Origin of the sequence: Pseudomonas sp. JR33AA, assembly GCF_021378985.1 — a bacterium.
GTDB lineage: Bacteria > Pseudomonadota > Gammaproteobacteria > Pseudomonadales > Pseudomonadaceae > Aquipseudomonas > Aquipseudomonas alloputida.
Window position 1 is genome coordinate 1 of record NZ_JAJSAW010000010.1, and the last position, 57,671, is coordinate 57,671.

Annotated in this window: 48 protein-coding genes and 1 pseudogene (1 of these 49 running past the window's edge); 33 read left to right on the forward strand and 16 right to left on the reverse strand. The window is 63.5% G+C overall.

The features are described from left to right. Positions 1-469 precede the first annotated feature (469 nt). Together LVS58_RS16865 and LVS58_RS16870 are read right to left on the reverse strand one after the other, a co-directional pair. Complete coding sequence (locus tag LVS58_RS16865) at positions 470-1,963, reverse strand: CoA-acylating methylmalonate-semialdehyde dehydrogenase (protein ID WP_003255276.1); 1,494 nt, start codon at positions 1,961-1,963, stop codon at positions 470-472. Positions 1,964-2,036: 73 nt separating this feature from the next. Then, complete coding sequence (locus LVS58_RS16870; RefSeq protein ID WP_233692026.1) at positions 2,037-3,383, reverse strand: aspartate aminotransferase family protein; 1,347 nt, start codon at positions 3,381-3,383, stop codon at positions 2,037-2,039. 115 nt (positions 3,384-3,498) lie between these two features. On the opposite strand from LVS58_RS16870, the gene LVS58_RS16875 reads away from it, so the two are divergent. The 5 genes from LVS58_RS16875 to LVS58_RS16895 all read left to right on the forward strand — a co-directional run bounded on the left by LVS58_RS16875 (position 3,499) and on the right by LVS58_RS16895 (position 7,852). Then, complete coding sequence (locus tag LVS58_RS16875) at positions 3,499-4,419, forward strand: LysR family transcriptional regulator (RefSeq protein WP_029611808.1); 921 nt, start codon at positions 3,499-3,501, stop codon at positions 4,417-4,419. Positions 4,420-4,509: 90 nt separating this feature from the next. Next, entirely contained in the window at positions 4,510-5,172 is a 663-nt protein-coding gene (locus LVS58_RS16880) for a TetR/AcrR family transcriptional regulator (protein WP_003255279.1), read from the forward strand. A 9-nt stretch (positions 5,173-5,181) separates the two neighbouring features. Further along, the gene (locus LVS58_RS16885; protein WP_233692027.1) at positions 5,182-5,766 is read left to right on the forward strand and encodes an IMPACT family protein; all 585 of its coding nucleotides are present in this window, start codon (positions 5,182-5,184) and stop codon (positions 5,764-5,766) included. A gap of 365 nt (positions 5,767-6,131) precedes the next feature. Continuing rightward, entirely contained in the window at positions 6,132-6,818 is a 687-nt protein-coding gene (locus LVS58_RS16890; RefSeq protein ID WP_233692028.1) for an SDR family oxidoreductase, read from the forward strand. Positions 6,819-6,904: 86 nt separating this feature from the next. Next, positions 6,905-7,852: an adenosine deaminase gene (locus LVS58_RS16895; RefSeq protein ID WP_233692029.1), complete on the forward strand. Its 948-nt coding sequence runs from the start codon at positions 6,905-6,907 to the stop codon at positions 7,850-7,852. A 20-nt stretch (positions 7,853-7,872) separates the two neighbouring features. Here the strand turns inward: LVS58_RS16895 and LVS58_RS16900 are convergent, their stop codons facing one another. Continuing rightward, the gene (locus LVS58_RS16900; protein ID WP_233692030.1) at positions 7,873-8,586 is read right to left on the reverse strand and encodes an ArsR/SmtB family transcription factor; all 714 of its coding nucleotides are present in this window, start codon (positions 8,584-8,586) and stop codon (positions 7,873-7,875) included. A 488-nt stretch (positions 8,587-9,074) separates the two neighbouring features. Between LVS58_RS16900 and LVS58_RS16905 the strand changes: the two genes are divergently transcribed. Next, positions 9,075-9,272, forward strand: a complete 198-nt coding sequence (locus tag LVS58_RS16905; protein ID WP_233692031.1) for a hypothetical protein — start codon at positions 9,075-9,077, stop codon at positions 9,270-9,272. Here LVS58_RS16905 and LVS58_RS16910 read toward each other — a convergent pair. Next, positions 9,223-10,404, reverse strand: coding sequence for a multidrug effflux MFS transporter (locus tag LVS58_RS16910; RefSeq protein WP_233692032.1), 1,182 nt, complete (start codon positions 10,402-10,404; stop codon positions 9,223-9,225). The genes LVS58_RS16905 and LVS58_RS16910 overlap by 50 nt on opposite strands. Before the next feature lie 107 nt (positions 10,405-10,511). Next, positions 10,512-10,709, reverse strand: a complete 198-nt coding sequence (locus LVS58_RS16915) for a heavy-metal-associated domain-containing protein (protein ID WP_233692033.1) — start codon at positions 10,707-10,709, stop codon at positions 10,512-10,514. 144 nt (positions 10,710-10,853) lie between these two features. On the opposite strand from LVS58_RS16915, the gene LVS58_RS16920 reads away from it, so the two are divergent. The 5 genes and pseudogenes from LVS58_RS16920 to LVS58_RS25350 all read left to right on the forward strand — a co-directional run bounded on the left by LVS58_RS16920 (position 10,854) and on the right by LVS58_RS25350 (position 16,210). Next, the gene (locus tag LVS58_RS16920; protein WP_003255287.1) at positions 10,854-11,240 is read left to right on the forward strand and encodes a hypothetical protein; all 387 of its coding nucleotides are present in this window, start codon (positions 10,854-10,856) and stop codon (positions 11,238-11,240) included. A gap of 52 nt (positions 11,241-11,292) precedes the next feature. After that, the gene (locus LVS58_RS16925; protein WP_233692034.1) at positions 11,293-13,692 is read left to right on the forward strand and encodes a heavy metal translocating P-type ATPase; all 2,400 of its coding nucleotides are present in this window, start codon (positions 11,293-11,295) and stop codon (positions 13,690-13,692) included. Further along, positions 13,689-14,099, forward strand: coding sequence for a Cu(I)-responsive transcriptional regulator (gene cueR / locus LVS58_RS16930; protein ID WP_233692035.1), 411 nt, complete (start codon positions 13,689-13,691; stop codon positions 14,097-14,099). Before LVS58_RS16925 ends, cueR begins: the two co-directional genes overlap by 4 nt. 365 nt (positions 14,100-14,464) lie before the next feature. Further along, a pseudogene (locus LVS58_RS25345) lies at positions 14,465-15,352 on the forward strand (cache domain-containing protein); the annotation flags it as partial. Between the two features lie 129 nt (positions 15,353-15,481). Further along, on the forward strand, positions 15,482-16,210 hold the full coding sequence (locus tag LVS58_RS25350; protein WP_442796472.1) for a methyl-accepting chemotaxis protein: 729 nt from the start codon (positions 15,482-15,484) through the stop codon (positions 16,208-16,210). 91 nt (positions 16,211-16,301) lie between these two features. Here LVS58_RS25350 and LVS58_RS16940 read toward each other — a convergent pair whose 3' ends face one another. Both LVS58_RS16940 and LVS58_RS16945 read right to left on the reverse strand, forming a co-directional pair. Then, positions 16,302-17,081, reverse strand: coding sequence for an AraC family transcriptional regulator (locus tag LVS58_RS16940; protein ID WP_233692037.1), 780 nt, complete (start codon positions 17,079-17,081; stop codon positions 16,302-16,304). 85 nt (positions 17,082-17,166) lie between these two features. Further along, positions 17,167-18,444 carry an acetyl-CoA C-acetyltransferase gene (locus LVS58_RS16945; protein ID WP_233692038.1) on the reverse strand — a complete coding sequence of 426 codons (1,278 nt, stop codon included), beginning with the start codon at positions 18,442-18,444 and terminating at the stop codon, positions 17,167-17,169. Between the two features lie 117 nt (positions 18,445-18,561). Here LVS58_RS16945 and LVS58_RS16950 point away from each other — a divergent pair, with 117 nt between their 5' ends. The 8 genes from LVS58_RS16950 (at position 18,562) to LVS58_RS16985 (ending at position 24,636) form a co-directional block, all read left to right on the forward strand. After that, positions 18,562-19,914, forward strand: coding sequence for a 3-oxoacyl-ACP reductase (locus LVS58_RS16950; protein ID WP_233692039.1), 1,353 nt, complete (start codon positions 18,562-18,564; stop codon positions 19,912-19,914). Positions 19,915-19,916: 2 nt separating this feature from the next. After that, positions 19,917-20,768, forward strand: coding sequence for a MaoC family dehydratase (locus tag LVS58_RS16955; protein ID WP_233692040.1), 852 nt, complete (start codon positions 19,917-19,919; stop codon positions 20,766-20,768). A 78-nt stretch (positions 20,769-20,846) separates the two neighbouring features. Further along, positions 20,847-21,152: a MazG-like family protein gene (locus LVS58_RS16960; RefSeq protein ID WP_003255298.1), complete on the forward strand. Its 306-nt coding sequence runs from the start codon at positions 20,847-20,849 to the stop codon at positions 21,150-21,152. Continuing rightward, positions 21,149-21,898, forward strand: coding sequence for a methyltransferase (locus tag LVS58_RS16965; RefSeq protein WP_233692041.1), 750 nt, complete (start codon positions 21,149-21,151; stop codon positions 21,896-21,898). Before LVS58_RS16960 ends, LVS58_RS16965 begins: the two co-directional genes overlap by 4 nt. 22 nt (positions 21,899-21,920) lie before the next feature. Continuing rightward, on the forward strand, positions 21,921-22,556 hold the full coding sequence (locus LVS58_RS16970; RefSeq protein ID WP_233692042.1) for a DUF4136 domain-containing protein: 636 nt from the start codon (positions 21,921-21,923) through the stop codon (positions 22,554-22,556). A gap of 19 nt (positions 22,557-22,575) precedes the next feature. Beyond that, on the forward strand, positions 22,576-23,145 hold the full coding sequence (locus LVS58_RS16975; RefSeq protein ID WP_233692043.1) for a DUF4136 domain-containing protein: 570 nt from the start codon (positions 22,576-22,578) through the stop codon (positions 23,143-23,145). A 124-nt stretch (positions 23,146-23,269) separates the two neighbouring features. Continuing rightward, positions 23,270-23,740 carry an A24 family peptidase gene (locus LVS58_RS16980; protein WP_233692044.1) on the forward strand — a complete coding sequence of 157 codons (471 nt, stop codon included), beginning with the start codon at positions 23,270-23,272 and terminating at the stop codon, positions 23,738-23,740. A gap of 119 nt (positions 23,741-23,859) precedes the next feature. After that, the gene (locus LVS58_RS16985) at positions 23,860-24,636 is read left to right on the forward strand and encodes a response regulator transcription factor (protein WP_233692045.1); all 777 of its coding nucleotides are present in this window, start codon (positions 23,860-23,862) and stop codon (positions 24,634-24,636) included. Positions 24,637-24,698: 62 nt separating this feature from the next. Here LVS58_RS16985 and LVS58_RS16990 read toward each other — a convergent pair whose 3' ends face one another. Together LVS58_RS16990 and pbpC are read right to left on the reverse strand one after the other, a co-directional pair. Continuing rightward, complete coding sequence (locus LVS58_RS16990; protein WP_233692046.1) at positions 24,699-26,363, reverse strand: ShlB/FhaC/HecB family hemolysin secretion/activation protein; 1,665 nt, start codon at positions 26,361-26,363, stop codon at positions 24,699-24,701. Positions 26,364-26,455: 92 nt separating this feature from the next. Further along, positions 26,456-28,810 (reverse strand): peptidoglycan glycosyltransferase PbpC, encoded by a 2,355-nt coding sequence (pbpC, locus tag LVS58_RS16995; RefSeq protein WP_233692047.1) that lies wholly within the window; start codon positions 28,808-28,810, stop codon positions 26,456-26,458. 77 nt (positions 28,811-28,887) lie between these two features. Between pbpC and LVS58_RS17000 the strand changes: the two genes are divergently transcribed. Next, the gene (locus tag LVS58_RS17000; protein WP_233692048.1) at positions 28,888-29,181 is read left to right on the forward strand and encodes a hypothetical protein; all 294 of its coding nucleotides are present in this window, start codon (positions 28,888-28,890) and stop codon (positions 29,179-29,181) included. Between the two features lie 129 nt (positions 29,182-29,310). On the opposite strand, the gene LVS58_RS17005 is transcribed toward LVS58_RS17000, so the two are convergent. Continuing rightward, positions 29,311-34,212 (reverse strand): alpha-2-macroglobulin family protein, encoded by a 4,902-nt coding sequence (locus LVS58_RS17005; RefSeq protein ID WP_233692049.1) that lies wholly within the window; start codon positions 34,210-34,212, stop codon positions 29,311-29,313. A gap of 180 nt (positions 34,213-34,392) precedes the next feature. Here LVS58_RS17005 and LVS58_RS17010 point away from each other — a divergent pair, with 180 nt between their 5' ends. Beyond that, entirely contained in the window at positions 34,393-35,730 is a 1,338-nt protein-coding gene (locus LVS58_RS17010; RefSeq protein WP_233692050.1) for an MATE family efflux transporter, read from the forward strand. Positions 35,731-35,803: 73 nt separating this feature from the next. Here the strand turns inward: LVS58_RS17010 and LVS58_RS17015 are convergent, their stop codons facing one another. The 5 genes from LVS58_RS17015 to LVS58_RS17035 all read right to left on the reverse strand — a co-directional run bounded on the left by LVS58_RS17015 (position 35,804) and on the right by LVS58_RS17035 (position 40,745). Further along, complete coding sequence (locus LVS58_RS17015) at positions 35,804-36,259, reverse strand: REP-associated tyrosine transposase (protein ID WP_233692051.1); 456 nt, start codon at positions 36,257-36,259, stop codon at positions 35,804-35,806. Between the two features lie 207 nt (positions 36,260-36,466). Beyond that, positions 36,467-38,380 (reverse strand): arginine decarboxylase, encoded by a 1,914-nt coding sequence (gene speA, locus LVS58_RS17020; protein ID WP_233692052.1) that lies wholly within the window; start codon positions 38,378-38,380, stop codon positions 36,467-36,469. 150 nt (positions 38,381-38,530) lie between these two features. Beyond that, positions 38,531-38,902, reverse strand: a complete 372-nt coding sequence (locus LVS58_RS17025; RefSeq protein ID WP_003255318.1) for a translation initiation factor Sui1 — start codon at positions 38,900-38,902, stop codon at positions 38,531-38,533. A 239-nt stretch (positions 38,903-39,141) separates the two neighbouring features. After that, on the reverse strand, positions 39,142-39,675 hold the full coding sequence (locus LVS58_RS17030; protein ID WP_233692053.1) for an NUDIX hydrolase: 534 nt from the start codon (positions 39,673-39,675) through the stop codon (positions 39,142-39,144). Between the two features lie 2 nt (positions 39,676-39,677). Further along, a complete protein-coding gene (locus tag LVS58_RS17035) occupies positions 39,678-40,745 on the reverse strand; it encodes a DUF2333 family protein (protein ID WP_233692054.1) in 1,068 nt (355 codons plus the stop codon). Positions 40,746-40,993: 248 nt separating this feature from the next. Between LVS58_RS17035 and LVS58_RS17040 the strand changes: the two genes are divergently transcribed. From LVS58_RS17040 to accC, 6 genes are all read left to right on the forward strand, one after another. Next, positions 40,994-42,349: a diguanylate cyclase gene (locus LVS58_RS17040; RefSeq protein ID WP_233692055.1), complete on the forward strand. Its 1,356-nt coding sequence runs from the start codon at positions 40,994-40,996 to the stop codon at positions 42,347-42,349. A 552-nt stretch (positions 42,350-42,901) separates the two neighbouring features. Beyond that, positions 42,902-44,455: a methyl-accepting chemotaxis protein gene (locus LVS58_RS17045; protein ID WP_442796473.1), complete on the forward strand. Its 1,554-nt coding sequence runs from the start codon at positions 42,902-42,904 to the stop codon at positions 44,453-44,455. A 196-nt stretch (positions 44,456-44,651) separates the two neighbouring features. Next, positions 44,652-46,424 (forward strand): protein-disulfide reductase DsbD, encoded by a 1,773-nt coding sequence (locus LVS58_RS17050; RefSeq protein ID WP_233692057.1) that lies wholly within the window; start codon positions 44,652-44,654, stop codon positions 46,422-46,424. Between the two features lie 179 nt (positions 46,425-46,603). Beyond that, positions 46,604-47,059 (forward strand): type II 3-dehydroquinate dehydratase, encoded by a 456-nt coding sequence (gene aroQ / locus LVS58_RS17055; RefSeq protein ID WP_003255330.1) that lies wholly within the window; start codon positions 46,604-46,606, stop codon positions 47,057-47,059. A 99-nt stretch (positions 47,060-47,158) separates the two neighbouring features. Continuing rightward, positions 47,159-47,620 (forward strand): acetyl-CoA carboxylase biotin carboxyl carrier protein, encoded by a 462-nt coding sequence (gene accB / locus LVS58_RS17060; RefSeq protein WP_110745197.1) that lies wholly within the window; start codon positions 47,159-47,161, stop codon positions 47,618-47,620. Between the two features lie 17 nt (positions 47,621-47,637). After that, positions 47,638-48,993, forward strand: coding sequence for an acetyl-CoA carboxylase biotin carboxylase subunit (gene accC, locus LVS58_RS17065; RefSeq protein ID WP_003255333.1), 1,356 nt, complete (start codon positions 47,638-47,640; stop codon positions 48,991-48,993). Positions 48,994-49,186: 193 nt separating this feature from the next. Here the strand turns inward: accC and LVS58_RS17070 are convergent, their stop codons facing one another. Further along, the gene (locus tag LVS58_RS17070; RefSeq protein WP_233692058.1) at positions 49,187-51,040 is read right to left on the reverse strand and encodes a sigma-54-dependent Fis family transcriptional regulator; all 1,854 of its coding nucleotides are present in this window, start codon (positions 51,038-51,040) and stop codon (positions 49,187-49,189) included. A gap of 283 nt (positions 51,041-51,323) precedes the next feature. Between LVS58_RS17070 and LVS58_RS17075 the strand changes: the two genes are divergently transcribed. The 6 genes from LVS58_RS17075 to LVS58_RS17100 all read left to right on the forward strand — a co-directional run. Then, positions 51,324-52,379 (forward strand): ATP-NAD kinase family protein, encoded by a 1,056-nt coding sequence (locus tag LVS58_RS17075; protein ID WP_233692059.1) that lies wholly within the window; start codon positions 51,324-51,326, stop codon positions 52,377-52,379. Positions 52,380-52,401: 22 nt separating this feature from the next. Continuing rightward, a complete protein-coding gene (locus tag LVS58_RS17080) occupies positions 52,402-53,379 on the forward strand; it encodes a thiamine pyrophosphate-dependent dehydrogenase E1 component subunit alpha (protein WP_233692060.1) in 978 nt (325 codons plus the stop codon). 33 nt (positions 53,380-53,412) lie between these two features. After that, entirely contained in the window at positions 53,413-54,435 is a 1,023-nt protein-coding gene (locus LVS58_RS17085) for an alpha-ketoacid dehydrogenase subunit beta (RefSeq protein ID WP_013970705.1), read from the forward strand. Further along, positions 54,432-55,538: an acetoin dehydrogenase dihydrolipoyllysine-residue acetyltransferase subunit gene (locus LVS58_RS17090; protein ID WP_233692061.1), complete on the forward strand. Its 1,107-nt coding sequence runs from the start codon at positions 54,432-54,434 to the stop codon at positions 55,536-55,538. The genes LVS58_RS17085 and LVS58_RS17090 overlap by 4 nt, the downstream gene beginning before the upstream one ends. Before the next feature lie 52 nt (positions 55,539-55,590). After that, positions 55,591-56,655, forward strand: a complete 1,065-nt coding sequence (locus tag LVS58_RS17095; protein ID WP_223279163.1) for a 2,3-butanediol dehydrogenase — start codon at positions 55,591-55,593, stop codon at positions 56,653-56,655. Positions 56,656-56,867: 212 nt separating this feature from the next. Beyond that, positions 56,868-57,671: the 5' portion of a C13 family peptidase gene (locus LVS58_RS17100; protein WP_233692062.1), read on the forward strand. The gene runs 930 nt beyond the window's last position; 804 of the gene's 1,734 nt are visible here — the first part of the coding sequence; it begins with the start codon at positions 56,868-56,870; its stop codon lies beyond the right edge, outside the window.

A 57,671-nucleotide genomic window follows, 5' to 3' on the forward strand; every position in this document is an offset into this window, starting at 1 on the left:
AGGCGTCAACCTTTAATTTCAATGAAGTGGAATATAGGGGGAAAAAGACCGTATCAAGGCTACCAGGTGTTCGCCACAACGCATTTAGCGCCTGTGAGACCGAGCGCCGCCCGCGCGGCGCTTCGCGGGTAAACCCGCTCCTACGTTTGTTTCGGGCCAGTCCCTCCTGTGCCGGGCGCGCGCGACCGCCTTGTTGGTACGACGCGATATCGAGCCATGCGCCAGGGCGTTCGCGCGCAAATCCCACAGGCATAATTGGCCCGAAACAAGCGTAGGAGCGGGTTTACCCGCGAAGCGCCGCGCGGGCGGCGCTCGATCTCACAGGCGCTGCAGGGGTTATGGCAGACACATCTCACCGACAACACCATCTCAAGACATACCCACCACGCCTCCCCCTACAACAGCCACAACCAAACCCCAAAAACAAAGCGGGGAGACCTACCGGCCTCCCCGCTTTGTCTACCCACCCTTAAAGGCTAGGGAACGCAAACTGCGAAGCTTCATGGCTGGCCCGCTGCGGCCAACGCTGGGTAATGGCCTTGCGACGGGTATAGAAACGCACACCATCCGGGCCATAGGCATGCAGGTCACCAAACAGCGAACGCTTCCAGCCACCAAAGCTGTGGTAGGCCACCGGCACCGGCAGCGGTACGTTCACACCCACCATACCCACTTCGATCTCGTCGCAGAACAGACGAGCCGCTTCACCGTCACGCGTAAAGATGCAGGTGCCGTTGCCATACTCGTGATCGTTGATCAGCTGCATGGCCTGCTCCAGGCTATTCACACGGACCACGCACAGCACCGGGCCAAAGATCTCCTCTTTATAGATGCGCATCTCCGGGGTCACCTTGTCGAACAGGGTGCCACCCACAAAGTAGCCATCTTCATTACCCGCCACACGGAAACCACGGCCATCCACCACCAGCTTGGCGCCAGCAGCTACACCGTCATCAATGTAACCCACGACCTTGTCACGCGCGGCCGCAGTCACCAGCGGGCCCATGTCCAGGCCGCACGAGGTGCCGGCACCAATCTTCAGCGCCTTGATCTGTGGCTCCAGCTTGGCAATCAGGGCATCGGCCACTTGATCGCCCACGCACACGGCTACCGAAATGGCCATGCAGCGCTCGCCACACGAACCGTAAGCCGCGCCCATCAGTGCACTGACTGCGTTGTCCAGGTCGGCATCCGGCATCAACACCGCGTGGTTCTTCGCGCCCCCCAGGGCTTGTACACGCTTGCCACGCTTGGTGCCTTCGGCATAGATGTACTCGGCGATCGGGGTCGAGCCCACGAAGCTCAGTGCTTTGACTTCCGGCGCTTCGATCAGCGCATCCACCGCTTCCTTGTCACCGTGCACCACGTTGAGGATGCCCTTTGGCAGGCCGGCTTCCAGCAGCAACTGGGCAATGTACAGGGTCGAGCTCGGGTCACGCTCGGAAGGCTTGAGAATGAATGCGTTGCCGCAGGCGATGGCCAGTGGGTACATCCACAGCGGCACCATGGCCGGGAAGTTGAACGGGGTGATACCGGCAACCACGCCCAGCGGCTGGAAGTCGGACCAGGCGTCGATGTTCGGACCGACGTTGCGGCTGTACTCACCCTTCAGCACTTCTGGGGCTGCACACGCGAACTCGACGTTCTCGATACCACGCTTCAGTTCACCGGCGGCGTCTTCCAGGGTCTTGCCGTGCTCTTCGCTGATCATCTGCGAGATCTTGGCTTCGTTCTGCTCCAGCAGTTGCTTGAAGCGGAACATTACCTGGGCGCGCTTGGCCGGAGGGGTATTGCGCCAGGCCGGGAAGGCTGCCTTGGCCGAGTCGATCGCTTCCTGCACGGTTGCGCGGCTGGCCAGTTCGACCTTGCGCACGGCCTGGCCAGTGGACGGGTTGAAGACATCGGCGGTGCGCTCACCCTTGGTAACCAGTTCGCCGTGAATCAGGTGCTGAACAATGCTCATGCAAAACTCCAGATAAACAAAGGAGAGCCAGGCGCGCGCTGAGGGCATGCGCCTGGCATCAAAATCGGAAAGATCAGTCGATCAGGTTCAGGGTTTCGCCTACAGCATCGAACAGGCGGTCCAGTTCCTGCGGCTTGGTATTGAAGGTTGGGCCGAACTGCAGGGTGTCGCCACCAAAGCGTACATAGAAGCCGGCTTTCCACAGCTTCATGGCCGCTTCGTAGGGGCGAACGATGGCATCACCGTCACGGGCGGCGATCTGGATGGCGCCGGCCAGGCCGTAGTTACGGATATCGACGATATTCTTGGTGCCCTTCACACCGTGCAGCAGCTTCTCGAAATGCGGCGCCAGCTCGGCAGCGGACTGCACCAGGTTTTCCTTCTGCAGCAGGTCCAGCGCAGCGAGACCGGCGGCACAGGCTACCGGGTGCGCCGAGTAGGTATAGCCGTGTGGGAATTCCACGGCGTATTCCGGGGTCGGCTGGTTCATGAAGGTCTGGTAGATCTCGCTGCTGGCAATCACTGCGCCCATCGGGATGGCGCCGTTGGTCACCTGCTTGGCGATGCACATCAGGTCCGGGGTAACGCCGAAGGCCTCCGAGCCGGTCATTGCGCCCATGCGGCCGAAGCCTGTGATCACTTCGTCGAAGATCAGCAGAATGTTGTGCTGGGTGCAGATTTCACGCAGACGCTTCAGGTAACCCTTCGGCGGCGGCAGCACACCGGCCGAACCGGCCAGCGGCTCGACGATGACTGCTGCGATGTTGGAGGCATCGTGCAGCTCGATCAGCTTGAGCATTTCGTCAGCCAGCGCGATACCACCCTCTTCCGGCATGCCTTTGGAGAAGGCGTTCACCGGCAACACGGTGTGAGGCAGGTGGTCGACGTCCAGCAGCTGACCAAACATCTTGCGGTTACCGTTGACGCCACCCAGGCTGGTACCCGCGATGTTCACGCCATGGTAACCACGGGCACGGCCGATGATCTTGGTCTTGGTTGCCTGGCCTTTCAGGCGCCAGTAGGCACGCACCATCTTCAGTGCGGTATCGGCGCACTCGGAACCGGAGTTGGTATAGAAGACGTGATTCAGATTGCCCGGCACCAGCTCGGCGATCTTTTCCGCCAGCTGGAACGACAGCGGGTGGCCGAACTGGAACGCCGGGGAGTAGTCCAGCGTACTCAGTTGGCGGGTTACCGCGTCAGCGATTTCCTTGCGGGTGTGCCCTGCGCCGCAGGTCCACAGGCCAGACAGGGCGTCGAAGATCTTGCGCCCGTGGTCATCGACCAGGTAGTTGCCTTCGGCCGCCACAATCAGGCGTGGGTCGCGCTGGAAGTTGCGGTTGGCGGTGTAGGGCATCCAGTGGGCGTCCAGCTTGAGCTGGCTAGCGATACCGGCGGGTGCGGTTTCGGGCAGGTTCATCGGCGGTTCCTCGGAAGACGATTAGGCAACGATGTATGTTGTTGCAGCTAAGTTGGCACGGCGATAGAGTCTGAAAAAGCCTACATTTCTAACCTTCAGGCAGGCCGAGACTAAACTGATGAGCCGAAGACCCGATCCACTCGCCCAAGTCAGCGATTTCGACATCCGCCTGCTGAAGATCTATCGCAGCGTCGTCGAGTGCGGTGGCTTCTCGGCTGCCGAAAACGTGCTGGGCATTGGCCGCTCGGCCATCAGCCAGCAGATGAACGACCTTGAACAACGCCTCGGCCTGCGCCTGTGTCAGCGCGGCCGCGCCGGTTTTTCGCTGACCGAGGAAGGCCGCGAGGTCTACCATTCAGCCCTGCAACTGCTCAGCGCGCTGGAAAGCTTCCGCACCGAGGTCAACGGCCTGCACCAGCATTTGCGCGGCGAGCTGAACATTGGCCTGACCGACAACCTGGTGACCCTGCCGCACATGCGTATCACCCATGCCCTGGCCGAACTCAAGGACCGCGGCCCTGATGTGCGCATCCAGATCCGTATGATCGCCCCCAGCCAGGTCGAGCACGGCGTGCTCGACGGCAGCCTGCACGTTGGCGTCGTACCACAGACCAGCCCGCTATCGGGGCTTGAGTACCAACCGTTGTACAGCGAACGCTCGCTGCTGTACTGCGCGGTCGGCCACCCGCTGTTCTACGCCGACGACCAGCAGATAGACGACGAACGCCTCAACAGCCAGGAAGCCATCACCCCCACCTTCCGCCTGCCGGCCGACATCCAGGCGCACTACCAGGCGCTGAATTGCACTGCCAGTGCTTCTGACCGCGAGGGCATGGCGTTTCTCATCCTCACCGGGCGTTACATCGGCTATCTGCCCGACCACTACGCCATGTTCTGGGTACAGCAAGGCCGTTTGCGTGCGCTCAAGCCCAAGGAGCGTTTTTATGACCTGAGCCTGAGCTGGGTTACCCGCAAAGGCCGGCGCCCCAACCTGGTACTGGAAAGCTTCCTCGAAAGCCTGGCTGCGACACGTTGATGCCAGTCTGTGCCGCAAACGCTTGTCACTTCGGCACAGGCAGGTAATCTTGTCCGACAGCCGCAGCCACTGCCCCGTACGGAATCGTCCATGACCCTAGAAGTCCCTGCGCATCGCCTCTCCGCCTCGGGCAAGCCCGCGGGCCGTATCCGCCAGAAGAACGAACAGGCCATTATCCAGGCCGCCGAAGATGAGTTCGCCCGCCATGGTTTCAAGGGCACCAGCATGAACACCATCGCCCTCAAGGCGGGGTTGCCCAAGGCTAACCTGCATTACTACTTCACCAACAAGCTGGGCCTGTACATCGCCGTGCTCAGCAACATCATCGAGTTGTGGGACAGCACCTTCAACGCCTTGAGCGTCGATGACGACCCTGGCGAGGCCCTGAGCCAGTACATCCGCACCAAGATGGAGTTCTCCCGACGCAACCCGCAAGCTTCGCGCATTTTCGCCATGGAAGTGATCAGCGGTGGCACCTGCCTGACCGAATACTTCAGTGCCGATTACCGCGAATGGTTCCGCGGCCGTGCTGCGGTATTCCAGGCCTGGATCGAAGCAGGCAAAATGGACCCGGTCGACCCGGTGCACCTGATCTTCCTGCTCTGGGGCAGCACCCAGCACTATGCCGACTTTGCCACCCAGATTTGCCAGGTGACTGGCCGCAGCCGCCTGACCAAGCAGGACATGGAAGACGCGAGCAACAACCTTATCCACATCATTCTGAAGGGCTGCGGCATCAAGCCGGCGGCCTGACGGTACTTTATGCCTTCTACCCTGCTCGACCTCTGCGAATACCGCGAGGAAATCCGCAAAAGCCGCTTCATCACCCTCGCCGGGCCAATCAACAGTGCCGCCGAAGCGATGAGTTTCATCGAACGTCACAGCGACCTGGCCGCAACCCACAACTGCTGGGCCTGGAAACTCGGTGCGCAGTACCGCAGCAGTGACGACGGCGAACCCGGCGGCACTGCCGGGCGGCCGATCCTGGCGGCCATCGAAGCGCAGGACTGCGACCAGGTGGTGGTGCTGGTGATCCGCTGGTACGGCGGTATCCAGCTGGGTACCGGTGGCCTGGCCAGGGCCTATGGAGGCGGCGCCAACAAGTGCCTGCAACAGGCGCCCAAGCGCCTGCTCGTGCAGCGCAGCACTTTCAGCTGCAGTTGCAGTTTCAGCGAGCTGGCGCTGGTGAAGCTGCGCCTGGCCGAGGTTGACGGCCTGGTCCTGGATGAACAGTTCACCGCCAATGGTGTGGACCTGCTGGTTGCCCTCGGTGACGCGCACCTGGCGCCATTGCAACAGCAACTGGCAGACCTGAGCCGCGGGCGTATTTTGCTCGAAGCACGCTGAACATTGCCCACAACAACTGTGGGCCTGCCTGTGGATAAGCTTGGGGCATCTCTTGCAGGCTAGTGATTTCGAGGCTCTCAGAGCTTTGATCATATTTTGATCACCATTTGATGACAGTCGCAAACTGCTGAATGTGCGCGACTTATCCCCAGCGAACCGCCCATCCAAGCCGCACCCCGCCTGCTCACCTTGCACACAATAACTGTGGACCAGCTTGTGGATAACCCGTGTGCCAACAGGCGAAACGCCCGGCCCCACAAGGCCCAGACAGAACTGACCATTTTTTAACCAGACGCAAACCAGGCACGCGTATCCCCCGTGACGTATGCTCAATTCCCTTCTCCTACACCGAAAGGAATGTCCCTATGGCTAATTCAAGAACCGCCCTCATCATCGGCGCCTCGCGCGGGCTTGGTCTGGGCCTGGTACAACGCCTGCACGAAGACGGCTGGCACATCACTGCCACCGTCCGTAACCCGCAGCAGCCCGGCGCCCTGGCGAACGTGCCCGGCGTGCACATCGAGCAGCTGGAGATGAACGACACCGTTCAGCTCGACGGCCTGAAGCAGCGCCTGCAAGGCCAGGTGTTCGACCTGATATTCGTCAACGCCGGGGTCATGGGGCCCCTCCCGCAAGACCTGGAGGCAGTTCGCAACAACGACCTTGGCGATCTGTTCATGACCAACGCTGTGGCGCCAATACGCGTGGCTCGCCGCCTGGTGGGTCAAATACGCGAAGGCAGTGGTGTGCTGGCTTTCATGAGCTCGATCCTGGGAAGCGTCACCATCCCCGACGGTGGCGAAATCTGCCTGTACAAGGCCAGCAAGGCGGCATTGAACTCAATGATCAACAGCTTCTTCGTTGAGCAGCAGCGCCCGGACCTGTGCGTACTGGCTATGCACCCGGGCTGGGTGAAAACTGACATGGGCGGCGAAAACGCCGAAATCGATGTGCTCACCAGCACCCGCGGCATGATCGAACAGATCGAGGCCCAAAGCGGCAAGGGCGGCCTGCGTTTCATCAACTACAAGGGCGAACCCTTGGTCTGGTGATTCACCAGGTCGCAGCCCGGCTGGGCGCATTGCCCAGCCAGCCCCTGTAGAATGGCCGCAACCGTACCTGATTGAGATGAACCACTATGTATGACTGGTTGAACGCCCTGCCCAAGGCCGAACTGCACCTGCACCTGGAAGGCTCCCTGGAGCCCGAGTTGCTGTTCGCCCTGGCCGAGCGCAACAAGATCGCCTTGCCCTGGTCCGATGTGGAGACCTTGCGCGGTGCCTATGCCTTCAACAACCTGCAGGAGTTCCTCGACCTGTATTACCAGGGCGCAGATGTGCTGCGCACCGAACAGGACTTCTACGACCTGACCTGGGCCTACCTGCAACGCTGCAAGGCGCAGAACGTGATCCACACCGAACCCTTCTTCGACCCGCAGACCCATACCGATCGCGGCATTGCTTTCGAAGTGGTGCTCAACGGCATCAGCCAGGCGCTCAAGGATGGCCGCGACCAACTGGGCATCAGCAGCGGCCTGATCCTCAGCTTCCTGCGCCACCTCAGCGAGGATGAAGCGCACAAGACCCTCGATCAGGCCTTGCCGTTCCGCGATGCGTTCATTGCCGTAGGCCTGGACAGCTCGGAGATGGGCCACCCGCCCAGCAAGTTCCAGCGTGTGTTCGACCGCGCCCGTAGCGAAGGCTTCGTCGCCGTTGCCCATGCTGGCGAAGAAGGCCCGCCCGAGTACATCTGGGAAGCCCTCGACCTGCTGAAGATAAAACGTATCGACCATGGCGTGCGCGCCATCGAGGACGAGCGCCTGATGCAGCGCATCATCGACGAGCAGATCCCGCTCACGGTGTGCCCGCTGTCCAACACCAAGCTCTGCGTGTTCGACCACATGAGCCAGCACAACATCCTCGACATGCTCGAGCGTGGCGTGAAAGTCACGGTCAACTCGGATGACCCGGCCTACTTCGGTGGCTACGTCACGGAGAACTTCCACGCCCTACATACCCACTTGGGCATGACCGAAGACCAGGCACGTCGCCTGGCGCAGAACAGCCTGGACGCACGGCTGGTTTGAGTAGCATGACGACGTTGTGCTCAACCGACCTGCAACGTCGCCACGCGGGCTATGCGATTGATCTGCTGGATACCCAGCGCCGAAATATGCAATGCCCGCGAGTCCTCCAACTCGCGCATCCAGCCAGATTGCAGGAACAACCTGAACAAGGCCTGACCCAGTACGCCACCCAGATGCGGGCCCTGGTCATTCCATTCGGTGCAGCGGCAGATCACGCAACCCCGTTGCTGGTGTGGCGCCAGGGCATCAATGTACACCCCGACCAAGGCCAACTGCGCCCGCCCCTCGTCACTGACCCTCAAATGCCGTCCGCTGCCTTCCAGCCAGCCAGCCACCACCATGCGATGGTACAGCTCACTGGCCAATTCCCCACCCAGGTGATCGCCACAACGGCGCGCCCGGCGCATCGACAGGGGCAGCGAGGATATCGGCGTTTCGGCACGCTCTCCCCTGGCGCTTTCCAGCTGTACGCTGGCCAAGGCTTCTACCGCTGCACCGACCTGCGGGGTGGCCAGACAGAAGTAACGTTTGCGGCCCCTGGCTTCATGCCTGAGCAAACCGGCCGACGACAGCAGCGAAAGGTGCGCGCAGGCTGACGATGAAGTCAGCCCTGTCATTATCGCGAGCTCATTGGCCAACCGGGGTGTGCCATCGATCAATGCCCACAACATGGCACTGCGCTTGGGGTCGGCCATCAGGCTGGCGATCTGGCTGATACTGCTGACTGCGTTCATGTCCTTGTAACTCCCTGCAAGTTCACTGTGGGGATGCGATGGCCAACCCTGCCAGGGAAGCGCCTCTCGCTGGCACTGGCCTGGTTCGCCAGTATAAGCCGCAGAAAATGCCGGCCAGACGACCAGGTGCCATCGTACTCATGACGAAAAACCACTGGGTATCCCTACCCATTGCAAGCAGCGAAGCGGCTTCGAAAGCTGGCCGGAACCAAGTCAACCAAGGCACCGGCACGCCCACACAAACGCGCTGAAACATATTGATGAAAACAGACTTGCAGCCATTTCAGATGTGGCCCACAGCAACCTTCCACAAATAGCGCGACACAAAGCGAAGGTTCTGCGGGTTTACGGGCATTGCGCCCAAAGTAGGAAACACCGCCAGGAAAATGCACACACTTACCGTCAGTCAGGACGCTGAAGCAGTGTCATGGCAGGCTGGCGGGCCAGCGCTACACTTGAGCGGCTCCCCTTCCTGGAGGTATGCCGCGATGAAAATTATCGTAAGTGCGTCGAGCCGAAACCCCGCCTGCCCTTGGCAAGTCCAGCTTGATCAGCATGTGGTCAGTTTCCGCAGCGAGGCTGAGGCGCGAGCCTTCGTCGCCACGCTGGAAACCCGGCTGCAGGCACCTCACCCGCTCATGCGGGAGCCTTGGCCTGCAAGCGCCGGGTCAACAGCGCAACACTGACCACCAGCGCCCCGCACAGGCTGATCACGATTGCCATCGGCACCGCACTGCCATCATGCAGCAGCCCGACCAGCGCCGCAGCACCCGCAGCCACGCTGAACTGCACACAGCCCATCAGTGCCGAGGCGCTGCCGGCACGCGCGCCCTGTCCGCTCATGGCGCAGGCCGAAGCATTGGGAATGATGCAACCAAGGCTGGCGATACAGATGAACAGCGGTACCAGTAGCGGCCACAATTGCGCAGGGCGCAACGCCGCCACGCCCAGCAGCACCAGGCCAGCAATCAGATACAGCCACACTGCACGGCCCAGCAGGAAGGCCGGCCCGCGTTTGGCCAGCAAGCGGGCGTTCACCTGCGCCACCAGAATAAAACCGGCAGCGTTGGTACCGAACAGCCAGCCGTAATGCTCAGCGGGCACGCCATACAGTTTGATGAACACGAAAGGTGAACCGGCGATGTAGGCAAACATGCCGGCAATGGCAATACCGCCGGTCAGGGCATGGCCGAGGAACACCCGGTCAGCCAGCAGCCGCAGGTACTGGCGCAAGGCGCCAGACAGCGGTTGGCGGGGTATATGCTCGGGCAGGCTTTCCGGTAGGCCCAGGCTTACCGCCAGCAGACAGCCGGCACTGAACAGGCTCAGAGCAAGGAAGATCGACTGCCAGCCGGCCAGGTTCACCAGCACCCCACCCAGCATCGGTGCCAGGATCGGCGCCAGGCCCATGACCAGCATCAGTTGCGAAAACACTTTGGCTGAAGCGACCGGGTCGCACTTGTCGCTGACGATGGCCCGCGAAAGCACCATGCCGGCACAACCACCCAGCGCCTGGATGAAACGCGCCACCACCAAGGTATCGAGGTTGGGGGCGTAGGCACAGGCCAGTGATGCCAGGGTGAACAGCGTAACGCCGAACATCAGTGGTATGCGTCGGCCAAAGCGGTCGGCAACCGGCCCATAGGCCAACTGCCCGATAGACAGGCCCAGGAAGTAGGCGGCCAACGTGGCCTGGACGTGTTTTTCATCGGTGGCGAACGCTTGCGCCATGGCCGGGAAGGCTGGCAGGTAGAAGTCGATCGCCAAGGGCCCGAACGCACTGAGTGCGCCCAGGATGAGCACCATTCGCAGGTTCATCAGGAATCCATAGCAGGCTAAGCAAGTAACTGATTCTACCTGCTGTGGCCCCTGTCAATGTGAAAACATTTGCAACACTGTTACCCCAGATGGGAGCAGTCAGGGCGTCAGGCGAGCTCGGCCTGATACCCCTCCTCCCGAATCGCGGTGAGAATCTGCTCCTGCGCCAACTCGCTATGCACACGCACCTGTTTGCCCGCCAGATCAACTTCCACCCTGGCTGCCGCATCCTGCTCCTGCACCGCGCGGGTCACGGCTTTCACACAATGGCCGCAGGTCATGCCTTGTACATTGAACACGTGCATGGGGTTACCTCCTTCAGGTTTTTCACGAGTTTCAAGCTTGCCATCAGGGCAAGGTCAAGCCCTGCCTGCAACACCCGGGGTGGAAATCCGCGTCCGCGTCGGCCAAGCTGCGCCTTTGACGATCAGGCATGCAGGAGATTTTTCATGTTCAGGGCAGCATTGGGCGTCGTCGGGCTATTGGGGGCGCTGGCTGTGGTACCACCGGCCTTCGCCGAGGGCAACTCGGCCTACAGCGTACTGATCATTTCCCGGGAGCGCCTGGAAGTGGCCACCAGTTGCGAAATCGGCGTGTACCTCAACGACCAGCTCTCCGGGCGCGTTTTCCAGGAGCAGTCAACCTCGTTCAACCTGCCGCCTGGCCCGGTGGATGTGCGCCTGCGCCTGCTGCCTGGGCAAATGCCGGGTTGCGCCGCAGGTATAGAGGACCAGCGCAGCACGCGTTTGAATCTGCAGGCGGGCCAGATCAACAAATACCGCATCGCCATGGGGCAATATGGGCTGGAGTTGAAACGAGCCGACCTGGGCTATTGACCTTGCCTGCGTGGCAAGGTTGATGCTGGAGGCCTGTCCAAGGAGGAGAGCCATGCCCGCATCCACCACATACGACCTGCCGATCTCCGGCATGACCTGCGCCAGCTGTGCTGGCCGGGTCGAGCGCGCCCTGCGCAAGGTCACCGGCGCTGAACAGGTCAGCGTAAACCTCACCACTGAAAAAGCCCGGGTCCTGGCCCCGCCTGCCAGCCTGCCGGCCTTGGTCGAAGCCGTGCGCGAGGCCGGCTACGGGGTACCAACCCGCACCCTCGAACTGCAGATAGGCAGCATGACCTGCGCAAGTTGTGTCGGCCGAGTAGAGCGCGCCCTGGGCAAATTGCCCGGGGTCGAGCGGGTCAGCGTCAACTTGGCCAGCGAACGTGCGCACCTCGAAGTGCTTGCGGCCCTTGACGACAACCTGCTCATCGACGCTGTGCAAAAGGCAGGCTACAGCGCCAGCCTGCCGCAATCGACCAGGGACGACCAAAACGCTATCCAGCGCCGCCTGCGCAACGAGCGCCTGGCAGTCGGAGCAGCCTTGCTGTTGGCCCTGCCGCTGGTGTTACCCATGCTGGTACAACCGTTCGGCTTGCACTGGATGCTACCGGCCTGGGTGCAGTTCCTGCTGGCCACACCCGTGCAGTTCATTCTCGGTGCGCGCTTCTACATTGCAGCCTGGAAGGCCGTGCGCGCCGGCGCTGGCAACATGGACCTGCTGGTGGCCCTGGGCACCAGCGCTGGCTATGGCCTGAGCCTGTACCAATGGGCACAGGCCCCCGCCGGTATGGCCCCGCACCTGTACTTCGAAGCCTCGGCCGTGGTGATTGCCCTGGTATTGCTGGGCAAGTACCTGGAAAGCCGCGCCAAACGCCAGACCGCCAGCGCCATCCGAGCCCTCGAAGCCTTGCGCCCGGAACGTGCCCTGCGCGTGGTCGACGACCTGGAAGAGGACGTGGCCATCGCCCACTTGCGCTTGGGCGACCTGGTACTGGTCAAGCCCGGCGAGCGCTTCCCGGTCGACGGCGTAGTCGAAGACGGCAGCAGCCATGCCGATGAGGCCCTGATCAGCGGCGAGAGCCTGCCAGTGCCCAAGCAACCCGGCGACAGCGTCACCGGTGGTGCCATCAATGGCGAAGGCCGGCTGCTGGTGCGTACCCAGGCGCTGGGCACCGAGACCGTGCTGGCGCGCATCATCCGCCTGGTGGAAGACGCCCAGGCTGCCAAAGCGCCGATCCAGAAGCTGGTCGACCGTGTCAGCCAGGTGTTCGTCCCGGCCGTGCTGGTACTGGCCCTGATCACCCTGATCGGCTGGTGGCTGGCTGGGGCACCGCTGGAAACCGCGCTGATCAACGCCGTCGCCGTGCTGGTCATCGCCTGCCCCTGCGCACTCGGCCTGGCCACGCCCGCCGCGATCATGGCCGGCACCGGAGTCGCCGCCCGCCACGGCATCCTGATCAAGGATGCCGAAGCCCTGGAGCGTGCCCATGCGGTCAACCGCGTAGTGTTCGACAAAACCGGCACCCTCACCTCCGGCAGCCCGCGGGTGGTTCACAGTCAGGCGTTGGACGGCAACCGTGCCGACCTTCACCGCCTGGCCGGCGCCCTGCAGCGGGGGAGTGAACACCCGCTGGCCAAGGCGGTACTGGTGGCCTGTGCAGAGCAAGGGCTGGAGGTGCCAACCGTTGCCGACAGCCAGTCGCTGACCGGGCGCGGCATTGCCGGGCGCGTTGAGGGCCGTGAACTGGCGCTTGGCAACCGCCGACTGCTTGACGAAAGCGGCCTACAGCCGGGCGAGTTGGCCGCCCAGGCCCAGGCCTGGGAGGCTGAAGGGCGCACACTGTCGTGGCTGATCGAGCGCGGCACGCAACCGAGCGTGGTGGGCCTGTTTGCCTTTGGCGACAGCCTCAAGCCTGGCGCCGCGCAGGCCATCGAAACCCTGCACGCCCAACACATCAGCAGCCACCTGCTGACCGGTGACAACCGTGGCAGCGCCAAGGTGGTTGCCGAGGCCCTGGGCATCGACGATGTGCACGCCGAAGTGCTTCCGGCCGACAAGGCCGCGACGGTGGCCGCGCTCAAGCAGGATGGGGTGGTCGCCATGGTGGGCGATGGTATCAACGATGCACCGGCGCTGGCCGCAGCCGACATCGGCATTGCCATGGGTGGCGGTACCGACGTGGCCATGCAGGCCGCCGGCATCACCCTGATGCGTGGCGACCCGCGCCTGGTGCCCGCCGCGCTGGAAATCAGCCGCAAGACCTACGCGAAGATCCGCCAGAACCTTTTCTGGGCCTTCATCTACAACCTGATCGGCATCCCGCTCGCCGCGCTGGGTTATCTCAACCCGGTACTGGCGGGAGCCGCCATGGCCCTGTCCAGCGTCAGCGTCGTCAGCAACGCACTGTGGCTTAAAACGTGGAAACCCACCAGCAGCACACAGGAGGCGCCATGAACATCGGCCAGGCCGCCCGCCGCAGCGGGCTCAGCACCAAGATGATCCGTTACTACGAATCCATCGGCCTGCTCAAACCGGCTACACGCAGCGACAGCGGCTACCGCCTGTACCAGGCGCAAGACCTGCACAACCTGGCCTTCATCAAACGCTCCCGAGACCTGGGCTTTTCCCTCGAGGAGGTCGGCAAGTTGCTGACCTTGTGGCAGGACCGCCAACGTGCCAGCGCCGATGTGAAGGCGCTGGCCATGCAGCACATCGATCAACTGAACCAGCGCATCGAGGAGCTGGTGAGCCTGCGCGACACCCTCGGTGAACTGGTTTCGCACTGTCAGGGTGACGACCGCCCGGACTGCCCGATCCTTAAAGACCTGGCCAATGGCGCTGCAGGCAGCTGCTGTCACTGAGCTGCCACGCGCGTTTGGCATGCCATAACTGTCCAAACACGACCGAATAGTCACCAACCACGACTTTATCCAATAAATACGGGCGTTTTGGCTTCATGAAACCCGGATGCTGCCGATGTAGTTACTACCTGCCTCGTGTGTCGAAAACAACAATTCCGGGAGCGTCGATGAGCATCAAACAGAAACTGACCTGGGCATTCGCGGTCATCGCCGGCTTGCCCATCGTTCTCGTGGCCACCCTGGTGGTCATCAACCTGCGCGGCGAAGCCCGCGACGGATTCCTCGACAGCAGCAGCCGGGAAATCCGCCAGGTCAGCAACGCGATGAACATCTTCTTCCAGGGGATCAATCAGAACGTCGAGTACATGGCTTCCCAGCCAATGGTTGCCGCCACGGGCAGCGAGCTGAACAAGTACATGAGTGCAACGCCGTCGTACGAATTGGGCGAGCAGGCCAGCAAAATACTCGATTTCATGACCCGCCTGGCCAACTCACATCCCGCCTACGCCTACCTGTCCTACGGGGTGAATGACGGCGGCTACACGGGCTGGCCGGCCGGCCAGAAGTTCGTCAACTATGACCCCCGCACGCGCCCCTGGTACCAACTAGCCATGGCCAACCCTGGCAAGACGTTGCGTACCGGCGCCTACTACTGGGCCGCTGACGATGCGGTGCTGATCAGCACCGTGCGCACCGTGGCCAACCAGCTGGGCAACCCCGGCGGCGTGGTCAACATCGACGTGTCGCTCAAGGGCCTGACCGAGATCGTCAAGCAGATCAAACTGGGCGAAAGCGGCTACCTGATGCTGGTGGAAAGCAACGGCAACGTGATGGTCGACCCGCGCGACGCCGCCCACAATTTCAAGCAGCTGGGAAGCTTTGGCGACGGTTATGCCAAGCTGGCCAAAGCCGGCAAAGGCCTGGTCGAGGTCGAACTCAATGGCGTGCACTACATGGCCAACGTCTACCCCGACCAGCAACTGGGCTGGACCTTCATCGGCCTGATCGAACAAAGCGAAGTGATGCAGACCACCACCCGGCTCACCTGGCTGATCGGTGTGATCGCTGTGGTGTTGGCCTCGCTGTTCGCGGTGGTCGGAGCGGCCTTCGCCAAACTGATCGTGCGCCCGATCAACAGTGTTACCAATGGCCTGGAAGACATTGCCCAAGGTGAAGGTGACCTCACCCGCAACCTGGAAATCCGCGGCCGCGACGAAACCGCGCAACTGGCCAGCTGGTTCAACCAGTTCCTCGGTGCCATTCGCAGCCTGATCCAGCACATCGGCACTGCTGCCAGCAAGATCCTCAGCACATCCAGCAGCTCGACCCGCGTCTCCAGCGACATGGCCGAGGCGGCCGGCCGCCAGCGCGAAGCCGTGGACATGGTTTCTACCGCATTCCACGAAATGGTCGCCACTGCCAATGAAGTGGCAAGGTCCTGCAGCCAGGCAGCGCAGTCGGCCGACAGCGGCCAGCAGCAGGCCCGCGAAGGGCAGCAGCAGATCGATGCAGCGGTACTCAGCGTTGATCGCCTGAGCCACGAAATCGAGCAATCGGCCCAGTCGATCCAGCAACTGGAGCGTGACAGCAACGCCATTCAGTCGATCCTCGGCACCATCCGTTCGATTGCCGAACAGACCAACCTGCTGGCCCTGAACGCCGCCATCGAAGCGGCCCGTGCCGGTGAGCAGGGTCGCGGCTTTGCCGTGGTGGCCGACGAAGTGCGTGCGCTGGCCAAGCGTACTGCCGACTCCACCGCCGAAATCGACGGTTTGCTGGGCAACCTGGCCAGCCGTACCGCCGAAGTGGCCGAGCAGATGCACGCCAGCCTGGAAGTGTCGCAGCAGTCGGTCAGCCGCATTGGCCTGGCCCGCGACAGCTTCGGGCAGATCCGTGAGTCGGTAGACGTGATTCGCGACATGAACACCCAGATCGCCACGGCGGCCGAAGAACAGCATCAGGTGGCCGAGGACATCAACCGGCACATCAGCCAGATTCACGGGGATGCGCAGCTGGTGGCCGAGCTGGCCCAGGCGGCGCGCCAGGACTCTGAGAGCCTGGCCGGGCTGTCCAATGAGCTGGATACGCTGGTGCGCAGGTTCCGCACCTGAAGTGTGGCCTGTGCCGGCCCTTTCGCGGGTGGTAACGCGCCCCTGTAGGAGCGGGTTCACCCGCGAAGAGGCCGGCACAAGTATCCCTAAACTAAAGCCTCAACTCCCCGGGCGTTGCCCCAAACAGCTGCTTGAACGCCGCAATGTAGGCCGAAGTGGAGTCATACCCACACCCCAGCGCCGCCTCGGTCACAGTCTCCCCCGCCTCCAGCAACGCCAGCGACGACAATAGCCGCATGCGCTGGCGCCAATTACGAAAGCTCAACCCCGTCTCCCGCTGAAACAGCCGCATCAAGGTCTTCTCCGAACACCCCAGCTCCCGCGCCCATTGCTGCAAGGTCTGCGGCTGGTCGGGTGCCGCAATCAAGCCATTGCACAGCGCCAGCAAACCAGGGTGGCGCGGCAACGGCAGCGAAAAACCGACTTCCGGCAAGGTGCGCAACTGATCGAGTAGCACCGCCACCAGACGCGCCTCGGCGCTGTCGTTCTCTGGGTAATCTGCCGGGAACAGGCAGAACTGCTTGATCAGCTCGCGCGCCAGCGGCGTGACTTCCAGCACTCGGCATTGTTCCGGCGCCCATGGGCAGGCATCGCGGCGCACATACAGGCTACGCATCTCGGCTTGCATCGAGGTGACCACTTCATGCTCGGCATCGGCAGGGATCCATACCCCCCACTGCGGTGGGGCAAAGTAACTGCCGTCGCGGGTATACACGCCAAGGACACCGCTGATGGCGTACGAGAACTGCACCCAGTCGTGCTGGTGACGAGTGGTCCACGAACCGGCGCCAAGGCTTTCGGCGCGGGCGTAGAGAGGTCTGGGCAGGTGTTCCAGCGCAGGGATAGCGCGGGGGTGTCCGATCATCGGCATGGTATTTTCTTTTTGTTCTGACCAGACAAGCCTAACAGCTGGACCATGATCGAGGCACACGCCGCGTCTGCAGTTACCCTTTTCATCAGCGCTCGACGATAACGGTCACCCCTTGCCCGCCTGCCGCACAGATCGAAATGAGCCCGCGCCCCTTACCCGCCGTCGCCAGCAGTTTGGCCAGGTTGGCCAATATTCGCCCACCGGTTGCCGCAAACGGGTGCCCGGCCGCCAGCGAACTGCCCTTGACGTTGAGTTTGCTGCGGTCGATGGCGCCAAGCGGCGCCTCCAGGCCCAACCGCTCACGGCAGTAATCGGCATCCTCCCAGGCCTTGAGCGTGCAAAGCACCTGGGCAGCAAAGGCTTCGTGGATTTCGTAGTAGTCAAAGTCCTGCAGCGTCAGGCCATTGCGCGCCAGCAAGCGTGGCACGGCATACACCGGCGCCATCAACAACCCTTCGCGCCCCGTGACAAAATCCACCGCAGCGGTTTCGCCATCGACCCAATAGGCAAGCACCTGCAACCCCTGCTGCTGCGCCCACGCCTCGCTGCCCAACAGCACCAGCGAAGCACCATCGGTCAACGGCGTAGAATTACCTGCCGTCAACGTGCCCTGCCCGCTGCGGTCAAAGGCTGGTTTGAGCCTGGCCAACTGCTCAAGGCTCAGGTCGGGGCGCAGGTTGTTGTCCCGTGTCAGCGAAAGAAACGGCGTCAACAGGTCGTCCTGCCAACCCTCGGCATAGGCTGCGGCCAGCTTCTGGTGGCTAAGCAGCGCCAATTCGTCCTGCTCGGCGCGGGCAACGCGCCAGGTGTGGGCCATGCGCTCGCAATGCTCGCCCATCGACAACCCCGTACGCGGCTCGCTATTGCGTGGTAGCTCGGGTTTCAGGTGGTGAGGCCGCAGCTTGAGGAAAGGCTTGAACCGCTCGCCAAGGCTTTTGCCACGGTTGGCCTGCAGCAATATATGGCGCAAGCCTTCGTTGACGGCGATCGGCGCATCGGAGGTGCTGTCGACACCGCCAGCAATACCGCAATCGATCTGCCCCAGGGCAATCTTGTTGGCCACCAGCAGCGCAGCCTCCAGCCCGGTACCGCAGGCCTGCTGGATGTCATAGGCCGGGGTCTGCGGTGACAGGCGCGAACCCAACACGCACTCGCGGGTCAGGTTCATGTCGCGCGAGTGCTTGAGCACGGCACCGGCCACCACCTCGCCCAACCGCAGCCCGTGCAGGTGATAGCGTTCGATCAAGCCTTCAAGCGCGGCCGTGAGCATCGCCTGGTTGCTGGCCGTGGCGTAGGCGCCATTGGCGCGGGCGAAAGGGATCCGGTTGCCGCCCAGGATCGCGACCCGGCGAGTTGAACGCATGCGCGTGTTCCTCCTGAAACAATTTGATCGGTACAGCCTAGGTGTTTTTACCGCATTCGAACGACCCTGCCGCAAAGTTGGTCCACACTTTCAGACTTGCCTTTCGGGAGACCCCTCATGAGCGATCGCTACCTCGGTTTTGCCAACTCCAATCTCGGCCGCCGCTTCGTGGATGCCCTTGGCCTGCCACGCCCGGCGCCACTGGAGCGCTGGCAGGCTGGCCGCCTGCGGCCGGTGGAAGGTGCCCTGGTACTGGGTGGCGGGCCACTGGCGAAGCAGGTCGAAGCCATCGCCCCGCGCCTGACTGACGAGGTATACAGCTTCAATGCCGATAACCTGCAGGCTGAAGCCTGGGTGGCCGGCCTGGGGCCGAAAATCAAGGCTGTGGTGTTCGATGCCAGTCACTTGTCCGACAGCGATGCACTGAAGCAGTTGCGTGAATTTTTCCAGCCGCTGTTACGCAGTCTGGCCCCATGCGCCCATGTCGTGGTGCTGGGCCATGCACCGGAAGGCCTCGACGACCCACTGGCCAGCGTTGCACAACGTGCCCTTGAGGGCTTCAGCCGCTCACTGGCCAAGGAACTGCGCAATGGCGCTACGGCCCAGCTGTTGTATGTCACCGCCGGTGCCGAAGATCAGCTGGAAGGCGCCCTGCGCTTCTTCCTGTCGCCAAAGAGTGCCTTCATCTCTGGCCAGGTACTGCGCCTGCAAGCCTGCACCAGCCAGGTGCAGGACTGGACACGCCCACTCGGCGGCCGCCTTGCGCTGGTCACCGGGGCTGCGCGCGGCATCGGCGCCGCCATTGCGGAAACCTTGGCACGGGACGGCGCCGATGTGCTGCTGCTCGATGTACCGCAGGCCAGCCAGGACCTCGACGCCCTCGCTGCACGCCTCGGCGGCAAGGCACTGCCATTGGATATATGCGCCAGCGATGCGGCCACGCAACTGCTCGCGGCCCTGCCCGAGGGCATCGATATCGTGGTGCACAACGCCGGTATCACCCGCGACAAGACACTGGCCAACATGACCCCGGAATACTGGGACGCGGTGCTGGCCGTAAACCTCAAGGCACCGCAGGTGCTCACCCAGGCACTGTATGACAACGGCGCGCTGGGTGAAAACGCGCGCATCACCCTGCTGGCCTCGGTCAGCGGCATTGCCGGCAACCGCGGGCAGGCCAACTATGCCGCGAGCAAGGCCGGGCTGATCGGCCTGGCCCAGGCCTGGGCGCCACGGCTCGCCGAGCGCGGTGGCAGCATCAACGCCATCGCCCCCGGTTTCATCGAAACCCACATGACTGCAGCCATGCCCATGGCCCTGCGCGAGGCGGGCCGGCGCTTGAGCTCGCTGGGCCAAGGTGGGCGCCCGCAGGACGTCGCCGAAGCCATTGCGTGGCTCAGCCAGCCAGGCTCCGGGTCGGTCAACGGCCAGGTGCTGCGGGTGTGCGGCCAGGCACTGATGGGGGCTTGAACATGAGCCGACAATGGCACGACCTGCACAACCCTGCCGCCCGGGCGAGCCTGTACCTGCGCGCAGCCAGCAAACGCAAAATCAGCGGCGACCGGCTGCCGGACGATGGCCTGCGCTGTTTCATTCGGGTCCAGCCGGGCAACCTGAACATGTATCGAAGGCTTTGCCACTTTCCCGAGGACGGCCGCCTGCCGGGGACCTATCCACATGTGTTGGCGTTTGCCCTGCAATTGCAGCTGATGACTGCCGATGATTTCCCCTTCCCGCTGCTTGGCCTGATACACCTGCACAACCGCATCGAAGTGCTGCGCCCCCTTGGTGCTGTCGAAGGGCTGCGCTTTGCGGTATACGCGCACAACCTGCAGCGCCATGCCAAAGGTGGCACCTTCGACCTGGTCACCGAGGCTGAAGATGGCATTGGTCTGCTCTGGCGCGAGACCAGCCGCATGTTGGTGCGTGGCTTGGCGCTGGAAGGCGAGGCAAGTGAGCCCGCCGACACTGAGCCTGGTTCATTGCCCGAGGCCACCCGCTGGTACGCCGACAGTGATATCGGCCGGCGTTATGCCAAGGTTTGCGGGGACTACAACCCTATCCACCTCAGTGCTGTCAGTGCGCGGTTGTTCGGCTTTCCCACGGCCATTGCCCATGGCATGTGGACCAAGGCCATGGCCTTGGCCGCGCTGCGCGGACACTTGCCGCACAGTGGCTATGCCTTTGAGGTGGACTTCCGCAAGCCGGTAAGGTTGCCTTCAGAGGTGGTGCTCAGTGCCAGTGAAGCGGGCCCTGCGGGCCAACTGCGCCTGGACGGACACGGGGACGTGCTGCATATGGTCGGCCGTTGGGAGTGCCTGTAGGGCCGGGCCTGTTCTGGCGGTATACGCTTGCTTTGCATCGGACCTGGGCAGAAGCTATGCAGCCATAGGAGACCCCCGATGAACCTGCAAGAACTCACCCAACGCCTGCATCAGATCCGCGATACCAACGACTGGCGCGGCTTCCACAGCCCGAAAAACCTGGCCATGGCCGCCAGCGTCGAAATGGCCGAGCTGGTAGAAATCTTCCAGTGGCTGAGCGAGGACGAGTCGCGCCAGCTGCCTGCCGACAAACTGGCCCACGCCGGCCAGGAAATCGGTGACGTGGTGCTCTACCTGTTACTGCTGTGCAGCGAACTGGGGCTGGACATGGACCAAGTGGTGCGTGCCAAGCTGGCCGACAGCGAGAGGCGCTTCGCCCGATGAACGACCGTCATTTCGATGAGCTGGCCACCCGCTTTGCCGAAAAGATCTATGGCGGCGCCAAGGGTGCGATCCGCCTGGCCGTGCTGCAGGCCGACCTGGCCGAAGCGCTACCCGACCGCCCGCTACGCATCCTCGACATCGGCGCCGGGTTGGGCCACATGGCCTTGTGGCTGGCCGAGCGCGGCCACCAGCTGACCCTGGCCGAACCTGCGGCGCCCATGCTCGACGGCGCCAGGGCGCGCTTTGCCGAAGCCGGCCAGACCGCGACCTTCATCCAGGCGCCCTGGCAAGACCTGCTCGGCCAACTGACCGAGCCCTACGACCTGGTGCTCTGCCACGCCGTGCTCGAATGGCTGGCCGAGCCCGAGAGCATCCTGCCGGTGCTGCACCAGCTCACCGCCCCCGGCGGTTGGTTATCGCTGGCCTTCTACAACCGCGACGCACTGGTCTATCGCAACCTGCTCAAGGGCCATTTCCGCAAGCTGCGCAGCAACCGGCTGGAAGGTGAAAAGCAGAGCCTGACCCCACAAAAACCGCTTGATCCACGCGAACTCAAGGCGCAACTTGAGCCTATGTGGCAGGTTGAAAGCGAAAGCGGCGTACGGGTGTTTCACGACTATATGCCCAAGGAATTCCAGGGCAAGGCCGAGCTGCTCGACCTGCTGGAAATGGAACTGGCTCACCGCCGCCACCCCAGCTTCGCCGGGCTTGGCCGCTACCTGCACTGGGTTTGCCGCCCCCGCTAATCCGCCGCGCCGGGAGAAACACATGCCGTACCGTCTGTTGTGCCTGGCCCTGCTGCCCCTTGCCCTGGCTGGCTGCCAGGGCAGCAACCCGTATGTGGCCAGCAGCCGCCCGTTACCCCCCGCCCCTGCCCAGGCGGCCACCACCTTCGACGCCAGTGCATACCCTGCGCCCGCTCGTGATTATGGGCATTACCGCAGCTGGAGCTGGCGCAACGGCCAGTTGCCCAGCGGCGCTGTCGATGCCGACCCGGCGCAACTGGCCGATGCCGTCAGCGGTGCGCTCGACCAGCATGGGCTGCGCCCCTCTCACGCAGGCCCTGGCGACTTGCTGGTGAGCGCCGACCTGCGCCTGGAAAAACGCTTGCGCCAAGTGCGTGACTACGACACCTACGACCCCTACTACGGGTCGTATCCCTATGGGGGTGTCGGCTATGGCGGCTACCGCCACGGTTATGGAGGCTACGCCAGCGTACCCATCGTGCGTACCTACGAAGTCGAAGTCCTGGTGGTGCGCATCGACCTGTACGACGCCCGCAGCGGCCAGCCGGTCTGGAGCGCCAGCGCCGAAAGCAGCAGCAACAAGGACTCGCCCCGCGAACGCGAAAGTGCCTTGCGCGATTCGTTGCACAAGGCGCTCAGCGGCTATCCTCCCAGTTAATCGCTAACGGAGAACCATCATGTTGCGCCGTCTCGTTCTACTGTCATTCGCGTTATTGCTCGCCGCCTGCTCGAGCAACAACGTCCAGCAGGATTTCGATGCCAGCCGCGATTTTGCCGCCTACCGTAGCTGGGCCTGGCAGGAGCCGGGCCTGCAGTACCGCCCGGATGACCCGCGGATCAAGAGCGACCTCACCGAGCAGCGCATTCGCCAGGCGGTGGCAGACCAACTCGACCAGCGCGGCCTGCGCCCGGTACAAGGCGGAGCGCGGCCCGACCTGGCAGTGCGCACGTACCTGATCGTGGAACAGCGCCAACAACAGATCACCACCAACTACGGCGGTGGCTGGGGTGGCTACTGGGGCGGCTATTGGGGCGGCCCGATGTACAACGAAACCCGCAATGTCGACTACAAGGTCGCCACCATTCAGGTCGACATGTTCGATGGGCGTGACGGCAAGCTGGTATGGCGCGGCAGTGCCGAGCAGATCATGAACAACTACCCGCCAAGCCCGGAAGAACGTAACAGCGCAATCCGCAACACCGTGGCCAAGGTGCTGGGCAACTACCCACCGGGCAGCAAAAAATAGCGTTGGACCGCGCCTTTTGCATGCACTGTGGCCCTGCGGGAGCGCACGTTCCCGTCTATCTTCATTTAAGGAAACCTGACTGACCGGGTAGAAGTGTTCAACATTTGGGAAAGGCGACCTGCCAATGCAAAGCATTGTTCTCCTGCTGTGGCTTGCCTTGTGCTCCGAACAGGATGTGCGTCAACGCCAGATCTCCAACGTGCTGACGCTGGGAGCGGCTGGCTGCGCCCTGGCCTGGCTGTTCGGCACCGGTCACAGCTGGATAGGCGCCGAAGCCAGCGAGGCCGGTTGGGCGCTGGCCATCGTCATGCTGCTGACCCTGCCAGGTTACATGCTCGGCCGCTTCGGCGCCGACGACGTCAAGCTGATGGGCGCCCTGGCCCTGGCCACCAGCCCGCACTATGTGCTCGGCACCTTCATTGGCGCGGGTGTCAGTGTGCTGGTCTGGCTACTGAGCCGCCGGCGCCTGTGGACGCTGCTAAACCCCAAGGTAAAGAAGCGTTTGCAGGCCCTGACCGAAGAAATGGGCGACAAGCAGGCGTTCGTCCCCTATGTGTTATCAGGTTTTCTTCTGACGGCTGTATGGATCCAGTAAACCTTCCAGGAGTCCGATAACTTGTACACGCCTTGTACATATTCGCTGAGTGCGACTACTTTTAAGCTGCCAGAGCGTCTGGCACGGGAGCATGGCCGTATAAGAACAGGGAGGTGATCATGTCCAGATCAGTGAGTGAAATAAAGGTGTTGGTGGTTGATGACCATCCGGTCATTGTCGAACAGCTGAGTGAATTTCTCCAAACCAAGGGCTATGCCTGCGTCACAGCTCTCTCAACCGACGAAGCCATCGAGCACTATATGGCAGACCCGGCCATCGGCTTGCTCATCTGTGACCTGCACATGCCAGATCGGGATGGCATCGAACTGGTGCGCGCCTTGAAGGAAATCAACGGCAGCCAGCGCATGTTCGAAGCCATCATGTTGACTGGGCGTGCCGAGAAACAGGACTTGATCCGGGCGATACGTGAAGGTTTTGCCGATTACTACCAGAAGCCGATGGACCTTGATGAACTGCTGGCAGGCGTCCGCCGGCAAGAAGAGGCCTTGCTGGTGCGTCGGCGCAATATCCGTGATCTGGCTGGATTGAACCAGCGCTTGCAGGAACTGGCCGAGTCGGTGGACGAACTGTATCAGGACCTGGAAAAAGCCCGTGGCCAAGGTACCCACCGGCGTGCCAGTGATGCAGAAGAAAGCGAAGGCGAGCTGCCAGCAGCATTCGTGAAGCTGTCACCACGCCAGCTGGAGGTGGCGCGCCTGGTTAGCAAGGGCAAAACCAATTACCAGATCGCCTGTGAACTGGGCATTACCGAAAACACCGTGAAGCTCTATGTGTCTCAGGTATTGCGTTTGACGCATATGCACAACCGCACCCAGCTGGCGCTGGCGCTGACCCCCAGTTCATCGCCCGTGCACCAGCGGTTCACGACCCATTGAATGAAGGTTCTGGAGCGGCCTTGTGCTGCGAAGCGCTGCTCCTGCAAGCCCCTTTTTCCCTGCTACAACTCGATGGCAAGGTTCAACGACAGCCGAGGCCCACGGTCCAGACTATCCAGCGCCACATCCGCCAACGGCTTGGCCACTTCCAGCGCCACATTGAACATCTGCCCACTCCCTAACCGCACACCCAGTGCCACCGAAGCCAGATGGGCGTCCTCCACCGGTCCCCGGTTATGCCAGGCCTGAGCGGTATCCACCACCGCGTAGGGCTGAACCCGCGCAAGCCAGCTACTGCGCACGCTGTAGTTGAGCTCGTAAGCCACCCCCCAGCCTTTGTCACCGTCAGCTTGATCACGCGGGTAACCGCGCCCGAAATTCTGCCCGCCAAACCCCGCACGCTCGCTGTCGGGTAAACGATCGTCACTCCAGTACAACGCCCCGGACACCACCTCCTGCCAGTCTTCCAACAGGGTGTCGCTCTGCAAACCGGAAAGCCGCAAGCGCAGGAAATCGAGGTCGTAGTCAGCATCGCTGCGTGCCCCCAGGTAGTCCAACCCCTGATGAACCCCGGCACTGACGATACGCAACCGCCCCTGCTCCACCTTGCGCCAGTCACCTTCGAATGACAGCGCCCGCACGTATGTGTCGTACTTGCGAGACGGTGACTGGTCGGCCATCCGGTCTTCATCATGCTCACTGACCGAGTACACGTGGCCCTGCACCGCCAGCCACTCATTCGGCCTTACAACCACCGGCTGACGCAGGCCGATCGCATAGCGCTCACTGTCGTGCTTGCGGGTGATATCGCGGCCATCATCCAGACGTATGCGCGTGCCGGGCTCGGCGCGATAGCGCGACGCCGACAGCAGCAGTTGGCTACCGGCGGCGTCCAGGTATTGGCTGTAATCGAGACGCTGGTAGTAGACCCTGTCATTGCCAGGGGGCAGCAGCCAGCTGGCCGTGACGCGTTCGCCATGGCGGGTCTGGGCATTGCTGGCTACGGTGATCAGGGCCTGTGCAGCATCACGGCTGGCGTCGGCCACGGTCACCGCGGCGCTAAGCGGCTTGCGCTGTGCATGCACGGTCAGCTGGGCGACGCCATCGGCAGCCGGTGCCATTGCCAGTTCGGCCTCTACCACTACCCCTGGCATGCGCGCAGCCACGCCCAGATAGCGCTCCAGCGTTTCGCGGGTCAGTGGGCGCTCGGCCTCAATGCGCGCCAGCAACTGCTGCAAATACTCATGGGCCGGTCCAATATCGCCGTCCACGCGGTAATCACGTATGTAACCTTCGACCAGCACCACGTTGACCCTGCCATCGGCCACATCCTGAGGCGGCAGGTAGGCATACGACAGCAAGTAGCCCTCTTGCCGGTAGCGTTGGGTCAGCCGCTGGGTGTACTGCTGCAATTCACCCAACGTGGTTTCGCGCCCGATCAGCGGCTGATAGTGTTCGCGCAGGTCGCTCAAGGGGAACACCGTGCCGCCCTCGAAGCGCACTTTGTGCAATACCAGCCGGGTGGTGGCCGGGGCCCAGTCGGGGTTGTCGATAGCCGCCCCGGCCAGCCGTATGCGGGGGCTCACAGGGGAGTAGTCCGTCATCGGCAGGTTGGCGCTGGGCAGACGCCGCTCGTATTCATGGCTGTCGAGAAACCCCGGCAAAGGTTCGGCGTGGGCAGCAGGTGCCCAAAGCAGCAACATCAGGGGCACGACCAGAGGACGCATAGGGCACTCCATGTTCCCATGGGTTGCGGGGCACCAGCCGGTCACACCCGTCACTTGCAAGCGTAGGTGCTGGCCCGGCTGTCGTCGAACACCTACTCGCTGACCTGGAACGCCACCCGCGCCGTCTGACCGCTTTCGTCCAGTGCGCTGAGTTCGGCCTGCCCGACCCGTGGCAAACGCAGCAACAGGCTGTCCTGCCCCTGGGTTTCACCCAACGGCTGGCCGTTGAGGAACCACCAGCGCCGTCCACCTCCCCCCAAGGCAGAGACCTGCAATTGCAATGGCTCGGTGCTGGTGGCCGGGCGGCGCAGATTGTCGCCTGGGCGCACGCCGACGATCGACAGCGGTGGTGCACTGGCCGGCGCCTGCGGCGGGCAGACCGGGTCGATGGCCGGCAAACGCGCCATGCGCCGCTCTACACGGGGTAGCCAGGGCTCCAGCGGCGCCGGCCACAGGGCGATGTCACGAGCCTTGGCGCCCGGGCAGCTACCATCGACCCGCAAGCCCTGCTCGTTGACCCACACTTTCTCGCGCAGGCCCAAGCCCAGCGGCTGGTCGGCGGCCTGCAAGGTGGGCGGCGTGGTACCGTCCAGGGTCCATGCAAAGCGCTGACGCCGACAGTTGGTGTCCTGCTTGCTCATCGGCTGGCCCAGCGGCCAACAGATCGCCGCAACGCCGATATTCGCTGGTACCGGCTCTACCGGGACGCTGATGCCGCGTTGGCTGTCGCGATTGCTCAACAGATCGTGTACCTGCAACATCAGCGGCGCCGCCGACGCCAGGCCGAACTGCCCAGGCACCGGTGTACCGTCGGGGCGACCAATCCATACGCCGATCAGGTAGCGCGGCCCCACGCCAATCGACCACGCATCGCGAAAGCCGTAGCTTGTGCCGGTTTTCCAGGCCAGTAGCGGGCGCTGCACCAGTTCGGCGTGCGGGTCGCGGTCCGGGCGCGCCTGGCCACTGAGGATACGCCGGATGATCCATGCCGCCCCCGGTGACAGCAACCGCTGCTCCACCAGGGGAGCCTGTGGCTGCAAGCGCACCTGCGCACTGTTGCCACCCCGCGCCAGCGCCGCGTAACCGCCGACCAGGTCCTCCAGCCGGCTGCCGGCACCGCCCAGGATCAACGACAGGTTGGGCTCAGCAAGGGGTGGCAGTATCAACGGCACGCCCGCCATGCGCAGTTGCGCGGCAAAGCGTTTCGGGCCGTAGGCCTCCAGCAATTGCACGGCGGGCAGGTTGAGCGACAGGGCCAGCGCCGAACTGGCCGACACCGGCCCGCTGAAACCCATGGAGAAGTTGCCAGGGCGATAGTCGCCATAGCGTCGTGGAACATCCTGCAACAGCGATTCGGAATGGATCAGGCCATCGTCCAGCGCCATGCCGTAAAGAAACGGCTTGAGGGTGGAACCGGGCGAACGTAACGAGCGCACCATGTCGACATGGCCAAAGCGGCGCTCATCAGACAAGTCTATCGAGCCCAGGTACGCACGCACCGCCATGCTCTGCGTTTCGACCACCAGAATGGCGGCCGAGGTACGCTCCGGCAGCCGTGCTCGCCAACCCAGCAGCAAGTCTTCGAGGCGCCGCTGAAGTGCGGCGTCAAGCGTGGTGCGGATCAGCGGTGGGCTGTCAGCGCTGTTCAGGCGCCGGGCCAGCAAGGGCGCCAGGGCCGGCTCCTGGCGTGGCGCCAGCACCAGCGGCTCCTCGGCCGCCTCGCGAATTTGCTGGGCCGGCCATACCTGGTATTCAGCCAGGCGCTGCAGCACCTTGTCCCGGGCACGCTGGGCACGCTCGGGGTGTCGGTCCGGGCGCAACCGGCTGGGTGCCTGGGGCAGTACAGCCAGCAGCGCCGCTTCGGCGGGGGTCAGGTGCAGGGGGGACTTGCCCAGGTACGCCCAGCTGGCTGCCGCCACGCCCTGAAGCGTGCCGCCAAAAGGTGCGCGGTTCAGGTAGATCTGCAGGATGTCGCGCTTGGATAAGTGCCATTCCAGCTGCAATGTGCGCCATAGCTGGCGCAGTTTGCCGAACAGGGTGCGGTCGTGCGGGTCGAGCAGGCGAGCCACCTGCATCGACAATGTGCTGCCGCCCGACACGACACGCCCGCCGCGCAGGTTCAGCCAGGCAGCACGGGCCAAGGCCAGCGGGTTGACCCCTGGGTGGTTGTAGAACCAACGGTCCTCGTAAGTCAGCAAGGCCTGCAGGTAAAGCGGCGAAACCTCTTCAGGGCTTACGGGATAGCGCCACACGCCATCAGCATCGGCAAAGCGCCACAAGGGCGTGCCGTCTTCGGCCAGCACTACCCGGGCCAGGTCATCACCCGGCAGCGGCAGCGGCCAGATACGATCAGCCAGCCAGAGCAGGCTGCCGAGCACCAGCAGACTGATCAGCGTGGCACGCAACAACCTGTCCGCACGGCGGCGTGGTCGCGCTAAGCTTGGCATCGGGAACCGACCTGGCCAGGTAATGGCCAAAGGCTTTGGGACGACAACCGCGCCGATTTTTTCATCAGGAAGCAACTATGCATGTAGAAGGTTTTTTCGAGTGGCTGGGCCAGGCACTGGGGTCGGTGATCCGCTTCATCGTCGACGCATTGAGCGGGCTGTTCAACCTGCTGGCCAATGCCGGTGGCAATTTCATCGATGGCCTGTCGCGCACCTTGGGCATGGACACCTCGCTGCTGAGCATCCTGGCCCTGATCATCGGCCTGATGCTGCTGTACTCGGCAATCCGCGCATTCATGCGCGCCTCGATCATCCTCGGAATCATTTGGCTGGTGCTGGGGCTGTGGGTGATGAGCTGGGTGATCCACTGATCTGCCCGGGAGCGGTCTTGCGTCGCGACAGGGCTGCACAGCAGCCCCAGGCTTTCAAATTGTCGGGGCCGCATTGCGGCCCTATCGCGACGCAAGGCCGCTCCCACATTGTCCGCGTAGAGCGGACCTCTAGCGGGCTTTCACCGTCATCTCCCCTTGCCCATCGCCCACGGCCTGCAGGTTCGGCCGGTACATCGACTCGACCTGCGGCGGCGGCACGCGGTAAGTGCCCGGGGTCACCGCCCGCGCCAGGTACAGCAGGTGAGTGGTGCCGTAGCCGTCAAGCTTGAGCGCGGCAACATAACGGTCATCACGGTACTCCTGATGCACCACGCTGGCGTTCTGCATCGACTCGCGCCACGCCTTCACTGCACTGCTGGCGTTGTCCAGGCTGGCGGCGCTTTGCGCCAGGTTCTGGTTTTCCAGCTCCAGGCCTGCCGGCAGCAGGTCCACCACCAACGCATCCGGCACCCGGTCCTCAGCTTTAAGCGCCAGGTGCACGAGCACAAGGTCACCACTGCGCAGGCTGTGCAGGTCCAGCGGCTGGCCATTCATGCCCAGGTACTCTCGGCGAATCTGCATGCCGTTGCCGCCAGCAGCAGGCGCCTGGCGTGGGTAGCCAGACAAGGTCAGTTGCTGGTACAGCGTCTCGCTGCCTTCGTTCTGCACGCTCAGTGGCGAGGCCAGCAACGGGCCTTCCAGCTTCATGCCGGCCTCGGCATTATTGAACTCGCGCACTTCACCCGCGCTGTCCAGGCGTGCCTGCCACTGGCCTTCCGGCTTGCCCAGCAAGCCACGGCCAGCGAGGAACAGTGCATTGCGCTCCTGGGTGGACAGCCAACGGTTGGCCGCCAGTTCATCCGATAAGGCGAACAGGCGCTGATCGACCTGGCTGCTGGCCAGGTTGCTTTCCTGCAGCAGCGCCAGGATCAGTGCCTGGTCACGCAGGGCGCTGCCATAATCGGCCAGCCAGCCTTTGCCACGGCTGATGCCCAGGCCCGCCTGCAAGGCTTGCTCGGCACGCGGTTTGTCGCCCATCTTGTCCAGCGCCACTGCCAGTTGTACCAGCGGCAGACCGGAGCGGGCATCGGCACGGCGTTCGAACAGCCCGCGCAGGGCCCCCAACGGCGCCTGCTGGCTGCGCGACAGCACCAGCGCCGCATAGGCCTGCACCGCAAAGCGCGTGTGGTCGGCATTTTCGCTGTAGTCGACTTCGATCAGGTTGCGTTCCTGCAGGTAACGCAGCAGGCGCTCACTGGCCTTCTTCAAGGCCTCGGCGGGTACGCCGTAACCTTGGTCACGGGCACGCAGCAGGAAGTCAGTAACATAGGCTGTCAGCCAGTACTCTTCCTCGCTGTCCGAACTCCACAAGCCAAAGCTGCCGTTGTAGCGCTGCATCCCCAGCAAGTGCTCGATGCCCATTTCGATCTTGCGCTTGCGCACATCCGCCGGCTCACCCTTGATGCCAAGGCGCTTGAGGCTGTCGGCATCGGCGTACAGCGAAGGGTACAGGCCACTGGTGGTCTGTTCGAGGCAGCCGTAGGGGTAGGCTTGCAGCGCGCGAATCTGCTCGGCAAGGTTCAGCGGCGGACGGCTCGACAAGGCCAGGCTGGCTTCCAGGCCAGCGGGTTCGAACGCGGCCAGGTCTGCTTCGGGCAGGGTCCACGGCTGGTCCTTCAAGGCCACGCGGTAGTGCTTGAGCATTGCCGGGTAGGCCGGGCGCACGCCCAGCGTCCACTCACGTTCGAACGCATTGACCGGCTCGTTCGGCAGTTGCAGGCCAGTCACCCGTACATGCACCTTGCCCTGCCCTAGCCCACCTTGCGCCAGCACCGGAATCATCAGCGTCGAGCGCTGCCCTTCGGCCAGGTTAACGCTCTGCACGGCGTTCGCCGCCAGGCTCAGTTGCCCTTCTGTGGTGATTTCGACGTTCAGTTGCTGGGCACGGCCGGACAGGTTGGCCAGGTCCAGTGCCAGGCTGGTACGGTCGCCACCGGCCAGGAAGCGCGGGGCCGAAAGCTCGGCAATCAATGGCGCGGCGACCACGGTCTTGCCTTCGGCCATGCCGAAGTGCTCCTCGGTCCAGGCCTGCGCCATTAACCGCAGCTCGCCATTGAAGTCGGGGATGTCGACCGTGGCCTGACCCTCACCCCTGTCGTCCAGCGTCACAGGCAGGCTCTGCTGGGCGACGATGGTTACCGTGGTGTTGGGCCGCTTGCCCCCCTTGGCCATCGCCGCATCACCACCGAATGCCAGGCTGGCCAGGCGGCCCTGGCCGGCCTCTATCAACTGGCCGTAGATGTCCAGCTGGTCGGCACCATAGGCCTTGCGCCCGAACAGGCTGGCGAACGGGTCGGGTGTTTTGAAATCGGTGATGTTGAGGATGCCCACGTCCACCGCCGACAACAGCACATGCACCTGCTTGGGCACACTGCCATCGGCGTTGGCGGCCTTTACCTTCACCGTCAGCGGCTGTTTCGGGCGCATTTTCTCCGGTGCCTGCAGGCTCAGCGCAAGCTTGCGCTCGGCGCGGTCCAGCGGCAGGTGCAGCACACCCACGGCGCGCTTGGGCGTGGCGTTGGCCTTGCGCTCACCAGGGCGGATCACCAATGCGCTGATGTACAAGTCGTGGCGGGCCCAGGCCTTGTCCAGCTGCACGTCAAAGGTTTTGCCCTCGGCGGGTACATCGATCTCCTGCCACCACAGCGGGCCATCGCTGGACTCGATCATCAGGTAGCCGCTACCGGCAGCGGGCGGGGTGACGGTGACCTTGGCGGTAGCGCCATCGGTGTAGGAAGGTTTGTCCAGCGCCAGCTTGACCTGGTCAGGCCGCACCGCGCCGCCCTCAGCGTTGTCCTGGGCACGATAGCCGGCCCAGAAGCGCTCACTGGACACCAGACCGGTCTGCGGGTCTTCGACCTCGACCCGATACGGGCCCCACTCAACCTGGAAGCTGAGTTTGGCGGTGGAACCTGCCTTGACGCTGATCGTCTCTTCGTTCTGGGTCAGGAACTTCTCGTTGTAGGCGTAGCTCCAGCCATCGCTTTGCGAGTAATTCCAGTAATAATCGCGGCGTTCGCGAACAAGGCGCACCTTGAGCGCGTCGGCTGCCAGTTTGTTACCGTCGCGGTCGGCCACCAGGAATTCGAATTCCACTGGCCCGTCGCTATCGGTCTCCTCACCTTCGAACAGGCCTCGCAGGCCCGGCAGGCGCTCAGCCGGCCAGATAGGCTGCTCCAGCCGCCGGGTGATCGGCCGGCCACCCGACTCCTGCAGGCTGGCCTGCACGGTCAGTTGCAGCGGAGAGCGGGCTTCGGCCCAACGGCTTTCGATATCGACCACCGCCTTGCCGGCCTGGTCAAGGGTGACTTCGTCCAGTTCCAGGTCCTGGTTCAGATCGGTTTCGGTGACCGAGCCGAACCGGTAGCCAGGCAACGCCGGTACTGCCTCGCGCAGCGGGCGAACATAGGCCTGACCGCTCAGGCGATTGCCGGCGGCCGGCGCACCATAGAGGTAACGGCCATTGACCTGGATACGCGCATCCTCATCCGGCGAAAGCGGTTTGCTGCTGCCCTTGAGCTCCAGCGCCAGGCGCTCGGGCAGGAAGTCTTCGACGAGGAATTCATAGACCTGCTTGCGCCCGCCACCCAGGTCGAGCAGCAGTTGCCAACGACCAGTCGGGGCCTCGGTGGCCAGTTGCAACTGGTATTGGTACAAGCCATTGCTGTCGGCCTCCCAGACGAACTTGCGGCTCACCTGTTCATCCGGGCGACGCACTTCAACGCTCACCGGCTGGGCTTTGACCGGCTTGCCGTCCTGGTCGCGCAGCAGGCCGTTGAGCAGCACCGTTTCACCCGGGCGGTACAGGTCACGCGGGCCGAAAATGAAGAACTGCAGCGGGTTGGCCTGAGGCCCGGTGATGTCGAACTCGGCCAGGTCCAGGGCTGCGGTGTTCAGGCGCAGCAGCGTGGTATGCACGCCCTGGGTGGCGATCAGGGTATCGGCCTTGGGCGTGATCGGCAGCTGGCCATGCCCCTTGCCATCGGTGGTGGCATGGGCCAGCAGCTTGCCCTTTTCGTCATGGATTTCCAGGTTGACGCCGCTCAGCGCCTTGCCGCCTTCCAGGGCTTGAGCAAACACGTCAATGCGATCGCGGTAGCGGTGGGCCGACACACCGATGTCGCTAAGGGTGAACAGGGTTGCCGGCTGAGAATAATCGTAGGTACCCGAGGCGCGCATCACTGCCAGGTACACGCCTGGCGCCTGCAACGGCTTGATGCCGGCAATCGGCAGCAACACTGTCTCGCGCGTGTTGCGCGCCGGGTTTAGATCGAAGCGGCCACTGTAGACCAGCTCGGCCATGTCCAGGGTTTCCTTGGACTGGTAGTAGTACAGGCTGCTGTTGCGTCCCCAGTTGGCCAGGAAGGTCGAGAGCATGTCTGGCTTGACGCGGAAGAACTCGACATCCACCTTGTCGACGTTCAGGGCTATCACCGGTAGGCCTTCGGCCAGGCGCGTAGGCAGCAACGAGCCGCGGCTGGCAAAGCCTATGGTCGGCTGCATGTCGCGGGTTTCCAGGCGGGTGATCGACTCGCTGTCCAGCTGCTTGCCGTTGACTGCCAGCAGCCCCTTGTCGACGGTCAGCACCAACTTGCGCTGCGGCTCCAGGTGGCGCAAGCGCAGCTCCATCTGGTTGTCGGAGAGTTCCCAGGCGCCGTCGAGCTTGCCTTTGACCGTGTCTACCAGGTGCACCTTGGTGGTGAAATCCTGCTTGGCATCCAGCGGTACGGAGAAGCTGATCGACAGCGTTGCCGCGCCATCGAGCTGCACTTCCGATACGTCCAGCACTGTGAGTTCGCGGCCCTCGTAGCGCTTGGCGAGCGCGGCCGGGTCCTCACGTTTGGGGGCGGGGGCTTCGGCGGGCGCGGGCGCCACGGTTTTCTCGACCGGCGCCGGTTTGCCCGGCGTGGAAGAGTCACAGGCACTGAGCAACGCCAGCGCGCAGGCCAGCAACAATCCTTTGTTGAACATGAGATAGGAACTCTTGGGCAGCGTGTACGTGAGGGCAGCAACTATAGCGCAACGCAAGGTACAGCACCCGGCGTTGTGCGCCAGGTCAGACCATGGTCGCGCTAAATGGTTGCCTGGTCGTTACACTGTGGCCATTCGTTAAAGGGGCACACAGCGGCCCCAAAATCTCATGGAATGCACATGCCCCAACTCGCTGCCGACTGGCGCCACCGCCTCACCCACCGCAAGGTCTGGGCGCTGGCCGCGCCGATGATCCTGTCCAACATCTCGGTACCGCTGGTGGCGCTGGTCGACAGCACGGTCATCGGGCATCTCCCGCACGCTCACCAGCTGGGCGCCGTGGCCGTGGGCGCTACCTTGTTCACCTTCATGGTCGGCCTGATGGGCTTCCTGCGCATGGGGTCCACCGGCTTCGCTGCTCAGGCCGCCGGCCGTGGCGACGGCGCAGCGTTACGCCAGGTACTGGTGCAAGGGCTGCTGCTGGCGGTCGGCTTCGCCCTGTTGATCGGCCTGCTGGCCCTGCCCTTCAGCCAGCTGGCACTTCATGCGATGCAACCCAGCGCAGCCCTGCAGCAATCCACCGAAGACTTCTTCCATACCCGCCTGCTTGGCCTGCCTGCGGCGCTGGCCAGTTACGCGCTGGTCGGCTGGTTCCTCGGCACCCAGAACGCCAGGGCTCCACTGGCAATCCTGCTGACCACCAACCTGCTGAACATCGCCTTGAACCTGTGGTTCGTGCTGGGCCTGGACTGGGGCGTACTGGGTTCGGCGCGGGCGTCGGTGATTGCCGAATGGAGTGCTGCCCTGCTCGGTTTGGCCCTGACCCGCCCGGCCCTGCGGGCCTACCCGGGGCAGATCGTGTGGGCAGCGCTGCAGCGCTGGCAGGCCTGGAGGCCACTGCTGGCGGTGAACCGCGACATCTTCCTGCGCAGCCTGGCGCTGCAACTGGTGTTCCTGCTGATCACCGTGCAGGGCGCGCGTCTGGGTGAGGCCACGGTGGCGGCCAACGCCCTGCTGCTCAATGGCCTGCTGCTGACTGCTTATGCACTCGATGGCTTGGCCCATGGCGTGGAGGCCTTGTGCGGCCATGCCATTGGCGCCCGTGACCGCGACACCCTGCGTCGCTCGCTGGTGGTGGCCTGCGGCTGGTCACTGATCACCAGCCTGGGCTTTGCCGGGCTGTTCCTGCTGGGTGGGCACCTGTTCATCGACTTGCAGACCGACATCGAAAGTGTGCGGGCGGCGGCTTATCCGTATTTGCCCTACCTGGCATTGCTGCCGTTGATCGCGGTGTGGAGTTACTTGCTGGATGGCTTGTTCATCGGCGCTACCCGGGCGCGGGAAATGCGTAATGCAATGCTGGTTTCGGTGCTGGTGGCATTGCCCGTGGCGGTGGCCATGAACGGGTTGGGCAACCATGGGTTGTGGATGGCGTTTCTCGGGTTCATGGGGTTGCGGGCGGTGACGTTGGGGTGGGTGGGGCGGCGGTTGCAGCAGAGGGGTGAGTGGATCGCATGACTGCTTGGTATCGCGGTCCCCTGTAGGAGCGGCCTTGTGTCGCGAAATGAGGGCAAAGCCCTCACCTGCTGACTCACAGCCACACACAATCCCAATGCGGATACTCGCCCGCTCGCCGGACCAGGCCAGCCCGAATCGGGTTGGCGATGATGTAGCGGGCAGCAGCCTTTACATCTTCTTCCTTGCGCAATGCCCGGTCATAAAAGCCCGGTTGCCAGATGTGCCGGCGATCAATGCCTTTACGGTAAAGCGCGCAGCTGCTTCGCGACTTGAAGGCACACGTGAGATTGCCCAAGCTGGTTGGCCCCAGTTCGATCAGCCAATGCAGATGATCCGGCATCAAGACCCAAGCCAGAGAGCGGCAGCCCCCCTCATGTTCGCTAAGGCGCAACTGCTGGATTACCGTCCGCGCAAACAAGAGGTTCCTGAACAACGGAAGGCGATCGCGGGTGATGGTGGTTAGCAGGTAGAGCCTGCCTGGCTCCGAGAAGCGCCCTTGGCGCAAGCGGTGATTGCCGTGACGATCCATGTCTACTTCCTTTGAACATTGCGTTCAAGGGTAGGTGTCGCGATGACGGGCACCGTAGGCGGATCATTACCGCGTATAACGCAGTGAGGGCTGCGCCCTCAGATCGCGACACAAGGCCGCTCCTACAAGAGGTCGCGACCCAAGTGATATCGCGGTCTCTGTAGGAGCGGCCTTGTGTCGCGATGGGCCGCAAAGCGGCCCCGGCAATTACGACGACAGGTAAGAAGACCGGGTCAACCCAAGGCGCAACGCATCCAGGTACTGCGTGCGCTCACGCGCAGTGATCTTGGCGCTGGCGACCTTGTCGCGGTAATGCGTCATCAACTCCTCCGGCGACAGGTGCACGTAGCGCAGCATGTCTTCGATGGTGTCGTGGGTTTCGATACCGGCGTGGTACACGCTGCCGTCGGCATTCTGGTAGATGTTCACCGAGTCGGTGTCACCGAACAGGTTGTGCATGTCACCCAGGATTTCCTGGTAGGCGCCCACCAGGAACACGCCCAGCAGGTAATCCTCGCCCTCCTTCACCGCATGCACCGGCATGCTGGTTTCGATGCTCTGCTCGTCAACGTACTGGTTGATCTTGCCGTCGGAATCGCAAGTCAGGTCCTGCAATACCGCACGCCGCATCGGCTCTTCGTCCAGGCGGTGCAGCGGGATGATCGGCAGGACCTGGCCGATGGCCCAGGTGTCTGGCAGGCTCTGGAACACCGAGAAGTTGCAGATGTACTTGTCGGCCAGCTTGTCGTTCAACTCGTCCAGCACCTGGCGGTGCGAGCGCTGGCGGGCTTTCAGCGAGTTGTGCAGGCGGCGGCACACGGCGAAATAGCACTGCTCGGCCAAGGCCTTCTCGCTCAGGCTGATTTTGCCATCGGCGTACTGCGCGGCCACATCACCCATGTAGTGGGTGGCGCGCCAGTAGGTCTCGGTGACCATCTCGATGTCGGTCGGGCCAAGCAGGTCGACAAGCCACTGCACGGTCTCGGGCAGGGCTTCCTTGTTCTCGATCGTGGGTACGTCGTCGTTGTGTTTCTCGACGTCAGTCACCTGGATCACCAGCATGGCGTGGTGCGCGGTCAGCGAACGGCCACTTTCGGAGAAGATGTGCGGGTGCGGCAGGCCCTGCGCGTCGCAGAACTCCTTGAGCATGCCCACCACTACGCCGGCGTAGTCGTCCATGTCGTAGTTGATCGAGCTGGCATTGCGCGAGTGAGTACCGTCGTAGTCCACACCCAGGCCGCCACCCACGTCGATGTGGTCGACCGGCAGGCCCAGCGCACGCAGTTCGCCGTAATAACGGATAGCTTCCTTGAAACCGTGCTGGTAGTCGGCCAGGTTGGCGATCTGCGAACCCATGTGGAAGTGCAGCAGGCGGATGCCCTGGTCCAGGCCCGCATCGCGGAAGCGCTGCACCACCGAGAGCAACTGGGCGGCGGACAAACCGAACTTGGACTTTTCGCCACCGGTGTCGGCCCACTTGCTCGAGGCCAGCGACGACAGGCGAACGCGCAGGCCAACCTGCGGTTTCACCTTGAGCTCGGCGGCCTCTTCGATCACCAGGGCCACTTCCGACTCTTTCTCGATGACGATGAACACATTGTGGCCAAGCTTCTGGCCCATCAGCGCCAGGCGAATGAACTCACGGTCCTTGTAGCCGTTGCAGACGATGGTGCCGCCCTTCGGGGCCAGCGCCAGCACTGCCAGCAATTCGGGTTTGGAGCCGGCTTCCAGGCCGATGGAAACGTTTTGCGTGGCGATGATGTTTTCCACCACCGCTTCCTGCTGGTTCACCTTGATCGGGTACAGCGCGGTGTACTTGCTCTGGTATTCCAGGCGCGCGATGTTGGCGTCGAAGGCACCGGTCAGCTGGCGCACACGGTCCTGCAGAATGTCAGGGAAGCGCACCAGCAAGGGCAGCGACAAGCCGCTCTGGCGCAGCTCGTCGACCTGTTCGAACAGGTCGATCGGCGCGCTTTGAGGGCCGTTGGGGCGCACTTCGACGCGCCCGGCTTCATTGATGGCGAAATAGCCAGCGCCCCAATGGCGGATGCCATAAACACTGCGGCTGTCGGCAACGGTCCACTGGCTACCATCATCTTTGCGTGTGCGTCGTACGGACATTCAAGTCCCCTATAGATAAGTCGAAGACACTGCCCGCAGACAGCGAGGCGAGTGTAAAAGCTGAAAATGACGATTCATCCGTGCTCAGGCATAGACTCTGACCACGGGAACGAGTTTAGAAAGCGCTGGGCAAAAAATCGCGCGATGGCCTCAGCCGCCGGACTTTTTCGCCTTGAAACCCTGTTTGGTCAGCTCGCCGATCAACAGCTCGACATGGTCGCCCTGGATCTCGATAACCCCATCCTTCAGGGCACCGCCGGTACCGCAGCGGCGCTTGAGCGTGGTCGCCAGCTCTTTGAGCTGGTCGGGCGGCAGCGGCACGCCGGTGACGGTGGTCACGGTCTTGCCGCCACGGCCTTTGCTTTCGCGGCGCACGCGGGCAATGCCGTCGCCTTCGGGGATGATCTGCTGCTTGCAGGTGCAGGCGTCCACCGGCTGGCCACAGTCGGGGCAGTGCCGACCGGCGTCGGTGGAGTACACGAGACCGCCAAGGGCGGAAAAGGAAGAAGCTTTCTTGGCCACTTTTGTTCCTCGGTGCTGAGGACAAAAACTGGTCGTGCCTTGGGGTTGAGGCCGACCGCGAAGCCCCACTCTGGCAGGGGCGGCGCTACTGCTGCAAGAATTGCGGCAGCCCGAAAAGGGCGCGCAGTGTAACGATAAATACGCCTGTTGTGTAGGCACGGGTTTACCTGCGAACAAGGGCAAAGCCCTTGCACTGCGAAACGGGTGTCAAGGCCGGTATTTCGCGGGCAAGCCCGCGCCTACAAAGTGGCCTTGTAGCGCTGCAACGCCGCCAACGAGTCCGGGCAATAAGGCTTGCTCAGGCTTTCCTGCTCAGCCTGTTCCAGACCGATGAAGCGCGCTTCAATAACCTCTTCCGGCTGCAACCGCAACGGCGCATCCGACACCGCCGAATACACCGCACACCACAAGCGGTTATCCGGCTGGTCAAAGTAGAACCGCTCGTGAAAGCGCAGCTCGGCGCCCTCGATGCCCAGCTCTTCGGCCAGTTCGCGCGCGGCCGATTCGGCATACGCTTCCCCGGCCGTGACCATGCCGCCCGCCGCCACATCCCAGTACCCGGGGTACAGCGCCTTGCTCAGCGTACGCCGGTGCACACACAATTCACCGGCACTGTTGAACAGCAGAATGAACGTGCAGCGACCGATCAGGCCACGCTCGCGCAGCTCGGCACGGGGCAAGGCGCCCAGGACCTGGTCGGCTTCGTCCACCCAGGTGACCAGCTCGCGGTCGGAAGCCGCCCGATGGGCGGCCTCGGTTGGGCTGATAGCCATCATCAACCCTGCGACAGCAACTGACGCAGATCGATAACCGCAGCGTTGGCCCGGGAAATGTAGTTGGCCATGACCAACGAGTGGTTGGCCCACATGCCGAAGCCACTGCCGTTGAGCACCATCGGGCTCCACAGCGGCTCTTGCGAGGCCTCCAGCTCACGGATGATCTGACGCACGCTGACGGTGGCATTCTTCTTCGCCAGCACGTCAGCGAAGTCCACCTCGATGGCACGCAGCAGGTGCGACAGCGCCCAGGCTTGGCCACGGGCTTCATAGAACACGTTGTCGATCTGCAGCCATGGGGTTTCCACCAGCTCCTCATCCACCTGCGGCGCCTGGCCGGCAACGACCGATTCGGTCTTCAGCGTGGTGTTGAGCTTGACCCGGCCAACGCTGGCCGACAGGCGCTGCGACAGCGAGCCCAGGCGGGTGGCCACGTCACCCAGCCAGTTGTTCAGGTTGTCGGCGCGGGTATAGAAGATGGCGCCCTTGTCGCCGGCAGCCAGACGGGTCTGGTAGCGGGTCAGCGACTTGATGCCCTCTTCGAACTCCGACTCGCTCGATGGCAGGATCCAGCTCTTGTTGTCGAAGTTGAAGCGCGGCTCGGCCTTGGCCAGGTCGGCGTCTTCGGTGGACTGCGACTGCGAACGGGCGAAGTCTTTACGCAGCGCACGGGACAGGTCACGGACCTGGACCAGCACGCCATATTCCCAGCTTGGCATGTTGTCCATCCACAGCCCAGGCGGGAAGCGGTCGTTGGAAATGTAGCCGCCCGGCTTGTTCAGCAAGGTGCCGGCCACGGTCTTGAGGGTTTCGACGGTGGTATAGCCCACCACCATCTGCTGGCCAGCATGTTCGGCTGCGGCCTGGGCGTTTTGCTGCACCGGGAACAAAGCAGGCTCCTGGCTCCAGTACCAGCCCAGACCGATACACACCAGCAGGTACAACCCGATCAGGGTCCCCAGGGCACGGCTCCAAAGGCCGCCAAGGTAGCTACGGGCGGCAGCGCCGCGCCCGTCGACACGCTCACGGGGCTCGGCTTTGGCCTCGCGGTTTTTCCAGTCCAGCATGGCTTTGTCCTTAATCAGTCACGACGGTTCAGGGGCTTTGACCACAGGCCTGCGCTAGCGTGCCACGGGAAGCCCGAATGGCTGCACTATAAAGCAGACACCACCGTACGCATAAGCGACCATTCAGTCAGCAACTGAATATTCGTTCTGTCCGCTTTGTTGACGCAGGGCACTCACGCACGTGAAAAGAGCTGCTAGCATAGAGCCATCATTGCCCCTGCACATCCCAACCTATAAGTAGCCAGGACATGAGCCAAGCAGTCGAGCCGAGCCCGCAGTGCCCCGTCCAACAGCTGACGCGTAACGGCCTGCGCAAGGGCGACCCGCTCGACCAGCTGCTGCTCCCCGTGCGCAAACCGGTGTACATCCTGCTGCAGGACCACGAACGCGCCCAGCGCCTGGCCCAGCAACTGGAATTCTTTGGCCTGGTGGTGCAAGCGTTGCCCACCGCCGCGGCGTTTCTCGCCTCGATCAGCGAGTACCCGCCTTCGGCCATCATCATGGATGTCGACTTCACCGGTGCCGGCCTGGGCTTGCTGCTGGCCGCTCGGGTGCAGCAGGGCCTGACACGCGCTATTCCGTTGCTGTTCTTCAGCCATCATGAAGCCGATACCCCGACCCGTCTGGCTGCGGTACGCGCCGGCGGCCAGGACTTTCTCACTGGCAGCCTGGAGGCTTCCAGCTTGCTGGAAAAGGTCGAACTGCTGACCAACGCCACCCCGCACGACCCGCTGCGCGTGCTGATCATCGACGACTCGCGCACCCAGGCCTTGTACACCGAGCGTGTACTGGCCGGCGCCGGCATGCTTACCCGCAGCCTGACCGACCCGATCCGCACCATGGCCGAGCTTGCCGACTTCCAGCCCGACCTGATCATCCTAGACCTGTACATGCCGGCCTGCACCGGCCCGGAGCTGGCCAAGGTAATCCGCCACAGTGACCGTTATGTGAGTGTGCCGATCATCTACCTGTCGGCCGAGGACGACCTGGACAAGCAACTGGATGCCATGAGCGAAGGCGGTGATGACTTTTTGACCAAGCCGTTTCGCTCACGCCACCTGATCACTACCGTGCGCAACCGCGCCGCCCGCGCCCGCCATTTGAAGGCGCGCATGGTCCGCGACAGCCTGACCGGGCTGTACAATCACACCCATATCCTGCAGCTGCTGGAAGACTGCAGCTTCCGCGCCCGCCGCGAGCAGCAGCCGTTGAGCTTTGCCATGCTCGACATCGACCACTTCAAGAAGATCAATGACCGCCACGGCCACCCCATGGGCGACCGAGTGATCAAGAGCCTTGCTCTATTTCTGAAGCAGCGCTTGCGCAAGACCGATTTCATTGGCCGCTACGGTGGCGAGGAGTTCGCTATCGTCATGCCCAATACTGCGCTGGACGCCGCACACAAGGTGTTGGACGAAATTCGCCGGCGCTTTGCCGAAATTCTCTACCCGGCGCAGCCGCGGGATTTGCAGTGCACCTTCAGTGCAGGGGTGGTGCAACTGGACGAGGGGCTGGATGCACTGACCATGGCCAGTGCAGCGGACGAGGCGCTGTACCGGGCCAAGCATGCGGGGCGTAATTGCGTCGTTCGTGTAGAGCCCTGAGATTCGCACTGACCGTGCCGGCCACACCAATGGAGGCACTGTGCCACTTTTTTTCTGACACCAAGCCGCTGGCGTCATCACCCCGTCACAAAATCGCAATAACTTCAGGCGCCTACCTCTCCCCTGCGCAGGAAGTTCGCGGCTATGCGCCTGAAGTGGCTGACCAATTTCAACACCCTGTTGCTGGTGACCGTCTGTATCGCCTTGGGCGCCACCCTGTGGTGGTCGCAGCGCGCCCTCGAGCGCCCCTACCAGATGATGGAGCGCTATCTGGGCCTGTCTCAGCAGTTCCAGCACCAGGCGGCGCACAATATCCAGGCCTACCTGGGCAGCGGCGATGCCCTGCGCCAGGCCGCCGCCATGGAGGCGAACCAGCAGTTGCAGGCCGCACTGACGGACTGGCCCGTAGAGCTGGCCGAGAAGTTGCGCCCCAGCCTGGATAGCCTGCAGGCCTTCACCGCCAACGAACTGCTGGCCGCCGGCAAGCTGGCCGGCGACCCGCAAGCCCTGCTGCTGCAAGCCGAGCGGGAGTTAGGAGCGAACTTCGAGCAGATGGCCAGCTACGCCCGCGACAGTGGCAATGCCGAGGCCAATCGCTACTTGCTGCCCTTGCTCGACGCCACCCTGCACCTGGCGCGGCTGTCATTGGCCCGCGACAAGCTGGTCAGCAGCGGCCGCCCCGAGCTGGCCGATGAGGTGGAGCGCGAGCTGCAACTGATCCGCGCCCAGGCCCGAACGCTCGAAGGCCTGCCACTGCTCGGCGTAACCCGGGCGGCCGAATCCGGCGCCGACGACTTCGCTGCGATGATGGGCCTGGAATCCCGAGCCAGCGCCCAGCAGGAAGACATTGCCGTGGGCCTTAAACGTGAATTGCAAAGCCTGCTCAACCGCTACCCGGCCGAACTGCAACGCACCCGCGAACAGATCGAGCGCCGCGTCGCGCTGGCCGCCACCACCGGCCAGCGCCTGGAAGCAGTCCAACAGGCCATCGCCGCGCTGGAGCCCGAAGTACGCGGCCAGCATGCGAAAATCGCGGCCCAGGTGCGCATCATCCAAGGCTTTATGATCGGCCTGATCCTGCTGATCGCCCTGCTGATCGATACGCTGCAACGACGCCTGGCACGTACCCTTACCGGCCTGGCCCCGGCCCTGTCGCGCTGGGCCGAGGGCGACTTCGCCCAGGCCATCGCCCTGGGCAAGACCAACCGCGAACTGCACGACATCCAGGCGTCGCTCAACCGCCTGCGTCAGTACCTGGTGGAACTGGTCGGCACCATCCGCCACAACGCCGAGCAGGTGGCCGGCAGCAGCCACGCCCTGGCCGGCATGAGCGCTGCGCTGCACGGCGGCGCCGAGCGCCAGGCCGGCGATACCGGGCAAATCCGCGATGCCTTGGGCGAGCTGGAAGCGACCATTCAACAAGTGGCTGGTGATGCCAGCGCCGCCGCCGAGGCCAGCCGCGATGCCGGGCGTGCGGTGGAACAAGGCCAGGCGGTAATCGGCCAGAGCCTGTCGGGCTTGCGTGAACTGGTCGATGAAGTGCAAGGCAACGCCCGCATGATCGAACAATTAGCGGAAGAGTCGGCCACCATTGGTGGGGTACTGACGGTGATCCGCGCGATTGCCGAGCAGACCAACCTGCTGGCCCTGAATGCCGCGATCGAAGCGGCCCGTGCCGGCGAGATGGGCCGTGGCTTTGCCGTGGTCGCCGATGAGGTGCGCTCGCTGGCTCAGCGCACCACGGGGGCTACCGGCGAGATCCAGGCGTTGATCGACCGCTTGCAGCAGGCCGCCAGAAGTTCGGTGGCCGGGATGCGCGCGCAATTGGAACATGCCGAGGCCACGGCCAACCAAGCCCAGGCGGCGGAGGGGGCACTGGATGAGATTGTCCATGCCATTCGTACCATTGCCGATACGGCGGTACGGATTGCCGATGCCACGGCGCAGCAGAGTGGCGCGGTGAGCGATATTCGTGACCACAGCGAGCGGATTCACGCGTTGGGTGAAGACAACCTGCAGCGCATTGGCGAGGGGCGTGAACAGGGCGAACAGCTGCTGAGCCTGGGCGGTGAGCTGAACCGGGCGGTGCGGGCGTTCAGGGTCTGAGCCGGTAGGGGTTCGCCATGACGGGTGCAGCTGCTGTGGGGTGTTTGGCGGGACATGTGTGGTGCCTGGGAGATCGAGCGCCGCGCGGGCGGCGCTCGATCTCCCAGGCACTGCATATGTCATGGCGAGCACTGCTGGCCCCAACCCACACCAACTCCGCTATCATGCGCAGCACGTTCCACCTCGCGAGTCCGCCATGCGCCGCCTGTTTTTCATGCTGTTCCTGCTGCTGGCCAGCCCTGCCTTCGCCGCAGGCCTGCTCGACAACCGCCCCAGCGCCACCCTTGGCGCCGCTTCGCTGGCCAACAACGCCGACTTCCTGCCGGTACACGAGGCCTTCAAGCTCAACCTGGTCCAGGCCGATGCGCAAACCATCAAGCTGCGCTTCGTCGCCACCGATGGCTACTACCTCTACCGCCACCGCTTCCAGTTCCACACGGAACCGGCCGATATCAGCCTGGGCACGCCGAACATCCCCAAGGGTGAGGCCAAGCACGATGAATTCTTCGGCGATGTCGAGGTGTACCACGGCGTGCTCGATATCGAGTTGCCACGCAAAGACCCACGCGCCTTCACCCTGCTGGTGGGCTACCAGGGTTGCGCCGACAAGGGCTTGTGCTACCCGCCGGAAACCGCACGCCTGAGTATCGATGGCGAAGGCCTTGCAAACGCACCAGCCACCGGCGAACACAGCTGGAACTGGAAGTCGCTGCTGCTGTTCTTCCTCGCGGGGGTCGGCCTGACCTTCACCCCCTGTGTCCTGCCAATGTTGCCGATCCTTTCCGGTGTGGTGCTGCGCGGCCAGGTTGGCGGCGTGCGCGGCCTGGCGCTGTCGCTGGCCTACGTGCTGCCAATGGCCGCCAGCTTCGCGGTGCTCGGAGCACTGATGGGCCTGTTCGGCGCAAGCCTGAACCTGCAGGCGCGCCTGCAGTCGGCCTGGGTGCTGGTACCTTTCGCGCTGTTTTTCGTGGTTTTCGCCCTGGCCATGTTCGGCCTCTTCGAGCTGAAGCTGCCCCAGGCCCTGAGTAACCGCCTGAACAACGTCGCCAACCACACCCGGGGCGGCTCGCTGCTGGGCGCAGCAGTGCTCGGTGTGCTCTCCAGCTTGCTGGTTTCTCCTTGTGTATCGGCGCCCCTGGCCGGTGCCTTGCTCTATATCAGCGCCAGCGGCGATGCCCTGGGTGGCGCGCTCAAGCTATTCGCCCTGGGTTTGGGCATGGGTGCGCCGCTGCTGCTGGTGGCCACCGGCGGCGCGGCCTGGCTGCCCAAAAGCGGCCCATGGATGAACACGGTGAAAAACGCCATTGGCGTACTGCTGCTGGGGCTGGCCATCGGTTTGCTCAGCCGTGTGTTGCCAGGCCCTGTGACCTTGCTGCTGGTCGGTTTCCTCGCCGCCGGTGTGGCGCTGTTCCTCGGCGCGCTGGAATTCGTCGTCAAGACGGCGGCCCAGCGCCTGGCGCAACTGCTCGGTCTGGCCCTGCTGGTGTACGCGCTGGCTTGCTGGTACGGCGCCCTCACTGGCCAGGGCGACCCACTGCGCCCGCTGCCAGGGGCGTCACTGGCCGCCAGCGGCAGCCTCCCGACAGCAAAAGCCGATGCCTGGCAGACCATCACCACACCTGATGCTCTGGACGCAGCCCTGGCGCAGGCCCAGGCCGCCGGCCAGCCAGTGCTGCTGGACTGGTACGCGGACTGGTGCATCAGCTGCAAGGTGATCGAAAATGAGGTGCTCAATGCACCGCAGGTACAAACACAGCTGACCGGCTTCAAACTGCTGCGTTTCGACATCACCGACAGTAATGCCGAGCAACGCAAGCTGCTCGACCGCTACCAGCTGTTCGGCCCTCCCGCCCTGCTGTTTTTTGCTGCGAACGGCAGCGAAATCACCGCTGATCGGGTGATTGGCGAGATAAATGCCGGTGAATTTGCGCAGATTCTGACGCGCGTGCGCGGCAAAGTCGGTCTATAACTTCCCGCGAGCCGGGAAAAATCCTGAAATGAGTGACCGGATTTAATTATTCGGTCACATACTTCGCGCGAACCTCGGACATCGTGCTGGCTATTGCCGGGAACTGGACACTTGCCGTTGCTTTACGGCACACTCGCCGCGCTGTGTCGAATTGCCCTACAAATCCAAGGAATCCGCAGATGGCAACGCTACTGGTGCTCCACGGCCCCAACCTCAACCTGCTCGGCACTCGCGAGCCAGGCCACTACGGCGCCGTGACCCTGGCTCAGATCAACCAGGACCTGGAGCAACGCGCCCGCGCCGCAGGCCACCATCTGCAGTACCTGCAGAGCAATGCCGAATACGAACTGATCGACCGCATTCACGCCGCACGCAACGAGGGTGTGGACTTCATCCTGATCAATCCGGCTGCTTTCACCCACACAAGCGTCGCATTACGTGACGCATTGCTTGCGGTGAGCATCCCATTCATCGAAGTGCACCTGTCCAACGTGCACAAACGCGAACCGTTCCGTCACCACTCCTACTTTTCCGATGTTGCTGTAGGGGTGATCTGCGGTCTGGGCGCCAGCGGTTATCGCCTGGCCCTGGAGTCCGCGCTGGAACAACTGGCTGCCAACGCACAGCCCAAATGATGAAAACCCTGGCCTAAGTGGGCCGGGGTTCGAGAGAAACGTTTCAGATACGTTTTTTGTATTTCGCCCCCTGACCGAACCTTTGGGAGTTGATGATTAATGGATATCCGTAAAGTCAAGAAACTGATCGAGCTGCTGGAAGAGTCTGGCATCGACGAACTGGAGATCAAGGAAGGCGAAGAGTCGGTCCGTATCAGCCGTCACAGCAAGACCCCAGCTGCCCAGCAGTTCTACGCACCAGCGCCTATGGCTGCCGCCCCTGCCGCTGCGCCGGTTGCCGCTGCTGCGCCAGCCGCCGAAGCCGCTGCTGCCGCCCCGGCCCTGAAAGGCACCGTGATCCGTTCGCCAATGGTAGGTACCTTCTACCGCAAGCCTTCGCCGACCTCGCCTAACTTCGCTGAAGTTGGCCAGTCCGTGAAGAAAGGCGACACCCTGTGCATCGTCGAAGCCATGAAGATGATGAACCACATCGAAGCCGATGTTGGCGGTGTCATCGACGCCATCCTGGTAGAAGACGGCCAGCCGGTTGAGTTCGACCAGCCGCTGTTCACCATCGTTTGAATCGCGGAGAGCCAACGATGTCTGGGAAGCTCGAAAAAGTCCTGATCGCCAACCGCGGGGAAATTGCCCTGCGGATCCTGCGTGCCTGCAAAGAGCTGGGTATCAAGACCGTCGCCGTGCACTCCACTGCCGACCGTGAACTGATGCACCTGGGCCTGGCAGACGAGTCGGTCTGCATCGGCCCTGCATCGTCCAAGGATTCCTACCTGCACATCCCGGCGATCATCGCTGCCGCCGAAGTGACTGGCGCCACCGCGATTCACCCGGGTTACGGCTTCTTGGCGGAAAACGCCGATTTCGCCGAGCAGGTGGAAAAATCCGGTTTCGCCTTCATCGGTCCGAAAGCCGACACCATTCGCCTGATGGGCGACAAGGTTTCGGCCAAGGACGCGATGATCAAGTCGGGCGTACCGACCGTACCGGGCTCCGATGGCCCACTGCCAGAAGACGAAGAAGTCGCCCTGGCGATTGCCCGTGACGTCGGCTACCCGGTGATCATCAAGGCCGCCGGTGGCGGTGGTGGTCGCGGCATGCGCGTGGTGCACAAGGAAGAGGACCTGATTTCCTCGGCCAAGCTCACCCGTACCGAAGCCGGTGCAGCCTTCGGCAACCCGATGGTTTACCTGGAGAAGTTCCTGACCAACCCACGCCACGTGGAAGTGCAGGTACTGTCCGACGGCCAGGGCAACGCCATTCACCTGGGCGACCGCGACTGCTCGCTGCAGCGCCGTCACCAGAAAGTACTGGAAGAAGCACCAGCCCCGGGCATCGATGAGAAGGCCCGCCAGGAAGTGTTCAAACGCTGCGTCGATGCGTGCATCGAGATCGGCTACCGTGGTGCCGGTACTTTCGAGTTCCTGTACGAAAACGGCCGCTTCTACTTCATCGAGATGAACACCCGCGTGCAGGTTGAGCACCCGGTGTCGGAGATGGTCACTGGCATCGACATCGTCAAGGAGATGCTGAGCATCGCCGCTGGCAACAAGCTGTCGTTCCGCCAGGAAGACGTGGTGATCCGTGGCCACTCGCTAGAGTGCCGGATCAACGCAGAAGACCCGAAGAAGTTCATCCCGAGCCCAGGCAAGGTGAAGCACTTCCACGCCCCGGGCGGCAACGGCGTACGCGTCGATTCGCACCTGTACAGCGGTTATTCGGTTCCGCCGAACTACGACTCGCTGATCGGCAAGCTGATCACCTACGGCAAGGACCGCGACGAAGCCATGGCGCGCATGCGCAATGCCCTGGACGAGATCGTCGTCGACGGCATCAAGACCAACATCCCGCTGCACCGCGACCTGGTGCGTGATGAAGGCTTCTGCAAAGGCGGCGTCAACATTCACTACCTCGAGCACAAACTGGCCAACCAGGAGTGATCGCGTAGTGTGATGTACCAGAACCCCGGCCCTGTGCCGGGGTTTTTTATTGCCTGCCTGAATCCGGGGCCGCGTTGCGGCCCTATCGCGACACAAGGCCGCTCCCACAGGTTGCGCGCATGCCTCAGGACTGACGCCGTCCTTGTAGGAGAGGCCTTGCGTCGCGAAAGAGGCGCAGCACGCCCCCAGGGCTCTACCCCTTCATCCGCGGCATGTCGATGCGATGCTCATGCACGCGCCGATAAAGCGTTGCCCGCGAAATACCCAAAGCCCGCGCCGCATCAGCCGGCTTCCAGCGATGGCGAATCAGCGCGTCCAGCAACAGCTGCCGGGCCGGGCACGACACGCCGCTTTCAGCCGAGCCAACCGCTTCACCGCGTACCTCCTGCGGCAGATCCTGAAGCCGCACCTGCCCGCCTTCACTCACCGCACAGGCATACCGCAACACCTGCCGCAGTTGGCGCAAATTGCCCGGCCAGCGATAAACCAGCAGCGCCTGCAGCGCGTCATCCGCCAACACCACCTCCACCCCACAGGCCGCAGCCTCTTCAGCCAGCAACTGGTGAATCAGCCCCAACCGGTCATCACGCTCACGCAAGGGGGGTAGCTCAAAGCGGGCATTGGCCAGGCGGAAGTACAAGTCTTCACGAAATCGCCCGTCTTCCACCATCGCCGCCAGATCGCGATGGGTCGCACAGATCACCTGAATATCCACCCGCTCCCGCCGCGCCGCGCCCAGCGGCGCCACCTCACCCTCCGCCAGCACCCGCAGCAGACGGGTTTGCAGGTTCAGCGGCATGTCCCCGATTTCGTCGAGGAACAACGTGCCGCCATCGGCCTGCTGCAACAGCCCCTGCATGCCTTTGCTGGAAGCCCCGGTGAACGCCCCGGCCACATAGCCGAACAACTCGCTCTCGATCAGGGTTTCCGGAATGGCCGCGCAGTTCAGGGTAACGAACGGGCCATCACAGCGCTGGCTTTGCTGGTGCAGCTGGCGGGCGAATACCTCCTTGCCGGCCCCGGTCTCACCCAGTACCAGTACCGCCAGGTTGCAGTCCTTGACCCGCGTGGCCAAGCGCAGGTGCTGCTCGATACGGCTGTCCTGGGCCTGGCGCAAGGGCTGCGCACGCTGGCGTTGCTGCGGTGCGCTGACCCGGCCATACAAACCGCCCAGACCCGGCAGACGCTGGGCGGACGACGCGCTCACCCGGCGCAGCTGGTCGATGTCGAACAGTTCACCAATATGCTCGGGCAAGCGCCCCAGGCGTTCCACCAACCGTTGCCGCGCCAGGCTGTTGATGGCCTGCAAGCGGCCATCGGCATCCCAGGCCAGCAGGTAATCGGGCTGGCTCTCCACATAGCCCGGCGTGCCGTGCGCGCGCATCACCCAGTGGCCCTGGGCGCTGTGCATGAAGAAGGCGTTTTCGATTTCGCGGGCAGTCTGCTCGACCAGTTGGCGAATCAGGTGCTGGCTGCGCCGATCGTCCGGCGACTGCAAAGCCGACACATCGACCACGCCCAGCAACTCGCCCAACGGGTCGAACACCGGCGCCGCAGTGCAGGTCAGGCCGATGAAGGCGGCGCGAAAGTGATCGCGCTTGTGCACCGTGACCGGGGCCTTGCTGGTCAGCACCGCCGCCACGCCGCATGTGCCCTCCTCGCCCTCCGACCAGCAGGTCCCCAGATACAGCCCGGCCTTGCGGCAGTCGTTGCGGATGGCCGACTCGACCCGGTAATCGATGGTGCGACCCTGGGCATCGGTAAGCAGCACGCAGTAGTCAGCGCCGCGCACCCGTTCGTGCAAGCGCGCCACGGCATCGCTGGCGATACGCAGGAACAGCTCGGCGCGTTCGCGGCATTCGTTGAGCAGGCTTTGGGAAAGGATACGCGGCCCCTGCTGGGAACCGGGGTCGAGGCGGTACACATCCATGGAGCGGCGCCATGAATCAAGGATCAACGGTGGTACCGGCGCCTGCGGCAGGCGGTCGGCATTCTTCAACACCCTGCTGACGCAGTCCACATGGGCTCGGGAGTTCGCGGCAAGCATTCAGGCCCTCCGGTTCTCGTAACTGTTTTTATCGTTGTCCGGCCATTAAGCGCCTCTGGGCATGCCCCGACAAGCACTGTGTGATTACCGGCTGGCTTGAGACGCAGCGTCTCAGCGTCTCGGCAACGCAGGCCCGGCGCTGGCACCCGGCGTCTCGCCGCCCCACCCGTGAAGACCTGCCCCGATACGACCAGAGCCCTCTAGCCCGGCCACTTCAGCCATCGCGAAGAAAGCTGGCACCCCGCTTGCTCCTGCCCTTGCAAACAAAAATACGAGGTGCGCCATGCCGCAACCCGCCCCGATTGTCGGGATCATTGCCAACCCTGCCTCTGGCCGCGACCTGCGCCGTCTGACCGCCAATGCCGGGCTCTATTCGAGCACCGACAAGGCCTCGGCTATCCAGCGCCTGCTGGCCGCTTTCGGTGCCACCGGCATTGGCCAGGTGTTGCTGCCCAGCGACATGACCGGCATCGCTGCCGCAGTGCTCAAGGCCAGCCAGGGTCCAGGAGCCCGTGACCAGCACTGGCCGGCCATCGAGATACTCGACCTGCCACTGAGCCAGACCGTGGCCGATACCCGCCTGGCGACCCGGCGCATGGTCGAGCGCGGCGTGGCAATGATCGCCGTGCTGGGCGGTGATGGCACCCACAAGGCGGTCGCCGCCGAGGCCGGTGACGTGCCGTTGCTGACACTGTCCACCGGCACCAACAACGCCTTCCCCGAACTTCGTGAAGCCACCAGCGCAGGCCTGGCCGGTGGCCTGCTTGCCAGTGGCCGGGTACCGGCCAGCATCGGCTTGCGCCGCAACAAACGCTTACTGGTGAAAGTGCCCGAACAACAGCTGGCCGAATGGGCCTTGGTCGAGGTGGCCGTGTCGCCACAGCGCTTCATCGGTGCCCGTGCGCTCAGCCGCAGCGAGGACCTCTGCGAAGTCTTCGCCTGCTTCGCCGAGCCCCACGCCATCGGCCTGTCGGCCCTGTGCGGTCTGTGGTTCCCGGTGTCACGGCAAGACCCGCACGGTGCCTGGGTACGCCTGGCCCCCGGCGCCGAGCAGGCGTTGTTGGCGCCGTTGGCGCCCGGCCTGCTGCAAGCCTGTGGCATCGCCGCCTGCAGTCAGCTGCCCCCCGGCGTCGCCCAGCGCCTGAGCCTGGCCAGCGGAACCCTGGCCCTGGACGGCGAACGCGAAATCGAATTTGCCGAGCATGACACCCCCACCATCACCCTCGATCACCAAGGCCCACTCAGTGTAGAGGTCGAGGCCGTGCTGGCGCATGCCGCCCGCCACCACCTGCTGGCCGTCCCGCGCGGCCACCGGCTGCACCCTGCAAACCCGTGTTGAGACAACCCCGGAGAACAACAAGATGTCCAATCAACTCAGTACTGAACAACTGCTGCATGCTTATGAAGTCATGCGGACCATCCGCGCCTTCGAAGAACGCCTGCATGTAGAGTTCGCCACCGGCGAAATTCCCGGTTTCGTCCACCTGTATGCCGGCGAAGAAGCCTCTGCAGCCGGGGTCATGGCCCACCTGCGCGACAGCGACTGCATCGCCTCGACCCACCGCGGCCATGGTCACTGCATCGCCAAGGGCGTGGACGTGTACGGCATGATGGCCGAGATCTACGGCAAGAAGACCGGCGTGTGCGGCGGCAAGGGCGGCTCGATGCACATTGCCGACCTGGAGAAAGGCATGCTCGGTGCCAACGGTATCGTCGGCGCCGGCGCACCACTGGTGGCTGGGGCCGCGCTGGCGGCCAAGCTCAAGGGCCGCGATGACGTGTCGGTAGCCTTCTTCGGCGATGGGGCATCCAACGAGGGCGCCGTGTTCGAGGCCATGAACATGGCGTCAATCATGAACCTGCCCTGCATCTTCGTGGCCGAGAACAACGGCTACGCCGAGGCCACCGCCTCCAACTGGTCCGTAGCCTGCGATCACATTGCCGACCGCGCTGCCGGTTTCGGCATGCCAGGTGTCACCATCGACGGCTTTGACTTCTTTGCCGTATACGAGGCCGCCGGCGCTGCCATCGAGCGCGCCCGTTCCGGGCAAGGTCCGTCGCTGATCGAAGTCAAGCTCAGCCGTTACTACGGCCATTTCGAAGGCGATGCGCAAACCTACCGCGCCCCTGATGAAGTGAAGAACCTGCGCGAATCCCGCGACTGTCTCATGCAATTTCGCAACAAGACCACCCGCACCGGCCTGCTCACGGCCGAGCAACTGGACGCCATCGACGCCCGCGTCGAGGACCTGATCGAAGACGCCGTACGCCGCGCCAAATCCGATCCCAAGCCACAGCCCGCCGACCTGCTCACCGACGTCTACGTCGCCTACCCCTGAGCCGCGGATTACAAGAACAACAGGAGAACCACCATGGCAAGAAAGATCAGCTACCAGCAGGCCATCAACGAAGCCCTGGCCCAGGAAATGCGTCGCGACAACACAGTGTTCATCATTGGCGAAGACGTCGCCGGCGGTGCCGGTGCGCCCGGCGAGGATGACGCCTGGGGTGGCGTGTTGGGCGTGACCAAAGGCCTGTACCACCAATTCCCCGGCCGCGTGCTTGATGCGCCGCTGTCGGAAATCGGCTACGTCGGTGCGGCCGTCGGTGCCGCCACCCAAGGCCTGCGCCCGGTGTGCGAACTGATGTTCGTCGACTTCGCCGGCTGCTGCCTGGACCAGATCCTCAACCAGGCCGCCAAGTTCCGCTACATGTTCGGCGGCAAGGCAGTGACCCCGCTGGTGATGCGCACCATGTATGGCGCCGGCCTGCGCGCGGCAGCCCAGCACTCGCAGATGCTCACCTCGCTCTGGACGCACATCCCCGGCCTGAAGGTGGTGTGCCCATCCTCGCCTTACGATGCCAAGGGCCTGTTGATCCAGGCGATCCGTGACAACGACCCGGTGATCTTCTGCGAACACAAGCTGCTGTACAGCATGCAGGGCGAGGTACCGGAAGAGGTGTACACCGTACCGTTCGGCGAAGCCAACTTCTTGCGCGATGGCGACGACGTGACCCTCGTGACCTACGGGCGCATGGTGCACGTGGCGCTGGAGGCCGCCAACAACCTGGCCCGACAGGGCATCGACTGCGAGGTGCTGGACTTGCGCACTACCAGCCCGCTGGACGAAGACAGCATTCTGGAAAGTGTGGAGAAAACCGGCCGCCTGGTGGTGATCGATGAAGCCAACCCGCGCTGCTCGATGGCCACCGACATCAGCGCGCTGGTGGCGCAGAAGGCTTTCGGCGCACTCAAGGGCCCGATCGAAATGGTCACCGCGCCGCATACCCCGGTGCCGTTCTCCGACGCCCTGGAAGACCTGTATATCCCTGACGCGGCGAAGATCGAAGCCGCCGTGCGCAAGGTAATTGAAGCCGCAAGGAGTGCCGCATGAGCCAGATCCATACCCTGACCATGCCCAAGTGGGGCCTGTCGATGACCGAGGGCCGGGTGGACACCTGGCTCAAGCAGGAAGGTGACGAAATCAGCAAGGGCGACGAGGTGCTGGACGTCGAGACCGACAAGATCAGCAGCAGCGTCGAGGCGCCGTTCAACGGCGTGCTGCGCCGTCAGGTGGCCAAGCCGGATGAAACCCTGCCCGTCGGCGCACTGCTGGCGGTGGTCGTCGAAGGCGAAGCAGAAGAGGCCGAGATCGATGCCGTGGTGCAGCGCTTCCAGGCCGAGTTCGTCGCCGAAGGGGGCAACGACCAGAGCCAGGGGCCGGCCCCGCAGAAGGCGGAAGTCGGCGGGCGCCTGCTGCGCTGGTTCGAGCTAGGTGAAGGCGGCACACCGCTGGTGCTGGTGCACGGGTTTGGCGGTGACCTCAACAACTGGCTGTTCAACCACCCGGCCTTGGCTGCCGAGCGGCGGGTCATCGCCCTCGACCTGCCGGGCCACGGCGAGTCGGCCAAGGCCCTGCTGCGGGGCGACCTGGATGAATTGAGCGAAACCGTGCTCGCCCTGCTCGACCACCTGGACATAGCCAAGGCGCACCTGGCCGGCCATTCCATGGGCGGTGCCGTCAGCCTCAACGTGGCGCGCCTGGCCCCGCAGCGGGTGGCAAGCCTGAGCCTGGTGGCCAGCGCCGGGCTGGGCGAAGCGATCAACGGGCAGTACTTGCAAGGTTTCGTCACCGCAGCCAACCGCAATGCACTCAAACCGCAGATGGTGCAGTTGTTTGCCGACCCGGCGCTGGTCACCCGGCAAATGCTGGAGGACATGCTCAAATTCAAGCGCCTGGAAGGTGTGGACCAGGCCCTGCAGCAGCTGGCGGGGGCGCTTGCCGACGGCGACCGGCAGCGCCACGACTTGCGCGGGGTACTTGGCAATCACCCGGCACTGGTGGTGTGGGGTGGCAAGGATGCGATCATCCCGGCCAGCCATGCCGAGGGCCTGGAAGCCGAAGTACAGGTGCTGCCAGAGGCCGGCCACATGGTGCAGATGGAGGCGGCCGAACAGGTCAACCAGCAACTGCTCGCATTCCTGCGCAAGCACTAAGCCCTTTTCGTGAGCCTGGAGAACAACAATGAATGACCTGAGCCACACCCACATGCGCGCTGCCGTCTGGCATGGCCGCAACGATATTCGTGTCGAACAGGTACCTTTGCCGGCCGACCCTGCGCCGGGCTGGGTGCAGATCAAGGTGGACTGGTGCGGCATCTGCGGCTCTGACCTGCACGAGTATGTTGCCGGCCCGGTGTTCATCCCGGTAGAGGCCCCGCACCCGCTGACCGGCATTCAGGGCCAGTGCATCCTCGGCCACGAATTCTGCGGCCACATCGCCAAGCTTGGCGAAGGCGTGGAAGGCTATGCCGTCGGTGACCCGGTGGCGGCAGACGCCTGCCAGCATTGCGGCACCTGCTATTACTGCACCCATGGCCTGTACAACATCTGCGAACGCCTGGCGTTCACCGGCCTGATGAACAACGGCGCCTTCGCCGAGCTGGTCAACGTGCCCGCCAACCTGCTCTACCGGCTGCCGCAGGGCTTCCCTGCCGAAGCCGGGGCACTGATCGAACCGCTGGCGGTGGGTATGCACGCAGTGAAAAAGGCCGGCAGCCTGCTTGGGCAAACCGTTGTGGTGGTGGGTGCCGGCACCATCGGCCTTTGCACCATCATGTGCGCCAAAGCCGCGGGCGCAGCGCAGGTTATCGCCCTGGAAATGTCCTCAGCACGCAAAGCCAAGGCCAAGGAGGTAGGCGCCAACGTGGTGCTGGATCCCAGCCAGTGCGATGCCCTGGCGGAAATCCGCGCACTGACTGCAGGGCTGGGCGCCGATGTGAGCTTTGAATGCATCGGCAACAAACATACGGCCAAGCTGGCCATCGACACCATCCGCAAGGCGGGCAAGTGCGTGCTGGTGGGTATTTTCGAAGAGCCCAGCGAGTTCAACTTCTTCGAGCTGGTGTCCACCGAGAAACAGGTACTGGGGGCGCTGGCGTACAACGGCGAGTTTGCCGACGTGATTGCCTTCATTGCCGATGGTCGGCTGGATATACGCCCGCTGGTAACCGGCCGGATCGGATTGGAGCAGATTGTCGAGCTGGGCTTCGAGGAACTGGTGAACAACAAAGAGGAGAACGTGAAAATCATCGTTTCACCGGGTGTGCGCTGATTGCACCTTGAAAGCAACGTGGCACCTGTGGGAGCGGGCGGGCCCGCGAACAATGCAACACGGTGGATGGCACCGGCTTCGCCGGTGTTCGCGGCTGAAGCCGCTCCTACAGGGTACTGGAAGGTTTCAAGTCTGTGCGCTGACACAGGGGCTCGCTGTTTCAGGATCCCATTCTGCGTCATACTCGGCAGATCTATTGCCCGGTCCTCGCCATGCGTCCACTGCTCCCCATTACCCTGGTCCTGCTGCTCGCCGCCTGTGGCGATGGCGAATCGCTACTCCCGCCGGACGCACGGCTGCCTGACGGTGGGCGTTACCGGGGGCAGGTGGTCGATGGCCTGCTGCAGGGTGAGGGCAGGATCGACTACCCCAACGGCAGCTGGTACGCAGGCAGCTTCAAGGACGGCCAGTGGCACGGCCAGGGCGAATGGCATGGCCAGAACGGCGAGGTCTACCGCGGCCAGTTCGCCGAGGGGCTGTTCCAGGGCCTGGGCGAGCTGACCACCCCGGGCAGCCACTACAGCGGCACCTTCCGCCACGGCCGCCGCGACGGCGAAGGCACCCTCAAGCAAGCCGACCAGACATACCGCGGCCAGTTCAAGGACGACCTTTACGACGGCGCAGGCCAGCTGGAGCTGGCCGACGGCAGTCGCTACCAAGGCCTGTTCGCCAAGGGCCAGCCCAATGGCGCCGGGGTGCGCAGCGATGCCAGCGGCAACCAGTTCAGCGGCCACTTCGTCAACGGCCAGCTACAAGGCAGCGGCACCTACGACAGCGTTGATGGCGAGCAGTACATCGGCGAGTTCAAGGACAACCGCCTGGAGGGCCGAGGCCGCTACGAAAGTGCCGATGGCGACGTGTGGATCGGTGAATTCAAGGACGGCTCGCTGATCGGCGAAGGCGAGTTGCTGGGCAGCGATGGCAGCCACTACAAAGGTGAGTTCGCCGACTGGCGTCTGTCGGGCCAGGGCAGCCTGCAACTGGCCGACGGCAGCAAGTACATCGGCGGTTTCCTG

Bases quoted from the DNA above. Each gene is read 5' to 3' on its own strand.
- LVS58_RS16970 (WP_233692042.1), top strand. From the start codon at position 21,921: ATGCCGTACCGTCTGTTGTGCCTGGCCCTGCTGCCCCTTGCCCTGGCT.
- LVS58_RS16985 (WP_233692045.1), top strand. From the start codon at position 23,860: ATGTCCAGATCAGTGAGTGAAATAAAGGTGTTGGTGGTTGATGACCAT.
- LVS58_RS17050 (WP_233692057.1), top strand. From the start codon at position 44,652: ATGCGCCGCCTGTTTTTCATGCTGTTCCTGCTGCTGGCCAGCCCTGCC.
- LVS58_RS16870 (WP_233692026.1), bottom strand. From the start codon at position 3,383: ATGAACCTGCCCGAAACCGCACCCGCCGGTATCGCTAGCCAGCTCAAG.
- accB (WP_110745197.1), top strand. From the start codon at position 47,159: ATGGATATCCGTAAAGTCAAGAAACTGATCGAGCTGCTGGAAGAGTCT.
- LVS58_RS16915 (WP_233692033.1), bottom strand. From the start codon at position 10,709: ATGCACGTGTTCAATGTACAAGGCATGACCTGCGGCCATTGTGTGAAA.
- aroQ (WP_003255330.1), top strand. From the start codon at position 46,604: ATGGCAACGCTACTGGTGCTCCACGGCCCCAACCTCAACCTGCTCGGC.
- LVS58_RS17070 (WP_233692058.1), bottom strand. From the start codon at position 51,040: ATGCTTGCCGCGAACTCCCGAGCCCATGTGGACTGCGTCAGCAGGGTG.
- LVS58_RS17040 (WP_233692055.1), top strand. From the start codon at position 40,994: ATGAGCCAAGCAGTCGAGCCGAGCCCGCAGTGCCCCGTCCAACAGCTG.
- LVS58_RS16880 (WP_003255279.1), top strand. From the start codon at position 4,510: ATGACCCTAGAAGTCCCTGCGCATCGCCTCTCCGCCTCGGGCAAGCCC.
- LVS58_RS16885 (WP_233692027.1), top strand. From the start codon at position 5,182: ATGCCTTCTACCCTGCTCGACCTCTGCGAATACCGCGAGGAAATCCGC.
- LVS58_RS17085 (WP_013970705.1), top strand. From the start codon at position 53,413: ATGGCAAGAAAGATCAGCTACCAGCAGGCCATCAACGAAGCCCTGGCC.
- LVS58_RS16900 (WP_233692030.1), bottom strand. From the start codon at position 8,586: ATGAACGCAGTCAGCAGTATCAGCCAGATCGCCAGCCTGATGGCCGAC.
- LVS58_RS16955 (WP_233692040.1), top strand. From the start codon at position 19,917: ATGAGCCGACAATGGCACGACCTGCACAACCCTGCCGCCCGGGCGAGC.
- LVS58_RS17035 (WP_233692054.1), bottom strand. From the start codon at position 40,745: ATGCTGGACTGGAAAAACCGCGAGGCCAAAGCCGAGCCCCGTGAGCGT.
- LVS58_RS16975 (WP_233692043.1), top strand. From the start codon at position 22,576: ATGTTGCGCCGTCTCGTTCTACTGTCATTCGCGTTATTGCTCGCCGCC.
- LVS58_RS17075 (WP_233692059.1), top strand. From the start codon at position 51,324: ATGCCGCAACCCGCCCCGATTGTCGGGATCATTGCCAACCCTGCCTCT.
- LVS58_RS17095 (WP_223279163.1), top strand. From the start codon at position 55,591: ATGCGCGCTGCCGTCTGGCATGGCCGCAACGATATTCGTGTCGAACAG.
- LVS58_RS16945 (WP_233692038.1), bottom strand. From the start codon at position 18,444: ATGCGTTCAACTCGCCGGGTCGCGATCCTGGGCGGCAACCGGATCCCT.
- accC (WP_003255333.1), top strand. From the start codon at position 47,638: ATGTCTGGGAAGCTCGAAAAAGTCCTGATCGCCAACCGCGGGGAAATT.
- LVS58_RS16905 (WP_233692031.1), top strand. From the start codon at position 9,075: ATGAAAATTATCGTAAGTGCGTCGAGCCGAAACCCCGCCTGCCCTTGG.
- LVS58_RS17090 (WP_233692061.1), top strand. From the start codon at position 54,432: ATGAGCCAGATCCATACCCTGACCATGCCCAAGTGGGGCCTGTCGATG.
- LVS58_RS16925 (WP_233692034.1), top strand. From the start codon at position 11,293: ATGCCCGCATCCACCACATACGACCTGCCGATCTCCGGCATGACCTGC.
- LVS58_RS16890 (WP_233692028.1), top strand. From the start codon at position 6,132: ATGGCTAATTCAAGAACCGCCCTCATCATCGGCGCCTCGCGCGGGCTT.
- LVS58_RS17005 (WP_233692049.1), bottom strand. From the start codon at position 34,212: ATGTTCAACAAAGGATTGTTGCTGGCCTGCGCGCTGGCGTTGCTCAGT.
- cueR (WP_233692035.1), top strand. From the start codon at position 13,689: ATGAACATCGGCCAGGCCGCCCGCCGCAGCGGGCTCAGCACCAAGATG.
- LVS58_RS17080 (WP_233692060.1), top strand. From the start codon at position 52,402: ATGTCCAATCAACTCAGTACTGAACAACTGCTGCATGCTTATGAAGTC.
- LVS58_RS17000 (WP_233692048.1), top strand. From the start codon at position 28,888: ATGCATGTAGAAGGTTTTTTCGAGTGGCTGGGCCAGGCACTGGGGTCG.
- LVS58_RS17030 (WP_233692053.1), bottom strand. From the start codon at position 39,675: ATGGCTATCAGCCCAACCGAGGCCGCCCATCGGGCGGCTTCCGACCGC.
- LVS58_RS17015 (WP_233692051.1), bottom strand. From the start codon at position 36,259: ATGGATCGTCACGGCAATCACCGCTTGCGCCAAGGGCGCTTCTCGGAG.
- LVS58_RS16920 (WP_003255287.1), top strand. From the start codon at position 10,854: ATGTTCAGGGCAGCATTGGGCGTCGTCGGGCTATTGGGGGCGCTGGCT.
- LVS58_RS16980 (WP_233692044.1), top strand. From the start codon at position 23,270: ATGCAAAGCATTGTTCTCCTGCTGTGGCTTGCCTTGTGCTCCGAACAG.
- speA (WP_233692052.1), bottom strand. From the start codon at position 38,380: ATGTCCGTACGACGCACACGCAAAGATGATGGTAGCCAGTGGACCGTT.
- pbpC (WP_233692047.1), bottom strand. From the start codon at position 28,810: ATGCCAAGCTTAGCGCGACCACGCCGCCGTGCGGACAGGTTGTTGCGT.
- LVS58_RS16910 (WP_233692032.1), bottom strand. From the start codon at position 10,404: ATGAACCTGCGAATGGTGCTCATCCTGGGCGCACTCAGTGCGTTCGGG.
- LVS58_RS16950 (WP_233692039.1), top strand. From the start codon at position 18,562: ATGAGCGATCGCTACCTCGGTTTTGCCAACTCCAATCTCGGCCGCCGC.
- LVS58_RS16865 (WP_003255276.1), bottom strand. From the start codon at position 1,963: ATGAGCATTGTTCAGCACCTGATTCACGGCGAACTGGTTACCAAGGGT.
- LVS58_RS17045 (WP_442796473.1), top strand. From the start codon at position 42,902: ATGGCCAGCTACGCCCGCGACAGTGGCAATGCCGAGGCCAATCGCTAC.
- LVS58_RS17010 (WP_233692050.1), top strand. From the start codon at position 34,393: ATGCCCCAACTCGCTGCCGACTGGCGCCACCGCCTCACCCACCGCAAG.
- LVS58_RS16960 (WP_003255298.1), top strand. From the start codon at position 20,847: ATGAACCTGCAAGAACTCACCCAACGCCTGCATCAGATCCGCGATACC.
- LVS58_RS16940 (WP_233692037.1), bottom strand. From the start codon at position 17,081: ATGCCGATGATCGGACACCCCCGCGCTATCCCTGCGCTGGAACACCTG.
- LVS58_RS16990 (WP_233692046.1), bottom strand. From the start codon at position 26,363: ATGCGTCCTCTGGTCGTGCCCCTGATGTTGCTGCTTTGGGCACCTGCT.
- LVS58_RS16965 (WP_233692041.1), top strand. From the start codon at position 21,149: ATGAACGACCGTCATTTCGATGAGCTGGCCACCCGCTTTGCCGAAAAG.
- LVS58_RS16895 (WP_233692029.1), top strand. From the start codon at position 6,905: ATGTATGACTGGTTGAACGCCCTGCCCAAGGCCGAACTGCACCTGCAC.
- LVS58_RS25350 (WP_442796472.1), top strand. From the start codon at position 15,482: ATGGTTTCTACCGCATTCCACGAAATGGTCGCCACTGCCAATGAAGTG.